Genomic DNA, 55,075 nt, shown 5'->3' with positions numbered 1-55,075 from the left:
GAGAGCTGGTTAGGCGGCTTTGACGAGGGGGAGTTCGTCCCAGTGGGTGGTGTATCTGGGGGAGAGCATGTCCCGTTTCATGGTCCAGTCCGGCCCGCCCCGGATCCCACCGTGCCCCAGGCCGATGGAGCCGCGGCCGTACCGGCGGGTGACGTCTTCGAGCAGGGTTCCGATGCGGCGTTCCTCGTGCGGGTTTTCGAACAGTGACAGGGGTGCCTGGTTGCCGGTGGGGTGCAGGTCGGTGACCATGATGCCTGCCCGGGCGTAGCGGACGCCTTCGACGATCCGGGGCAGGAGGGCGTGCCCGGCTTTGGTCAGGATTACCGGGTCGGCGGTGGGCATCGGCAAGGGCACGCACACCGAGGGGTAGGAGGTGTCGTTGGGGTTGAAGTGGGAGGTTCCGGCGAACGCGGTGAGGACCTTGGCCTGCAGCCCGTGTTTGGCCAGTCTGGCCGAGGCCTGCTGCCCGTACACGGACATGACCTGCCTGATCCCCGCGGCCGTGGTGATGGGTTTCGCGAACGAGCGGGAGAAGATCAGCTGGTCCCGCCCGATCCGTTCTTCCTCCATGGGGATGCAGGGGGTTCCCTGCAGTTCCAGGACGGTGCGCATCATGACCACGTTGAACTTGTCCCGGATCACGACCGGGTCGGCCCGGACCAGGTCCGCGATGGTGAAGATGCCCATCACGTTCAGCCGCCTGGTCAGCCGTCCGGCGATGCCCCACACTTCCTCGACGGACAGCCGGCCCAGCAGGGCCTCACGCTCCGCGGTGGGGACGGAGTCCCAGTGGCAAACCCCGGCGAAGGCCTTGTTGTTCTTCGCCCACTTGTTGGCCAGCTTCGCCAGCGTCTTCGTCGGCGCGATCCCGACACAGACGGGAACGCCAACATTCCGCCGGACGGCCGCCTTCATGGACCGACCCATCGCGGCCAGTTCGACGGGGGTGCCTTTGACGCCGAGGAAGGCCTCGTCGATGCTGTAGACCTCCAGCCAGGCCGAGTACCGGCCCAGCAGTTCCATCACCCGGGCACTGATGTCGCCATAGAGTTCGTAGTTGCTGGACAGTGCGACGAGGCCCCATTCCTTTGCCCGTGGGGCGAGCTTGAACCACGGGTCGCCCATGCCGATGCCCAGGGCTTTTGCCTCGGGGGAGCGGGTGACCGCGCAGCCGTCATTGTTGGACAGCACGATCACGGGCTTGCCTTCCAGGGAAGGGTCGAACGCCCGCTCCGCGGAGGCGTAGAAGCAGTTCACGTCCACGTGCGCGATCTGCGGCATGTGCCGCATCAGCGCCGGCTTAGACATGATGCAAACACCTGGTCGCTACGCCCCAGATGGTCAGGTCCGACAGGGCAGGGACCTCGATGTCCGGGTACGCCGGGTTCTCCGCCTGCAGCACCACCCCTTCCGGGGTGATCCGCAGCCGCTTGATCGTAAGCTCCCCGTCCAGGACCGCGACGACCACAGCCCCGTCGTGCGGCTCCAGCGCCCGGTTCACGATCAGCTCATCCCCGTCGCTGATCCCGGCACCTTCCATGGATTCCCCAGACACCCGCACGACATAGGTGCTGGTGATGTCCTTGATCAGGTGCGCGTTCAGGTCAATCCGGCCATCGAAGTAGTCCTGCGCCGGCGACGGAAACCCCGCCGCAACCGGTACGGGGGACACCAGCACCGACAACAACGAAACTCCCGCCTCTATCACGCGGGGACCGACAATCACGCCCACAACACACCTTTATTCGAATATATGTTCGAGTTAATCAGTGTACTCTCCAGGGCCGACAGCCGGGCGAAGTTGCGCAATTGCATCCGATGCAGGATGTGCGGGCTGCTTCGATTGAGGAATAGCTGTCGGTGCGTATCCCATCATCCAGTTGATGCTGAACGCTTCTGTTTGTTCCTGCGTTTGATCAGGAAAATCGTGACAGAAGGTGGGTTCGGTTGAGTTTTCGGTGCGGCGGGGAGGGATCCAAGCGTGGATTAGCGAGCTGCGTCTTCGAGCAGCTGGCGGAACTGTTCCTCGCTGTTTAGGGTCAGCTTTTTTCCGTCGAGGAAGAATGTCGGGGTCCCAGTAACGCCGAGGGATTTTCCGTCAGCAATGTCGCGGCGGATGCGTTCCTTGGTCTCTTCCGCTGCCACTGTTGTGTCGTAGGCGACCATGTCCAGGCCGAGTTCCTCCGCATAGGTTCGGAACAGAGCCGCTTGGGAGTCCTGCTTTTCGCCCCATTGCGGTTGAGTCTTGAAGAGCCTGGCGGCCATCTGCTCGTACTTGCCCTGCTGGGCGGCGGCTTCCACGGCAAGGGCGGCGGTGCCGGAGTTGGCGTGCCCGGGCAGGGGGAAGTAGCGGTGGACGAACGTGATCCGGTCCCCGTATTCCTGCTTGAGCTCCTGCACGAGGGGTTCGGCGGCGCGGCAGGATTCGCATTCGAAGTCCAGGAACTCCACCAGCTGCGCCTTCTCCGTCGAGGGGCTGGTAACGCGGTGGCTGTCGTCCCGAACGAGCTGCGCGTCGGAAGCTGCCGCCGGCGCTGTGGGTGCGGGCTTGTTCGCTGTAGACATCGCGTACCAGATCACGCCGGTGGCGAGTAGGACTGCGAGGATGGTCCAGATCGCGATCCGGACGTTCCGGGCGGTCGTGACGGCGCTCAACGATCCACCGGGTTCGTCCCGAGGGTCAGGGTGACCGGGGCCGGGTTGGCATCGGCCTGGCAGCCGGCGCAGCAGGCAGCTTCCTGGTCCGCTTCAACAGGTGCCCCCGATACTGCCAGGGAGGTGGCTGTGGTTGCGCCGCTGGGTGCGGTTGCGCAGCAGTCATCGTGTTCTGAGCCGTGTTCATGGCCATGGGCGTCGTGGTTGTGGGGGATGGCGCAGCAGGCTTCACCGCGCCAGGCGTTGATGCCTTCGCGGACGGCGATGCCGGCGATGACCAGGGCGGCGCCGGCATCGGCCCACCACCAGCCCAAGGTGCTGTTCAGAACCAGCCCGACCAGAAGGACCGCAGAAAGATACGTGCACAGCAGGGTCTGTTTTGAATCCGCCACGGCGGTGCGGGACCCGAGTTCACGCCCTGCCCGGCGCTGCGCCCAAGACAGGACAGGCATGATCGCCAGACTCAGCGCCGCGATCACGATGCCAGGGGTTGAGTGCTGGGCCTCTTCTCCGCCGGTCAGTGACCGGACGGCGTCCAGGGTCACGAAGGCGGCGAGGGCGAAGAAGGAGATCGCGATGATCCGCAGGGTCAGGTGCTCACGCCGTTCAGGGTCTTTCGCGGAGAACTGCCACGACAGCGCCACGGCGGAGGTCACCTCGATGACCGAGTCCAGCCCGAAACCGGTCAGCGCGGCAGAGTCGGCCTCGTTCCCTGCCCAGAGGGCCACCACGGCTTCGATGAGATTGTAGGTGATGGTCGCGGCCGCGAAGATCCGGATCCGGAGGTTCAGCACGGCCCGGCGCTCGGCACTTGGCGCCTGCAGCAGCGCCGTCATGCGAAGCACTCCCCGTCCGGGGCGCAGCAAGCCGGGTCAACGGCCAGAACAACACCGATCAGGTCCTTGATGGCATGGCCCAACCGGGCGTCGGCGAGCTCATACCGGGTACGCCGCCCGTCCGGGACCGCCACCACCAGCCCGCAGCCGCGCAGGCACGTCAGATGATTCGACATGCTCTGCCGCGACACCCCAAGGGAATCGGCAAGGTCGGAAGGGTATGCGGGGGCATCAGAGAGGGCGAGAAGGACCCGGGCGCGGGTAGGGTCCGAGACCGCGTAGCCGAACCGGGCCAGCACGGGTGCCTGCGTGAGCGTTTCCATAAAACCTAAAGTACATCCGGGGATGTATTCACGCAAACCTGTATACAAGTCCCCTGCCAGCAAAGCGCTATTCGTCCAAAGGCTATTGCGCAGGTTACCCATATAAAGGAACGGGTTATACCCAATGGGGACAGCTTTGAGCTGTGCGGAGGGCTCCACCTGCCCGCCAGTGGGCATAACCCGTTCCCTCAAGCCTTGGGCTCCGCTGCGCTCCACCCAGGAACCGGTCCTGCGCTTCGCTTCGGCAGTAAAAGCGTCTTTTTTGCCTTACATGTGGCTGGGTTGTTCTCCGTACAAGGCCACTGATCGTAGCCGTCCGGGGGCCCGACCCGTCAACCCACGCTCCCGTCCAGGTCCACGCGGTCGCTGCGCTCCCTTATTTCGCGGACCTGCCCGTGCGCTCTTCGGGGTTGACGGCCCACCCTCGACCGGCTGGAGCAGTGGGGGCCTCGCACGGCGGGGCAGGAAGGAGGTGGCTACATGAGCATCGACGAACTGATCAAGCTCGCGACTTCGGTCGTGAGCCTGGCGACAGCGGTCATCGCTCTGCTTTCCACGCGGAACGCGCTCTTAACGAGCAAACGCTCCCGAGCGGTCACTCGGAAGCGTAAGCGTAAAGCAAGGAAGGTGTAGCTACTCAAACCGGTGGTCGTGACCGTGAATGGTTGCGGCCACCGGCTCCTTCTTAGCCTAGGTTCAACTCGACGATAAGGAAACCCTCATGGAACCACTGACGATCGTGAACTTCGTGCTCTCGCTGGCAGCGCTGGGAGCTTCCATCACCGCCTACCGCGCCATCTCCAAGGTCCGGAAGGACCAGGAAACCTAGGCCTGGCGCAGGCTGGGCCGCCCGACCAGGGCTGGCCCGGCCCTACCCGGCCGATTCGGTGCCGGGCGTTGTGTCCTCATCCCTTACGTGGCGCAGCAACGCCGCCATATTGCGCACGGCCGCGGGGTCTTTTTGCCAGGGCTTGCCGGTACGGGTACAGGCGTGAAGGCTGTTCGCGCCGGAACCTTTAGCCGCTTCGGCAAGTTCTGCCCAGGCCTCCTGAAGCTCCGCCAACTCTTCTGGCGTCAACGGTTCCTCCGCCTGCGGCTCAACCACGGTTATTGAACCAGCCGTGTTGCCCGCCGCTGTCTGCCGTCTCCTGAAAAAGCTTCGTAGTCCCATAGCACTGCCCCCTGAATAGATGTCCCGCCAGGAGGAAACTCCCCCGAGTTCCGCTGCAACTGGCGAGACCGTCCCACGCTACCAACACTGAGGGACATGCCCGGAAACAGCAACGGGCCCGCATTCTTGGTACGCGGACCCGCTGCTTGTAAACATCCTGCTGCTTACGCTTTCGAGCATGCCACATCGACTGCGACAGGCAGGCAGCGGGCACCGCGTTCCCTTCGTCCGCCAGCTTCGCCGAGACCGCATGCTCGCTGGGCTCGCACTGGTTTTCGCTGCGCTTCAACCAGTTGATGGGCGTCCGCTTCGCGGCCGGCTGTTGGGTCCAGGGCGCGCCGTCGCAGAGCTCCGGACCCCCTGGCCCTGTCTTGTCTACGACGTTTTCTGGTTGCTGTCCTTCGGATTCTAGGCGTCCGCTCCACCCCGTCTAGCCCCGGTTCCGCAAGCTCCACCGGGGCCTGCGCGCCGAAAATTCTTTAGCCAGGGATCCTCGCTCCGCTCCGATCCCGCAAGATTTTTCTGCCCTTGCCCTTCGGGTAGACAGGCCTCCGTCGGCCGCCGAGCAAGCAAGCTTGCCAGCAACCAAAAAACAACGGGGGGAGAGGGGAGCTGGCCGGTCACCTTTGGTCGCCCCACCCACCCAACTTCTCGGCAAGAAGGAGCACCACCATGAACGCAGTATCCAAGAAGACGGTGACCCTTGAGGACACCGGGGAAACCATCGACGGCGTGACCGTGCTGGGTGATTACCACCTGAACGGCGGCTACGAGTGGATGGAACTGATCGAAGAGCACGGTTGGGCCGTACTCTCCAGCTGGGGGCACGAGGGCTGGGACCTGGGCCAGTGGCCCTACGTCATGGTGGCGGCCACCCGCACCGCTGACAGCATCGGGAATCTGTTCGGCGTCGCCACCTACTGCGAGGGTGACGTGACCTGCACCTTCTACCGGACCAAGGCCCGGCAGTGGGACGCGATCAGCGAGCACGCCTTCTCGTACTGGAAGAACGGGCAGGCGCACGGCCCGGATGACCTGCCCGAAGCCGCCGCCGAACTTCCGAGCCGGTACCGGATGCCCTACGCGGTCCACGCCGCCTAACCACCCCAATCCCTTGCCGGGCGGGAAACCCGCCCGGCAAGGGTCCCGGCCCCACATCTGACAGAGGAGAAGAACCATGACCGAAACCAACCGCATCACCGAAAATACGGCGCAGACCGTTGTTTTCCTCGAAACCCTTGCCGCACTCGTGGAAAAATCCCCCGAGTCCTACAGCGCGGATGCATCTAAAGACCTCGCCGCCCACATCCGGGGCATGGCAGACGCCGTCACCACCGACGCCCGCGTTGACCCCGGGCTGCTGCACACCACCCGCCAGTACGCCGCGCTGGATTGGCACAACGAACTCGTGGCGGTCCTGTTCGCGCCGGAGCGCCGGCCAAAGATGAACTAGCCATCCGGCAACCCTAGGCACCCACTTACTCCGGCGAGTAGGTGGGTGCCTCCTTTTGTGCTCCCAGGGACTTGCAAAAGTGCTGGCGGTCCGCCGCAAGTGGCTGGCTGGTGGTGGTGGTTGCTGGCGGCGGACCGCCGTTTGACGCCCACGTCCCGCGCGGATCATGTGGTGCCGGCGGCAAGCCTGGCAGACGGGCGGCCTTGGCGGATCCGGGGGACCAGGGACAAGTGCATGCTCGCTGGGCTCGCACTGGTTTTCGCTGCGCTTCAACCAGTTGATGGGCGTCCGCTTCGCGGCCGGCTGTTGGGTCCAGGGCGCGCCGTCGCAGAGCTCCGGACCCCCTGGCCCTGTCTTGTCTACGACGTTTTCTGGTTGCTGTCCTTCGGATTCTAGGCGTCCGCTCCACCCCGTCTAGCCCCGGTTCCGCAAGCTCCACCGGGGCCTGCGCGCCGAAAATTCTTTAGCCAGGGATCCTCGCTCCGCTCCGATCCCGCAAGATTTTTCTGCCCTTGCCCTGCGGGTAGACAGGCCTCCGTCGGCCGCCGAGCAAGCAAGCTTGCCAGCAACCAAAAAACAACGGGGGGAGAGGGGAGCTGGCCGGTCACCTTTGGTCGCCCCACCCAACTTCTCGGCAAGAAGGAGCACCACCATGAACGACTTCATCAAATTCACCGGCCCGGCCGACGTCCTGGCTTTCATTCCCCACACGCTCGGACTGGCCCCGACGGAATCCTTCGTCGTGGTCACCATGCAGGGAAACAAGATTGGTGCCACGCTTCGCGTAGACGCCCCGTTCGGGCAGGAGCCGGTGGCCTTCGCCCAGACGCTGGTCAGCTACCTGACGGCTGACGAAGCAGCGACCGGGACCATTCTGGTGATCTACACCGACGAAAACCCCGGACGGGGCCAGCGCCCCTACTCCGGGCACGTGCAGGCGCTGCGCGCCGAACTGGACACTGCAGGGATGCCGCTGAAGGACGCATGGCTGGTGACCTCAGAACTGTGGAGGAACTACCTGTGCGAGGATGCGATCTGCTGCCCCGACCAGCCGCTGGATGCCATCACCACCAGCAACGGAAACGCCGCCTTGATCTACCGGGGAAGCAACGTCGCCGGGTTCACCGCTCCGGCGCCGTTCGCGGGGGAGGCCGGAGCCCGTGAAGCGATCGCAGCCCACAAGCCCGACGGTTGGCCAGAGGACTTGGAAGCCTGCCGTGCGAAGTGGGCCAGGGTGCTCGATGATCCCAAGAGCCTGACCACCCAGACCGCGCACGAGCTGGCGGGAGCGCTGCAGCACCCCACCATCCGGGACTACATGATGGGTGACATCATCACCCACGCCCCCGACCAGTTCACTTCCGTGATGCTGGGCGTCTTCCTCACCCGACCGGACTGGGCACGCGTGGACACCGCCCAGGAAGTCGCCTTCGAGCTGATGAAAGCCACCCCCGAAGGGCAGCGCGCCCCCATGCTATGCCTGATCGGCTGGCTGGAATGGCTCAAAGGAAAGTCCAGCTTCGCCGCCCGGTACTTCAAACTGGCACTGGACGACGTCGCCGAATACCGGCTCGCAGAACTGCTGGCTGAACTGGTCAACCGCGGCCTGCTGGCAGACTGCAGCCGGGACCCGAAAAAGGCCTACGACCGCCAGCTGAGCCGCTAACGGACAGGCCGGGCCCCACCCAAGGGGTCCGGCCTTCCCCGTCGGATCTTCCCCAGGTGCGCGGCGGCCTCCCCCGCTAGCGCTCCGCCGGCCGCGATGACGCTGCCGCGGGCGCAGCCACTTTTCAGCCAACCCGCAGAAACTGCCACTACTGTGAAAGGACAAGAAGCAGTCCTATAGCAGGCAAGGAATCAGCCGTGGCCGACGAGATCCGTATGACCGAGGACGACACCGTCGCCCCCGACGCGAGCCCCATCGAAGACTTCCTGGAGCTGCGCCTGCTCACCGCCGGCCCGCCTACCGGCCCCGTAGACTTTCCCCTAGAAGACCACCGGCTCGACGAGCCGTAACCATGCAGCGCTGACGCTGCACCACAGATTTCCTTTTGCCGAGGAAAAACCGCGAAGGGCCGGCACGTCAACGTGCCGGCCCTTCGTCATGTCCGACGCCTTTCAGAACTGAGTCGCCACAAGGCCACGGCCGCGAGACTGTTCAGGAAGGCGATAAAGAGGTCGCCGGCAGCAGGCCGACCAATGACCAGGTCCACAGCCACCAGCACCACCGATCCCACCGCGGCAACGGTGAACACCACAGCCAGTACCCGGAGGGCCCGTGGTGACTTCCAAGCGCTGCCGCGCCGAGCCGCACTGCCGCCGCCGAGGTGCGGAGCTGAATCGCTCATGCCCCCACCCTACTCAGGGACAAGGGCATGCTCGCTGGGCTCGTGGGAGTACGAAATTCCCATGACGGCCAGGCATGGGTATCGGCCAGTAGCTGGGCTCGTTCACCGAGCAGCTGGCGGCGGCGTGACGGTCGGTAGGGTTGAAGCCATGGGGAGAAGAAGTACGAACAGCTCGGCCAATGGGTGACGCGCAAAAAGATGGTGGAGACATCATGAAGGATGGCGTTAGCCCAGATGCAGAGGAGACAGCCATTCCGGAGGGGTTGACGGCGGAGGACCTCAGACTGGGCAAGGTAGCTTGCCGGCGGGTCGAAGTCATCAAATGGATTGCCTTGGCAGTCTGCATCGGCATTGCCATCTACACGTTCATGAGTGTTCCCTGGGACACCAGGATGCCGTACGACGGAAAGTACGACAGGAGCGGTAAGGGGCTCCCCATGCAGGTTGCGATGCTTCCCGCTCCGGCCGTGCTTGTCGGATTCCTGCGTTCGGGGAGGAAACCGGATGCACACCAGATGGGCAAGGGTTCACGCATTGCGACGTACATCCTCATACCTGCTGTGGCTGTTGGCTGTGCCTGGGGCCAGTGGATCATGGCGGAAGGAATCCTGATTGCAGGCGGAGCGCTCCCCGGATAGGAAGTTCCAGCAAGCTGCTGGACAAAGAGGAGGCTCACGGGCCTCGCGCTGGTTTCCGCTGCGCTTCAACCAGATGATGGGCGTCCGCTCGCGCGGCCGGCTGTTGGGTCCAGGGCGTGCCGTCGCAGAGCTCCGCACCCCCTGAACCTGGTCTGTCTACGACGTTTTTTGGCTGCTGTCCTTCGGATTGTACGTGCCCGCTCCGGCCCCTCTAGCCCCTCCTTCGTCGGGGCCTGCGGCACGGAAATTCTTCTTCAGCGCTCGTTCCTCGCTGATTTCCTTCGAAGATTTTCCGTGCCTTGCCCTGCGGGTAGACGGGACTCCACGGGCACAGCTCCGCAAGCTTCGCCAGCAGCCAAAAAACAACGGGGGGAGAAGGGGAGCTGGCCGGTCACCTTTGGCCGCCCCACCCACCCAACTTCTCGGCAAGAAGGAGCAACACCATGAACGCAGCACCCACGCTTGAAATGCTCGACCCGGCAACCCTGACCGTGGACATCAACGTCCGCAAGGACGCCGCCCTGACCGCTGACTTCATCGCCAGCATCAAAGAACACGGCGTGATGGAACCGGTGATCGCACACCGTAAGGACGACGGCACCGTGCACGTCCTGATGGGCCAGCGCCGCACCCGCGCGGCCGTCGAAGCCGAACGCCCCCTCATCCCGGTCCTGCTCATCGACTCACCCGAGGAAGCCGAGCGCATCGTGACGCAGGTGGTGGAGAACATCCAGCGCGCCGAACTGACTGAAGCGGACGAGGCCGACGCCTACCACCAGCTGTCCCTGATCGGCGTCTCGGCGGCCGCGATCGCCAAGAAGACCGGACGGACCAAGGACAAGGTCGAAAACGCGCTCAAAGCCAAGGCCTCCACCACCGGGACCAAGGCCCTCGAGAGCGGCTACACCCTCGACATGGCGCTGGTGATGGCCGAGTTTGAAGGGGACCAGGACGCCGTCGAGGAACTGGAATCAGTCATCCGTGACGAACCGCAGTACTTTGACCACGTCGCCCAGAAGCTTCGGGACGACCGTCAATCAAAGGCACAGCTTGCCACGCTGATCGAGGAACTCATCGCCCAGGGCAAAGCCATCGTCGAGGACGCCGGACACTACGCCGACGAGGAAAACCTGTACGTCTCAGCGGCCAAACGCGCCGACGGGGAACCGGCCACCGACGAGGACGCCAACGCCTACGTGATCAGCACCAACTACCGGGGTGAACACAGGGCCGAGCCCGTCATCAGCGACTGGAAGGAACTGGGCTTCACCCCGAAATACGAACGCTACAACGGGAGCGGGACGCAGGCGCGGAAGGGTCCGATGACCGAGGTACAGAAAGCCGAGCGGAAAACCCTAATCGCCAACAACAAGGCCATGGAATCAGCGACCAAGGTCCGCCGCGAGTTCGTCAAAACCCTGCTGGCACGGAAGCAGGCACCCAAGGGCTGGCAGTACTTCACCGTCCACGCCATCACCCACCACTGCGAAACCGCCAGCGGCTACGACGGGAAAGTCGCCGCCGAAATGGTCGGTGCCAAGGTCGAAGAATCCAACCGGTGGGGATGGAACCCGCTCCGTGACCATGTCGCCAAAACCGAAACGCGGCCGGAGTTCTCCCTGATCGCGCTGGTGTGCGCAGGGTATGAAAAGACCATCGCCAAGGACTCGTGGCGGTCCCCGAGCCAGACGCACCGGGATTACCTGAACCAGCTGGTCACGTGGGGATACACCCCCAGCGAGGTCGAGAACATCATCCTCGAGGGCCAGAAGCCAGCCGAGGACAACGCGGCCGCATAAACACTCTTGCCGGGCGGAAACCCCGCCCGGCAAGACCCCGGCCACGCACCACGTAAGGGCCAGGAACCTCGCAGAAGTCGGGCGGTCCGCCGCCCAGGGCGAACCACAATGCCTACTCACCAGCGGCGGACCGCCGAAAAACGCACCTTTCCCTCGCACCACCAAGTGCCGCGCTACCAGAGACAACGACGTCCACCGGCAGATGCAGGCACCACCGACAGCATTCAGCTAGGCTGAATCCGTAGATTTCCTTTGCCGAGGAGAACGCAGAAGGGCCGGCTCATTTTGTGAGCCGGCCCTTCTTGTGTCCCCAGGCGCCGGAGCGCCAAAGGCCTTAGCACTCAGCCCGGGACGTTCCGGGGATCGTTGCCGTAGCTGTTCTTGGAGCCGATCTGACCATCCTGGTTCTTAATGACGTGCTCGACCTTGTCCGCCTTCGCCGTATCCCGGCCGACAGCTGCCGCTTCATCCTTCGTGCCGTAGCCGGCACCGAAGGCACGGTCGGTGCCCTCGCGCTTGTTCTTCCACGAACCGTCTTCGTAGTACGTCTCGATATCGCCCTGAGCCACTGCACACTCCCTCTGCCGTTCCGGATACTGACACCCGCTGCAAAACGCGGGTAGCGAAAAGCCCCGCAACACGATGAAGTGGCGGGGCCTCCCTGGCAACCACTCCGCCCGATGGGGGCCAGGCGGAGAAGCTGACACCAAACTAATAGAAAGCATGCTTACTGTTCAAATTGCCGTCCATAATCACGGCCGAGTTTCCCATGGTCCAAGCCCCAGCGCCGCCGACGCACCTGTTTTCGGTGCCGGCGTTCTTTCGGCAGGGACGACACAAATTCGCCCAGGGGGGTGGACTCTCCAGGGCATCTCACCAACGGTCCCGGGACCGGCTTTTCAGGCACATGGGGGCTGTTGCCGTGGCGAACCGGCGGGGATGACCACAGTCGCCGGCGGCGAAACCCATCGACCGTTCCCGAAACAGCACCAAGCCGAGCGTGCGTAGTCAGGCCCCTGAGTAGTGGAGGAAAAAGCCCTAGAATAAGCGGCAGAACACCTATTCATTCAGTTGAATGATTGCTAGAATAGAAGTAGCAAGTCAGCCAGACGAACGAAACTCATTTGATACGAAACCAGGTGCTGAAAATGACTGCTTCACCCTCTTACACGGTCTACACCAAGCCTGACTGCCCCAACTGCGAGAAGACGAAGGACTACTTCGACTCCAAGGGCATCACCTACACGGCCGTGGACATCACCGAAGTGCCGGCAGCGCTGGAGTACATCACCGCCGAACTCGGCTACTCCCAGGCGCCTGTCGTCGTGAACAACACCGATGACCAGGACCACTGGTCCGGCCTGCGCCGCGACAAGCTCGTCCAGGCGGCCATGACTCACAAGGCAGCGTGAGGACCGTGACCACCCCGCGCCCGGTCGTCGGGTTCAAACTCAGTTCACGGATCCCTTTGGAGGTGGACCTCTTCCGGCAGGTCAACCCCAGCGGCAGGATTCCGCACAACGCTGTCGACCCCTACGTTGTGGAACCCGCCATTGTGGAACCCCTCGTTGAGGACCTGTACGACGGCTACCCCGTCCCAGACAAGGGAGGGGATGACCGGTACTTTGAGGCGATCAACCGCGTCCCGCTCGGGGACGGCGGGCTCTGGGACGCACACACTGCGAACCAGTACCAACCCAACGACCTCACCCACGACGAACCGTGTGGGACCGAACCTCAGAACGAACCCACAACGCACACCGAAAACATCACCAGCACGCGAGGAAAAGGAACCATCATGGCCGGCGAAACCACCATCACAGTCATCGGAAACCTCACCAACGACCCCGAACTCCGGTTCACCCCGAGCGGGTCAGCCGTTGCGAACTTCACCATCGCTTCAACGCCCAGGACCTTCGACCGTCAGTCCAACGAGTGGAAGGACGGGGAGACGCTTTTCCTCCGGGCCAGTGTGTGGCGGGAAGCGGCTGAGAACGTGGCCGAGTCCCTGACCAAGGGCATGCGCGTGATTGTCACCGGACGGCTGAAGTCCCGTTCCTACGAAACCAAGGAAGGCGAGAAGCGCACCGTGATCGAACTCGAAGTCGATGAAATCGGCCCGTCCCTGCGGTACGCGAACGCCAAGGTCAACCGCACCCAGCGCAGCGGCGGCCAGGCCGGGCAGGGGAATGGTGGTTTCGGCAACCAGGGCAACACCAGCCCGGCAGGACAACCCACCGCGCAGGACGATCAGTGGGCGACCCCGGCCACCAGCACCGCCGGCGGCTGGGGCAACGGCCCTAGCTCCGAACCGCCGTTCTAAGCAGTTGAAAAAGTAGTAGTAGGAGTAGTAGCATTACTACTCCTACTACTTTTACTGGAGACGCCGCCATGACTACGAGTGTGAAAGACCGCGTGTTTGCCGCCGCCCAGCAGATCAGCGCCGAGCGCCGCCCGACCGTCTCCACGGTCCGTGCCGCCGCGGGTGTCAGTAACGCCGACGCTACCCGGTACCTGAAGGAATGGAACGAGGAGAAGCTCACCGCCGGGGGACAGGTGGCCGCGACACCGCCCGCCCTGCTCGAACAGGCGACCCGACTCGCCGCCGCCGTCTGGGCCGAGGCCTCCACCCAGGCCGCCGAACGGCACACCGCGGTCGAGACGGCCTGGGCGCAGGAACGCAAGGACAAAGACCAGGAAATCGCCGAACTGGTCGCGGACCTGGACAAGGCCGCCGCAGAGAAGGAATCCGCGGCCGCCGAATTTCAAACCCGCATCGCCGCCTTGGAATCCGGGGTGAAGGCTTTGGAGCAGCGGCTGGCCGACCTGGGCTCGGAGCTCGAAGAAGCACGTGCGGCAGAACGCGATGCCGCCGGCGCGGCAGCGGAGGCGGAGAAGAAGCTCGCCAGCGCCGAGTCGCGCAGCACCACCCTGGAGAAGGTACACAACGCGTTGTTGCAACGCGTCGCCCCGGAGACCAGGGCTCCCGATGCCTAAGAAGAACAAATCCTTCTCGCCCTACTTCACTGAATCCGACGCCGACCAGGTGCGCGCGGCCGTCCAGGAAGCCGGCCACCTCGAGGGGTACGCGTCCATCACCGACCTGATCGAGGCTGCGACGCTGCGGGAAGTGAAGCGGCTGCAGCGCAAGTACAACGGCGGCAGGAAATGGCCGGGGGTCCCCGCGGGGGAACTCCGCCCCGGGCAGCGCACCCGCGAAGAAATCCGACACCGGAACGAGGACAAGTAAGCATGCCGAAGTGGAGCAAGGACATTGAGCAGATGTCAGCACTTGAACCGGAGAAGCCGAGGTTCCCGCGGCTGCTGACTCTCGCCCAGGTCAGGGAGATCCTGAACGTGGGCTTGCCAGCCGTGTACGCCTTGGTTTCATCGGGGGATCTGCGCGCCCTGCAACTTAGTGGAGGCCGCCGCATGTGGCGTGTCAGTGAGGATGACCTGGAAGCCTACCTGGAGTGCTGCTACCAGGAGACCCAGGAACGCATCGCCGCCGGAACCATCAAGGCTGAAGCCCTCGACGGCGAGGACTGACGCAATGGTCATCGCTTTGCTGTCAGTGCCAGGTGAAAGGATCTGACAATGGACTTCAAACACGCCGTTCAGGCCTGGACCGTAGGGCAGTTGCGTGAGGCCCTCGCTGGGCTGCCCGATGACCTGCCAATCATCGTCGACGTCGCCGAGGAACCGGGTGGCGATACCGTTCAGGAGCAGGTTGTCGTCCATGCTGGCTTTGGTCACGGAGTCGATGGCCGGGGGGAGCCGTTCGTTGGAAGGGATTTTCGGATCGGCTGTGAGTTCCCATCGGGAACCTATCTGCAACGCGACCGATAACGGCCACTAATCTGGCAACAGAGTCTTCCCGGGCCTAACAACAACGGATTGGAGCAGCGGACAAGCCATGAGCGACAACGAGACGAACTACGTAGCTGGCCTTGCAACGCGCTGGGCTAGAACCGACCCCATGGAGCAGTGGGTGAATGCGGCCCCCGAGGGTGGGCGAACACCTCTTGACGAGACCATCCGCGAGTACCTGGGTAGCCACAACCCGTTTCCTGACGAGAGCGCCGTTGAAGTTTTGCGGGGTGATGGGTCCAGCTGGGAGCAGGCTGTCATCGTTGAACGCGTTGGCGTGGACGAGTGGACCGTGGAGTACAAGGACGGCGAGCAAGCATGGCGCGACCATCACGAGCTGCGGCCGGCGGCCGGGTAGGATCGGGCCATTCCGGACGGTGATGTCCCTGCCGACGGTTAGAGGATCCAGGCCCAAAGCAGCATGAAGGCCGGCACTTACGGGGTGCCGGCCTTCGTCGTCTTAGTGGTTGTTTGTCATGCCCGGGATGTGCGGTTGGTGCCATTGCTTGGATCACGCGGGCCAGCGGTACCAGGTGGTGATGAGCGCCGCCCTGCAGCTTGTGGTTGTCACCGCCGGCGACCGGGCTGGAAGCCCCCCAGCGCCTTAGAAGCCCACTCACTGATCACGGTTCCGTCCCTGCCCAACTTCGCCCCGCCTGGACGGTGTGTGTCGTCCCTGCTGAAAGAAACCCGACCTCCGGGTTGGGTGGGCCGGCGGCGCCGGTCCTGGTCCATGGGAAAGGGCTCCGTTGGTGACTTCAGCGTTCCCAGGCTGTGCACATGCGGCCGGTCCCGGCGGCGTGGTTCGCACCTTGGTGTCCTGGCGTTTGTGTACAGCCGGTCAGGTGGGTCCCGTCGTCCACATGTGCGCGGGAAAAGCCCGAAGGTAGATAGCTTTTGCCGTGCTCATGTGGGCGAGGGGCTTAGTTCTCCTAAACGGTTTCCGACTCGGCTGTACCGGCACCTGCCGCGGCGTCAGCGGGGATACCGGTGGCCTTGGCCTGGGCTTTGCGGCGCCGGCCTGCTGCGGCTGGTTCGAGGCCGAGTTTTTTGAGTTCATCGGTGCTCCAGCCGTCGCGGGTGGCTTTGACGTAGGCGCGTTTGTCGTCGCGTTCAGCGGCGGCGAGCTGGTCTTTGAGGTCGGTGACGCGTTGGCGTGCCTGGACGAGTTCTTCGACGGATTTGATGCGTGAGTTGAGCAGGGCTCGGGCCTGGTTTTTGGTTTCTTCGATGTTGATTGAAGCCATGGTGTTCGGTTGCCTTTCGGGTTTCACGTTTAGCGTTCGAAGTTTGCCGAGATTCGGTGAGTTGTTGTCGTCCCGGTCGGCGTGGAGGGTGAAGCCATAGTGGCCGGGCTGAGGGCGGCCGAGGGGTGGGCGGGGAAGCTGAGCGCGGTCAGCCGGTGAATGTCGTTGGCGATGCTGAGGTCGGAGTCGTGGGGGCCGTCGTAGCTATCAAGTCCTCCTGCGGCGTCAGTTTCGATTTCATGCTTGTGAAGGACCTTTGCGGACTCCCGGATGACGGTGAGTGATTCCGGGGTGGTCCGTGCGGAGTTGATGAGTGTTGTCAGCTGGGCGTCGGGAACGATGTCCTTCGCGACCGCGTCTGCGATCTCGTCAGCAGTCCACTCGCTGGCGAAAGCAATGCCGCGTTCGTCGGCGCGGATGTATTTATGTTCATGGACGGAGGTTGCCGCCAGGCTCCGGTTGATGTGTTCAGCGATGGCAGCGTCGGCGGCAAACGGGGAAACGTCCGAATTGCTGTTCTGGATTGCCCGACGGAGGTCTGTCCAGGCCTGTGCTACTTCAGGCCCGTGGTCAAATCTTCGGGTCGCTCTGGGCGCCCATTCGTCGGCGTCAGCCTGGATGTACTCGCGGCGCAGGTGCGAGTCTTTCATTTCCTGTATGTAGTCCTGGCGCATTACTTCCCCCCGTCGTAGATGGTGCATCGGGAGTCAGTCTATGAGTGGAGGCGGCACCACAGGCGGGTGACACGCCGTCCGGCGGGAGCGGCGGAGCAAGCTATACATTTACGGGGGCGTAAATGGCGTGTCGCTCACGTCCCTGTGGTTGTTCGCTTGGCACACTGGCTTGTGTGGTCCCCGGTTTCGGGGTCGCTGCGCTGGGCTGTTGAAGGATTGGGGGAGTGCGTGTCTGAAGAGAATGAGAAGCCGCGCTCCAGTCTCTCGAAGCGGCGGCGGGCGAATGCTCCGGCGGGGACGAAGAAGCGCCGCGGTGTGTGGGTGACGGCGGAGGAGGAAGCGGCCTTGGTCGTGAAGGCTGCCCGGCAGAAGGTCACTGTCCCGAACCTGTTGCTGACCGCTGCGTTGTCGGAGTCGGCGGAGACGCCGACGGAGCGCAGGGCGGCAATGGCCGAACTGATGGCGATCCATACGTTGCTGGCGCGGGTGTCGAACAACGTGAACCAGATCGCTCGGCACGCGAATGCCGGCGACGAGTTCCCCCAGGACGCCAAGGCTGCGCTGGCGTATGTGCGCGAGGTTGCGATGCGGATTGACCGGACGATTGAGGGGCTGATGTAGGGCGATGATTCCGAACATCACCCGCGGCTCCCGGATGTCAGGGCTCATGCTTTACCTGGCCTCGACCGATGCTGATAAGACGAAGAACGCCCACACCGAACCGCACCTGGTGGCCGGGGACGCGGCGATCATGGCCTGGTACGACGACGGCGTCCTGGACAAGGACGACGCGGTCGCGATCGCGAAGCATTTGGACCAGCCGCGCAAGGCTTTCGGCGTCGAGGTGTTGCAGAAGGATTTCCGCTGGGACCCGGTCAAGAAAGAACGCGTACCGAACGGCCACAAGCAGGCCGATGTGTGGCACTGCTCCTTGAGCCTCCGCGCGGAAGAAGGTGCCCTGACGGATCAGCAGTGGGGCGACATCGCGAACGACTTCGTCGACGCCATGGGCTTCACTGAGGCCAGCGGAAAGGCCCAGTGCCGGTGGGTAGCGATCAACCACGGCACCAGTGAGAACGGCAACCACCACATCCACATCGCTGTGTCCCTTGTCCGGGAAGACGGCACCAAAGCCTCCACCCATGGTGACTACAAACGCGCGCAACAGACCTGCCGCGAACTGGAAACCAAGTACGGGCTCGAAGAGCTCTTCAGTGTGCACGCCACCCGCGGCTACGACCGGGCTGAGAAGGCCACCGCCGTCAGGGATGACCGCGAAATGCACCGTGCCTCCCTTGCCCGGAAGGTGCGCGCCAGCGCCAGCGCCTCAGCGACCGAAGCGGAGTTCGTCCGCCGCGCCCGGGACACCGGGCTGTTGCTCCGTCCGCGCTACGCGAAGAACACCACCGACGTCATCGTTGGCTACTCCGTTGCCGAGCGTCCCAGGCCGGGAGAGCGTCCTATCTGGTTCGGCGGCGGCACGCTCGCGTCGGACCTGAAACTCGGTTCCTTGCGTGAGGAATGGATGGACTCCCCCCACCTGGTGACCGAGGCCGCGGCGGAATGGAACGCCGCCGCGCGCAACAAACGCAAGGTCTCCAAGGCTGGTCCCGAGAACGCAACCCCTTCAGCTGATGTGTGGGTGGAATACACCCGCAACGCCACCGCACTGGCCGACCAGCTGCGCACCATTCCGCGTGACGATCACGCAACCTGGGCGAAGGCAGCGCGTGAGGTTTCCGGTGCCTTTGCAGCCTGGTCATACCGGCTGGAGGCTACGCCAGGGCCGCTGGCGGCCACAGCTGCCGAACTGTCCCGCACAGCCCAACTTCGGGCACCCCGGCAGCACGGCAAACCCGTCGCACTGCCCTCCATTGCCGGCACGGCCATGTTGTTCATGGCAGCGTCGAGCAAGGACAAAACGGCCGCCCAGACAGCGCTCATGGTGCAGCTGATCAACACCGCCTTCGCGGTATACGAAATGCACGCCCAGTCCGGTCGTACCCGCGAAGCGCAGCGCATCCGGTCAGTGGTCGAAAACCAGCTGGCCCCGTTCACTGCGACGATGCCCAAGGCCGTTCCCGTGGGAGCTGGACAGCAGCCGGCCGAAGCGGCTGCGGTGCCGCCGAGGGCAGTTGATATTGCCCGCCGCGGCATGGCCCCGATCCGTCCCGGTTCGGTGGTTTCCACGACACCTACACCGGCAACACCAGCGAAGACCTATCAGCCCAGCCGCGATACCGCGCCGGGACTGGACCGATAAGAATCACACCACCAGTGCAAGGGGAACACCATGAGTGAATCAGACGGCATCGACGACCTTCTCGACAACGGAATGCGGCAATCCCTGATGATCGCCTCACGCATCGCAGAGACGCAGGCCCGCCGTCGACAGGAAGCCCAGCGACAGCAGGAACACCTGGACTACCAGGCGGCACACGAAGCCCGGGCACGCCTTGCAGCTGAACGAAGTTCAGCCCTCGCCGTCCTCGCACCCGTACAGAAGGATGAGTGGTGGGACAAGGCGCTGCCGGCCGACATCGCCACCGCCCACGCCGTCGCTGAAGGCTGGAAAGACCACGACCCCGCCGCTCTGGAAGCCTCCCTGAAAATCCGGCTTGAAGTCCTTGCCCGGTACGGCATCGACACCAAGGACGTCGGGACGGACGTCCCCAACCTTGAGGCGGGGATCAGAGCGGCCGCGGGCGAGAAAGCCGCGCTGGACGAGGTGGCACGCCGTGAGGAGAAGACACGTCAGGCGACCGCCGAGCATGAAAAGGCCGTGCAGCTGCTGACAGCGGCCCGGGCAGAAGAACTCCGCAAGCAGGCCGCGACACTGGCGCCGGAAATGGAACGTCACCAAGTGCCCGTTGAGTACCTGGCAAACCCCGAACTGACCCAGGCCCTCCAGCGCGCCCACAACGCAAAAACACCCAAAGCCGTGGCGGCTGCAGACGCTGACGTCAAAGAGCGGCTGTTCCTGATAGGCAAGGACGGAATCAACGGCCCCGACATTGAGCAACTGCGCAAAGAAACCGCCGCCAATGTCAACGGCGCCGACGACTCCCACTTCAAGGATCCCGCGTTCGTGAAAGCAGCCAAGGAGATGCACGAAGCCAAACTCCTGGCAAAGGGCGGCTTCACAGGCTCACAGTGGGCATCGATGGAACAGCGGTACGAGAAGGCCGAAAAGGAACTCTTCGCCCGTATCGAAGGACTCGGCCGAGAGATTGAAAACCGCGTCACCGGCAAGGACATCAACCGCCTCACCGACCAAGGGCTGAAAGCGGAAAGCGAATCAGCCGCCGGCTACGGTACAGCCGAACACCACGCAAAATTCGCGGAGTCCCTGGAGGAAACCGGCGCGAACGAAGCCCAGATCCGCGGGCGGCTCACTGCGGGACGGAGCGAAGGAACCCACCCCAGCGCAGCAGTCACCATGGGCAAAGGCGCGGCCAAGGCCAGGAAGAGCCGTGCAGGTGCAGCCCTGGGAGCCGAAAGGTCCAAGGGCGGACCCAGCCGATAAACACGGGAAGGCAAACAAGCGGGGGCGGGGCCGCAGCGCCTCCGTTGCGCATGGTCTACCTGTTGCCAGGGCTTTGCGGTGTTCGTCGTGGTCGGCGGCCACGTGGCCGGCCCTCGCGCCATCCTGGCAGGACCTCATTCAGCAGAGACTCCTTCTCCGGGGCCAGCTTTCCTTGGTTGTAGTTGATCCGCTGGGCGTGCAGCCACACGCCAAGGACGCGTTCGTCCGCATCCGGGGTCTTCTGATGACGCGGCCACTCGCCGCCGGCATCCCGGATGTCCTTCACCTGCTGCAAGCGCTGCTGCCACCTGGCCTCGTCCTCGGCCTTCCGCTTCGACGCCAGGTCCCAACCGGGAATCACATCCAGCCCGTCCCGGACAGCGGGGGAGAGGGTGCCCGCCTGCGCTTCCCTGCGCCGGAGGTAAAGCCACCTGCCCAGCGTCGCCTCACGGGGTGACTTCGCATGGGCCGATGGCAGCCGGCCGCAGGTGCCGTAGAAGTCGACAACGTCTTGCATCATCCGCCGAGCCGCCGCGGATGGTCCCACACGCTTCGGCAGCGCAGCCGCATGCTCGGCTTCGAGCTCCGGTTCGAGCCTCTTCGCGACCTGCAGGTGATAGCGCACGGTGGTAACGGGAGCTGCGTCCAGCACCGCGATCCTCGAAGGAGGGATACCCCGCCGGTACATCTCCACCCACTCCGGGTCCGGCGCAGAGCGCCGTCCAGGAGAGGGCGCATCCTGAAACAGACCAGGTGACAGTTTTCTCCGTGATGCTGATGCGGCTGACTGTCTCACTGTCACCCCCAAAGGTCCTGCTACAAAATAACCCACGTACGAATATGCCAGCCTGCCGTAAGTCGCGAAGGCGGGAAACGGAGTGTAGCCGATGGCATCAGGTATCGAGATGAAGTTTGTGATAGCGCTGCAGCCTGGCGCACAAATGAAGCGGGAATAGTCCAAAGAACTTTGGACTATTTCCACTGGCGATTGAGGGGCGTCGAATGCTGGCACCGTCACGACTAAAAGATTGTCCAGACAGTGTCTGGACAATCTTGGGTGACTGAGGATCGGACGACGAGCATCTTGAGTGGCAAGACTTGGAGAGTCACCAGGTGGAAGGCTGGGGGAGCAGGCCTGCTGGCGCCCATCGATAGGATCGAACTCATGACTAACGCCCGCGACCTCGCCCTGCCTACCGGCTACACGGACCTCCTTGGTGAGCTAAAGAACCGAGTGCGGGCAGCCCGCTCGCAAGCAATACGAACCGTTAACACCCAGCTCATCGCCCTCTACTGGTCTATAGGCAAAACCATCCTGGAACGCCAAGCAGTCGATGGGTGGGGGAGTGGAGTCATCGGGAGGCTGGCCGAGGACTTGGGAGCCGAGTTCCCCGACATGAAGGGCCTGTCGCGGTCCAATCTGCAGTACATGCGCAGCTTCGCCGAGGCCTGGCCAGCGTTCAACTCAAATGTCCCACAGCCTGTGGGACATTTGCCCTGGGGCCACATCCGCACCATCCTCGACAAACGCCTCGGGCCGGAGGCAAGGGACTCGTACGCCGCTGCGGCCGTCCAGCACGGCTGGTCCCGCAACGTCCTCATGAACATGATCATGAACAAGACTCTGGAACGTACAGGTGCCGCGCCCTCAAACTTTGTGCAACAGCTTGTTGCACCAGATTCGGAACTCGCCCAACAGGTCGCTAAGGACCCCTACAACTTCGAATTCCTTGGCCTCTCAGGACAGGTTGCTGAACGAGACCTCGAAAATGCACTCACCACCAGAATTACCGAAACCCTCCGCGAACTTGGCCCAGGCTTCTCCTTCGTCGGCCGCCAAGTGCACTTCGATGTGGACGGTGACGACTTCTACGTAGATCTCTTGTTCTTCCACATAGAACAGCTCCGGTACGTCGTCGTTGAACTGAAAACCGGCAAGTTCCAGCCCGAATACGCCGGGAAACTCAACTTCTACGTCGCACTCGTGGACGACGTGCTCCGACGCGACCACCATAACGAAACCATCGGCATTCTCATCTGCGGTAGCAAGAACGACCGGATCGTAAGGTACAGCCTCGGACGCTCAACATCCCCCATGGCCGTCGCCGCCTACACCTACGACAAATTGCCCGCAGCGGAACAGAAAGCACTTCCCGACGAGGGACACCTCGTCGCCGCCTTGGAATGGGCCGAACCGGACTCCGAAGTAACCGAAAGTGGCGACTGAAGGACCTAGCTGATTGACAACCAGCCAGACGTCGGCCCGATGACTTCAGGCAGTGACCTCACAACCGCGAGAAGTTGCCGGCCTGATTCGTCCAGAGAACTTTGGACAATTCACTGGTGCGACATGCCTGGGTCAGGGGCTTTAGTGCGGTTAGTGGGTTACATGGTGGTTGAACTGAAGGTCGGCACTGCCAGCCGATTACACGAGCGGAAAAAGTCGTGGCAATTGCCGCGACCATGGTCCAAAGAACCGACGCGTCCATCCGATACCGCCATTTCTGGACCGACTTTTTCTGCCCAACCACAGAGTTTATTAGGTGTGGTAACCGATGTTTCAAGTGGTAAAAGCTCTGGATCGCCCGGGGCAGGGAGCTGTATGCAACCGCAAGCACCCCGCGCCCCGTATGGGAGGCTAACCAGCCCAGAAAGGACTGCTTGAGGTCGCGGAGTTCAGGCCTACGGTGTACGCGCCTCTCCTTTTACGGCCGTGAGGAAGTGAAGGGCCAGATCAAGCCAGGCTTCGACGGGCAGCTCGTCACAGTGGATCTCTAGGAACTCCCGCGGCGTCAGCCCGTATGGGCTGTCTATGATTCCTTCGGTCTCGAACTCCCTGAAGGGGGACGTCGAGCTGGTGACCCTATGGAAGATGTCCCGCGGCTGGCAGGTGCTGCCGTACGCGATGGGTGGCAGGACGGCCGTGTTGTGGCTGTGGTCCCACCGGCGCCAGGCCTGCATGAAAGGGAGTTCGAAGGCCATGTTCGAGGAGTCGAGACGTTGGACGCCCAGTTCGGCGAGGCCAGCGAGGAACCCGTTGGCAAGGAGCAGCAGCTTCTGAGGCTTGGTCATCCTGGTCATGATTCCGATCCTAGTTGGAGCAGGGCGACCCCATTTGCAGCGGGGCGCCCCGAGTACTCTAGGCTCTTATCAGTGCCTTCACGAGCTCGATGATGAGCGCTGCGGCCGGCGCTGCCCAGGGGTGAAGGATCCTTGGCAGGGTGGACCTGCAGTGATGACATCGGCAGGGGCGGTGAGGGTTCTTTTGCTTTCCCATGTGGCACGACTTTCCGCACGGCTTAGTGCGTTCGGTACCAGGGTTAGGTAGCATTAGGCACGGACGCACCAGCTCGCGCTGGTTGTTTCCCAATGGCAGGGCCCCACCTAGTCGCCAAACTTTCCGGGGCCCTGCCGCTTACGTTAACAGTCTAGAATCCCGGGCTGACGACTCTGACTGACATCGCGTCCAATCGCCACCACCGGCGTGCCCTCGCCACCAGTTTTCGTCAACACTAGGGAAACTCCGCGCTGGGCACGATTTGATCCATATGGGAACGCAATGCTCCAAACGGGACATTCGGTGCCGCCAAATGGACGCTCAGACGCCAAGGAGTATTCCCTAGCTTTCCCCCGAGGGTGGCCCGAAAATGGCGCGAAAAAGTTCTTAGGGTTCGGCGTGTCGAATGATCGAGTAGACGCCCGCTGAATCCCTTAGCTTGAATTCCCGATGCCGCGCCAGTTCTACTGAACGTAGGCATCTAGAAATTTGCTTGTATTTCGGCGACCGCTGGAGAAGGGACAAGCAAAAGTCCGCCCCGCTCGAGTTACGGGCAGGTGAACACAGGGGAAGAGATCCACATCGCGGGTTCTTCGGCGACTTGACCCCGGGGAGCATCGGCCTCCGCCTCTCAGCCCTGAAACAGTCGGCCATGAGCTCTGGTTCCGTCAGACTGATATCTAGGACTATTTCCCAAGGAAGTACAGAAAGCCTATTTTGGACTCTATTCTGACGGGGTCTCATGAGATGCCTGACGTCAGGTTGGGGTGTGCCTTAGCTGGACGTGCAATCCCGTCAAAAACTGGCAGCGGTGCTCTCCTTGTCTCTCCGTTACGATGACTACCCTGGAAGCAAGGAGCAGCGATGCCGATGAATAGTTGCGAGAGACGCGCAGCGCAAGGATGGCCTCTCCGTGCAGGGGAGCGCACCCACCTTCTTGAGACGCCTCGTATCGTCTCACCTCCGAGTGCTGCGCAATGATTCCCGACGTCGGTGCCGCATAAGGCCGGTAGGCTCCCTAGCCAGGCCGTCGGAATCATTCACGCTTGTGGGTGATTTATTCGAACAGCTGCTTCGTGGTCATCCGGTAGCTGAGTTCCCCGGACAGTTGCTGTGGTGTGACCCAAACCTGGTGGCCCTCAGACACTTCAAACATCTGCCGCGGGCCGTTACGGTCGCCGGCAATCCAGAGCGCGGAAGAGTCAGGCATTACGTCTTCAACGAAGCCTGTCCTGACCACACGTTAAGGCGGACTTACACAAGAGTGTCGAGCAGAAGGCCGCATTCGACATGTTTGCGGGGCGTCGCACGGTTTAAAGTCATCTCATTGCGATTTCGGAGTCTGATAGGGCAGTGACGGCTCCTTGCCGGGCGGCAGTTTCAGCATGTCGGCTCTTGCCGCGACCCCAGCTCCTGCTTACCGTCCGCGGGTGAGGGCGGCATAGGAGGTGCGGAGGTGACCTTCCATCAGGGCTCGGGCGCGGTGTTCGTCCCGTTGGGTGATGGCATCGACGATAAGGCGGTGGTCCTGGAGGCTGCGGTGGAGCTCGTCAGGGGAGTAGTACTGGAAGGACCCGGACATCAGTGGTGCGAGGGCGAGGTCTTTGGCGATGTTGAACAGTCGGGGTGAGGCTGCCGATTCGAGGATGAGCAGGTGGAGTTCGTGGTTGAGTTCTGCGATCTTTGCCCGGTATCCGTCGCTTTGGGTGGCGGCTATTTCGTCCATGCGGTCACACAGCCGGTTCAGCTCCTCGATTTGGGAGTCTGACCGGCTGTGTGCCGCGAGGCCTGCCGCGTGGGGTTCGAGCAGGGCCCGGATGGACGTGATTTCTGCCGCGTCGGCGTTGGTCCATTCGGCGACGAAGACGCCTCGGTTAGGGGAGACCACGACGAGTCCTTCATCGGCGAGTTCGCGCAGGACGGACCTGATCGGTGTGCGGCTGATGGCGTATTCCGCGCACAGGCCGCGTTCGGTCAGGTGACTTCCGGGAGGGAGTTTGCCGGTGGTGATTTTGCTGCGCAAATCCTCCAGGACGTCCCTACGCTGCGTGACCAATCGACCCTCCCAAGACCTGTCATGATCTCAACCGACCACGATGCTGGATTGCTACCTAACTAGCCTAGTGTCAGGGGCGGGTGAGCCCGAGCAGATCCAGGGTGGTGGCTCCTTCACGGATCCGTGTCCGCATTTCTTCCTCTTTCAGTTCCCGGCGCTCTGCGGATTCCAGAGCTGTATCGATATCGGCGGCGGCGACGCGGACCAGACCATCTGCGTCACCGACGAGGATGTCACCTGGGTGGATGAGCACGCCGCCGATGGTGACGGGGAAGTTTACCCGGCCCTTTTGCACCTTGGTGGTTTTGCGGATGCAGATGCCGCGGGTGAAGACGGGGAAGCCGGAGGCGATGATCTCCTGGCTGTCGCGCACTGCACCGTCGATGACCAGGCCGGCGAGGCCGCGTTCCTGCGCTGCGAGGGTCAGGACGTCGCCCCAGGGCCCGGCTTGGGTGTAGCCCTTGGCGTCGACGACGAGGATGTCGCCTTCGCCGGCTTCGAGCAGGGCGACGTGAATGAACCAGTTGTCCGCCGCTTCCAGATCAACGGTGACAACGCGGCCTGCAATCTGTGATGCCGGATCGAGGGGCTTGATGGAGGGGTCGATGGCGTCGCGCTGGCCGTTTGCCTCATAGACGGTGGCCGCCCCCAGCTCTGCCAGCCGGGGGAGGCGGGGGTCGATAGCTTGGGTGCTGATGCTGGTGGTCATTTCGTGGGTTCTCCTGCGGTGACGAGTTGTGCCTGTACGTCGGCTTCTTCTTCGGCAATCCGGGCGGTTGCCTCTGCCTGCTTGACGAACTTCAGGCCGACGACCATTGCGGCTGCGATGAGGCAGGTGACGCTGACCAGGGCCAGGCCCCAGTTGTTGTTGCCGGTCGAGTCTTTGAGGGCGCCGAACGCGAAGGGTCCGACGAAGCCGCCGAGGTTGGCGATGGAGTTGATGGCTGCCAGGCCGACGGCTGCTGACTGTCCGGTGAGGAAGAGCGAGGGCAGGGACCAGAACGGGCCGTAGGTGGCGTAGATGGCGACGGTGATGACGGTCAGCAGGACAACGGAGAGCAGCAGGTTGTTCACGGCGAAGGGCATCAGGGCCAGGCCGACGCCTGCGGCGATCAGCGGGATGCCGACGTGCCAGCGGCGTTCGCGGGTCTTGTCAGAGTGGCGGGCCCAGTAGACCATGAAGATCGCGGCGATGCCGTAGGGAACGGCGTTGATGTAGCCGACGGCGGTGTTGCTGAGCTGCGTGGCGGCGGCGGCGATGATCTGCGGGGTGAAGAACGCCAGAACGTAGGCAGCCACGGATTTGCTGTAGTAGATCAGAGAGAGAGCCAGGACGCGGCCGCCGGCGAGACTGCGCCAGAAGGAGACCTTGCCGTGGCGCTCCAGTTTCGCGGCCTGCTCGGCCTGCAGGGTCGTTTCCAGCCACGTCTTTTCCTCTGCGGTCAGCCACTTGGCCTTGGCCGGGGAATCCACGAGGACGAATAACACCACGACGGCCAGAATCAGGGCCGGTGCGCCTTCAAGGATGAAGACCCAGCGCCAGCTCTCCATGCCGAGCCAGAAAATGTTGTCCAAAATGAGTCCGGACAAAGGTGCCGCGATGACTGTGGCCAAGGGCAGGGCGACCATGAAGAGCGCGACAACGCGGGCGCGTTCGCGCTCCGGGAACCAGAACGACAGGTACAGGATGACGCAGGGGAAGAATCCTGCCTCGGCAACGCCGAGGAGTGTGCGGGCGATCGCTAGTTGCGTGAAGTCTTGGACGAAGCCGCAGGCGACAGCCATGATGCCCCATGACACCAGGATGCGGGCAATCCATCTCCGGGCGCCGACCTTGCGCATGAGGATGTTGCTGGGTACTTCAAACAGGAAGTACCCGATGGAGAACAGCCCTGCTGCGAGTCCGAACTGGGCCGTGGTCATACCCAGGTCCGCGTTCATTTCCTTGGCGACGAACCCGAGGTTGGCGCGGTCGATGAAGGCGATGATGTAAAGGATCACCAGCAGGGGCAGGATCCGGAACTTGATCTTGCGGACAGTGGCGTCGCCGATACGGGGGCGGAGGGCTGCGGCGCTCATGCTGATACCTCCTGGGGTGCAGAACCAGCCTGTACTGCTGTGGTGTCCAGCCAGTCGAGGGAAGCCTCAAATGTTGGCGCCTCAGGCCCACCGGTGATGGCAACGTTCTGCGCAGTGCCGGCGTACTTCTCGGCGACGTGTCCGATCAGCTCCGACGGGTACCCGGCACGGTCCAGCTGTGCTGCCGCTTCCAGTACTTCGGCGTGCCGGCGCACGGCGTGGGTCGGGTGGGTGGCGACCATGGTCTTAAGCAGGTCGGTAAAGGGAGTCTGGTCCACATCGCTGAGCACGGTGTACAGCTGGTCCAGGACTCCGTAGGACCGGGCTGCGGGCAGCGCCTCGATGGCGAGGGCTTCCAATCCTTTCATAAGCACTGAACGCAGCAACTTCACCGTCACAGCATCGCCGGGGGCGCTGTCCGGAAGGACACGCACGGGCGCCCCGGCAGAGGCAAGCACCTCTAGGGCGGCCGGAATGTGCTTTCCGGCGTACAGCAGCGGTGTGCGGACCCCGCTTAACGCAACCGCGCCGGTGATGGCGATGTCGACATAACCCAGACCGGCAGCTGCCGCCTTGGCGGCAGCTTCCCGCTTGGCCTGCGCCGCGGCGGTCGTCATGTCCACGATTGTCGCACCGGCGCCCAAGTGCTGCACCAGCGGGTCAATCACGAACGGCAGAACCGACCCCGGGACGCAGACCAGGACAAGATCCTGGTCTGCAATCCACCCCGAAACATCGGGGCGGATGGGAACCCCGGAGTTTTCGGACCAACTCACGGCCGCAGCAGGGGGCTGCGGGTCCGAGAGGGAAACAATCTGGGCAATGTTCGCCGTGAGCGCCTCAGCCCAGCACAGGCCAACCTGGCCAGAACCAATGATTGTGGTTTTCAAGACAGACTCCTTCGTCGCATGTCTCGGTGATGTGATGCCGCCGACAGTACCATCGGAGTGCCATCTCTGCAAACGGCCAGCTAAAGACGCGGCTCATTGGCGGTTTTGTATTAGTTTTTGTCTTGACAGTCCCTGTGGGCCATGTCACTATTTCTCAGCGGAATGGTTTTCATTACGTGAAATGAATCACCGCGGAACGTAAGAAGGAAAAGATGACAACGGAGTCAGTGACAGCGAAACCGGAGCGTGCCGCAGTTGCACCGTCCGTGCTGGCGGGTATTGGCGCCTTCGCCGCTGTCGGCGTCTACGTCTTAGTCGGCTCAGTCAGCCTCGGCCTCTGGACTTCGCTGGGGCCCGGGCCCGGCCTTTTCCCGTTTGCCATGGGGGCGGTGCTGGCCGCAATGTCAGGTCTCTGGCTGGTCCAGGAGCTGCGCCGGCCGAGCGAGAGGGCCGAGGGGATCGACCGTGACGTGGTGATCGCCGTCCTGGTCAGCCTTGTTGTCCTGGCATCCGTCATGGACTTGCTGGGCTTTCGGCTGAGCATCTTCCTCTTCCTCATGTACCACCTAAAGCTGCGCGGCCACCGGTCCTGGGTTTCTTCGCTGATCACGGCCCTCGCCGGAAGCGTCGGCGCGTTTTACGTCTTCACCTACGGACTGAACGTGACGTTGCCCGGCTCCGCGTTTCCCCTGCTGAACACGATCGGACTTTAGACGTGGAGACACTCAACGAACTTATGGGCGGCTTTGCCGCCGCCATGACCTGGCAGAACCTTCTGTTTGCTTTCCTGGGTTGCCTCCTCGGCACCATCATCGGGGTCCTGCCCGGAATCGGTCCCGTCGCCGGTGTCGCGCTCCTGATACCACTGACGCTCAATCTCGATGCGACCGGCGCGATCATCATGCTCTGTGCCATTTTCTACGGCACTGCGTACGGGGGAACCATTACCAGCGTCTTGTTGAACACACCCGGAGAAGCAGCCTCAGCCATAACCACCATCGACGGCTATGCGATGACAAAAATGGGCAAGGCCGGGGCAGCGCTCACGATCGCCGCCGTCGGATCCTTCATCGGGGGAACGATAGCGACCATCGGCCTCGTCGCAGCCGCCAAGCCGCTAGGGGAACTGGGTTTGCTGGTCGGACCGCCAGAATTCTTCGCCCTGATGGTCGTCGGCATTTCCCTCCTGGTCGCACTCGCCGGCAAGTCGATGGTCAAGGCGGTCATCTCCGGCGCTCTGGGCCTGCTGATCGCCATGATCGGTATCGATCCGGTGGCCGGAGCCCCAAGGTTTACCTTCGGCATGGACCGGCTCCTGGACGGCGTCAGCTTCGTCGCTGTGATCGTGGGCGTCTTCGGCCTCTCCGAACCTGGCGTACCGCAAAGGCACCGCGACCCCCACGGTGCACGCCCCCAACCTGCGTTCATTGCTCCCAACCCGCAAGGAATGGCGCCGGAGCGCCCCGGCCATGGCCCGCGGCACGGGTGTCGGCTTCGGCCTCGGCCTGATCCCCGGCATGACCGGCTCCGTATCCTCCCTGCTGGCCTACGGCGCCGAAAAGAAGTTCTCCCGCCACCGCAACGAACTCGGCAAGGGCGCCATCGAAGGTGTCGCCGGTCCCGAAACGGCCAACAACGCCCACGCGAACGCCGCCTTGATTCCGCTGTTCACCCTCGGTATCCCGGCTTCTCCGACAATCGCTGTGCTGATGGGAGCGTTCCTTCAACAGGGACTCACCCCCGGCCCGACCCTGTTCGCGGAAGACTCGGAGATTGCCTGGGCAATCATCGCGAGCCTGTTCATCGGAAACCTGATTCTGCTCGTCCTGAATGTTCCCCTGGTCGGACTCTGGACCTCCATCCTCCGTGTACCTGCATCAATCCTGACTCCTCTGATCCTGCTGTTCATGATCATTGGCGCGTACACGATCAACTTCAGCGTTTTCGACGTCTTCGTGATGATCGCGTTCGGCCTTCTGGGCCTCGCCCTGCGGCAACTGGACATCCCGCTGGCACCCATGGTGCTGACCCTGGTCCTTGGCCCGCTGATGGAACGCTCCCTTCGCGAGTCCCTCGAAGTCTCCCAGGGCGACTTCAGTATCTTCACCAGCCGCCCCATCTCAGCGGTCCTGATTGGTCTGGGAATGCTGATCATCTTCAGCCCCCTGCTCAAGCTGCGAAAGCCCCAAGCACTCAACGAAGACCCCGAAACCTAAAAACCCAACCCCTCAAACGCACCCCTATCAAGGTGCCCCTTCAAAGGAGAAGAACCATGATCACCCGTTCCCGAATCGCCGCCACCTTCGCGGCAGCAACCCTCATCGCGCTCACCGGCTGTGGCGCGAACGCCGGATCCACGACCACGGCCGCCGCGGACGACTTCCCCAAAAAGGGCAAGTCCATCGACCTGATCGTGGCCTTCGGGTCCGGCGGAGCGCTGGACACCGCCGCCCGCCTCGTCGCGCCTATCCTCGAGAAAGAACTCGGCACCAACGTCGAGGTCATCAACAAGCCCGGCGCCGGCGGGCAAATCGGCTACACGGCACTGACCAGCGCCAAGCCCGACGGATACACCATCGGCACCACCGGCTCCCCGTCAGTGGTCGTCTCACCGCTGGACCCGGCCCGCGGGGCCACATATACCCGCGACAGCTTCCAGCCCCTGGGCCGGCACGTCGTCGACCCTGCCGTGATCGCCGTGCAACCAGATAGCCCCTACCAGACCTTGAAGGAACTCATCGAAGCCGCCAAGGCCAACCCCAAGTCGATGACCGCAAGCACCACCGGGCTGCAGACCGGTGAACACTTCGCGCTGGCGCAAATCCAGGAGGCCACCGGCGCCGAATTCGCCCCGGTCCACTTCGCTGAAGGCGACGCTGCGGCCTCAGCCGCGTTCCTGGGCAAGCACGTGGACATCCTCGTCGGCGACGTCAGTGGCGCGACCGACCTGATCAAACAGGGCAAGGCCCGCGTCCTGGGCGTCATGAGCTCCGAACGCGCTCCGTCACTGCCGGAGGTCCCCACGTTCAAGGAATCTGGCTTTGAAGTCGAAGCCAGTACCGCCCGCGGCTTCTCAGCTCCTGCCGGGCTGCCTGATGCTGTGGCCGAGAAACTCGAAGCCGCCCTCAAGAAGGCCATGGAAGACCCGACCGTCGTCCAGAAGATGGAAGAGCTCGGCCTGCAAACCAGCTACCTCTCCGGAGCCGACTACAAGGAGTACTGGGCCGGACAGGAAGCGACCTTCAAGAAGGTCCTGCCGCTCGTCCAGAAAAAGGACTAGCCGCTCCCACGCAGGCAGCAAACAGCACGGCGCGACGTAAAGAGCGAGAGCCCCCTGGTGTCGGTTTGGGTGACCACACTCATCTCGACGCCAGGAGGCTCTTTGTCGTAACTGCTTACTAGCGAGCCCAGCGGACGCGGGAAACCGTCGGCGGATCTGCATCTGCGGGAGCCGACGGGAGGCGGGCTTCACATTGACGAGCCCACTGATGGGCATAGCGAGCTGCGCAAGGGCATCTGCCCGCTTCCGCATCGCACCAGCTGTAGCTCCCGGACCTGCTGTTCCCTGGCCGCGCGGGCGCGCAGCTCTTGCTCGCGTTGCCCTGGCTAGCCGCCCAATGGCAGGCCAACAGTCTCCATAGGCGGGGTAAATCTCGGCTCGACGGACGGAATCTGAGGCAGAACGCTGGACGCCCAGAACGAACACCGATATCGGGTATTCCGTCTAGCTTCGGCAACGTCCGGATATGGCAAAGTGAAGGCTCCCGGCGGGCAGCGTTCACTCCCGCTTTATGGAAGCCCACTTCCGGTCTCTCGGCGAGCCCGAAGGGATGGGCCGGACCGTCCGGGTGTGTGTTTATCGGCGAGGAAACCTTCTGCCCGGGCTTCCAGCTCAAAAACGGGGTTCTCCACGAACCCGTGCTGCGGCTCTTTGACCACGCCATGGCGCTGAAGGTCCCGCACAACGTGTTCGCCGCGTGGTGGTCAGCCCGCTGTCAGCCGGGGCGTGCTCCAGACCCGTGGTCATGCTGGACAGCATGACGCTGCTTCAGAGCTCCCTCGCTGCTTTCGCAGACAGATACCGTCCGGTCGAAACGACGCTGACGCTTTGATGGCCACTCTCTTTGGCCAGGCGTGCATGATTCGAGGTCTTCAGCTGGTTTTGGGTTCTGGTCTTCAGCAGTGCCACGTGAGGCTCGACTCTCTTGGAGCGAAAAAGGAATAGGGACGCCTTCCAGCGCCGTGTTGCTGATGGGGCAGCTGACCGTTGGCTGCCTCATTCGAGGGTGTACTACAACCGCCATGCTGCACAGCCTCGTAGGGGGCGTTTATGTGCCCCACCAAGCGCGCCTTGATCACCTTGGAGATCGCCAGCAAAGGCAACGACGATGGAGCCAACATCCCTAATCGAGCTGGGCATGTTGCTTTGCTAAAGCAGCTCCGGGAACGGGATGACTCCGCGACATCACAGGCGTCGGTGTTATCGGCCAACCTGGATGGTTTCCAGTAGGGGCCAATCTTTCAGTACGAGAAACCTGAACGATTCCGGCGATGGGATACATCCGCGGCAAACTACGTGCCCGTCAAGCAAACAGCCCTAAGCTTCCCTTCGGACAGCAATGCGTTCTTTTGCCCTGCATGTAGCTGAATTGTTCCCCGTACAAGGAGCGCTGATCATGATCGCACGGGGGCCGACCCGTAACTCCCGCGTGCGGCCAAGTTGAAAACAGAAGGGCGATGCGTAGATACTGCAGGAATGCGTCTTACTGAGCGAGACAACCACTCATCGATGATTGCCCGATTATCGGCCATCGTCGGCGCCTTTCGGCCAGAAGAGCCGGAGCTTTCTGCGTCCGAGATCGCCCGGCGCGTGGGCTTGCCCAAGGCTTCCACCGCACGCATCGTTCGGGATTTAGTGGCCTTTGACTTTCTGGAGCGGACCCCTGGCGGGTACCGGGTTGGCATCAAGTGCTTTGAACTGGGCCAGTTGGCGCAAAAGCCCAAGGACCTTCGGCGGATGGCGCTGGCGACCATGGCCGATTTGCGCCAAGCCACGGGGCTAACCGTGCAACTGGGGGTCCTCGACGGTTCGGACGTCGTGTACATCGAAATCCTTCGCGGCAAACATGCCGATCTCCTAATTCCCTCGAGGGTAGGCGGAAGAGTGCCTTCTTATGCGACGGCTGGCGGCAAAGCGCTGCTGGCGTTCTCCGGCGAGGCGGTGATTGAGCGGGCACTGGCTGGCGGTATGCGGAAAATTGGGCCCAACACCCTGGCTACGGAAGAGGCGCTGCGCGCCCAGCTGGCAACTGTCCGTGATCAAGGAATCGCCTACGAGCAGGAGGAGTCCAGCGCCGGGCTGGCCTGCGCCGCGAGCCCACTTCTCCGTGGAGACTTTTCGCCCATTGCCGCCATTTCCATTACTGCCCCTGTTGGAACGATCGACATGCGGTCGGTGGGCCCGGCGGTCCAGGCGGCCACTCTTGGACTGAACCGTCAGCTACGGGCCAGCACTTTCCTCGGCCAGCTCTGACCGCCCGTTCGGGTTTTTTAGGGCGTCTCTGTCAGTGAGACAGTGTTTGACGCTGCTTGGTCAACCAGCTCATAGTGTCGTGGAAACCCCGGAATGACACGATCACAATCGCGGCCTGGCGGGTTCAAACTATGAAGGAGTAACGGTGAAAGCTGCAGTAATGCATGCACCCAATGAGCCGCTGAGCGTGGTGGATCTTGCCCTAGACATCCCCGGCCCAGGTGAGGTGCGGGTGAGGATCGAGGCGGCCGGTGTGTGCCACAGCGATTTGCATTACACCAATGGTGATCTCGCGTGCCGCACACCGATCGTGCTCGGCCACGAAGGAGCAGGCATCGTGGAAGAAATTGGCCCGGGCGTCACTTCCGTTCGGCCGGGGGACAAGGTTGTACTGACCTGGCGTCCGCGTTGTGGGCAGTGCGAGTTTTGCTCGAGTGGCAAACCGGCGCTCTGCGTCCAAGGCAAAGTGCACGGGGAGTCCAACGGCCTGCTGCGCGGAGGCACCCGCCTCTCACTCGACGATGAGCCAGTGCACCATCTAATGGGTGTCTCCTGCTTCGCGGAGGCGAGCGTGGTCTCACAGGAATCACTCATCAAAATCCCAAATGACATTCCGTCAGAGATTGCAGCCATTGTCGGATGCGCGGTCATCACCGGCATGGGCGTTGTCCTGAACCGGATGACCGGCGCCGCCGGCCAAGGTGTGCTGATTATCGGTGCCGGGGGCGTGGGGCTATCCGCCGTGATCGGCGCCGAACTCGTGGGCGCGTCACCCATTATTGTGGCCGACATCGCAGACGACAAACTCGACAAAGCCCGGGAACTCGGCGCCACTCACGTGATCAATTCCAGCTCCGAAGATCTCGTGGCAGCGGTAAAGGCCATTACCGGCGACGGTGTTCATTGGGTCATCGAAGCCATCGGGAAGCAGGCCACCATCCAGCAAGCCATGGTCAGCCTGCGCACCGGAGGAACCACGTTCGCGGTCGGGCTGGGTAATCCCAGTGATGTGGTCAGTGTGCCGCTCAACAACCTGGTGCAGTCCGAAAAGTCCCTGCGGGGCAGTTTGTACGGCTCGTCCAATACCGGCGTGCAGGTTCCGCAGATTCTAGAGCTATACCGCTCCGGGAGAATTCCCTTGGACAAGCTCCTTGGCGGTATCTACCGGCTGGATCAGGTCCAGGAGGCACTCGATGACCTCACTTCTGGGTCCGTCGGCCGCTCGATCATTGTTCCGAACTAGCCTTCACTAGCGGCTCCCTTTTTGGATTCAACACTGGCGTTGAATAGGAAAATTATCTTGAAAACCCAAACACAACCAGCACCGGCCCTCACCGTCTCTAAGAAGGATAGGAGCAGGGCCCTTTGGGGCACGCCCTGGACGCTGGTGCCCGCGGAGTAATCGTCCCTCTGGTGAACAACGCCGAGGAGGCGAAGGCCGCCGTCGCGGCTGCCCGGTATCCCCGTATGGCCGGAACGGGTCAGCGCTCCTATGGCCCGATGCGCTCCAGGCTTCGGATTGGTCCGACGCCAGCGGAAGCTGACGAAGCCGTGCTCGTGCTGGTAATGGTCGAGGCGGCAGAGGCGCTGGCCAACCTCGGTGACATCTGCTCCGTAGAGGACCTGGACGGCATCTACGTGGGACCTTTCGAACTTTCGTTGGCTCTAGTCGGAAGGTATCCACTCCCCCCCGACGTCCAAGATTCGTTGGAGGATGCACTAAAGCGCTCCCTCGCTGCCGCCGGGGCAGCAGGGAAAATCGCCGGGATTCACACCCTGGACGCGGCCACTGCCCGGCAGCGCACAAAGCAGGGCTTCACCTTCATCACCGTCGCCACGGACCTGGTGGAACTGGAGAACGCGGCCGTCAACCAGCTGGCGGAGGCGAAGGCCTAGCTACTTGCACGAAGATCGGCAACAACGCACGAACCAGGCTCTGCGTTGCGACGCCACATGACCTGCTGAAACAAGACATTGAATTGGAGCTATAACCCATGGCCTTCCCGCACACTGCAGCTGAAGAACTCGAGAATATCTTGGCCTCATCGGCTGGGGCATCGGATGAATGGGCGGCAACGGCGCCGTCTGCCCGCGCAAAGGCTCTAACGGCAGTCGCCGATGCCCTCGACGAAGCAGCCCGGGATCTGATCCCAATCGCTCAGCGCGAGACTCACCTCCCAGAAGCACGTCTTCAAGGTGAGCTAAAGCGGACGACTTTCCAGTTGAGGCTATTTGCAGAAGTTCTCACCGAGGGCTCCTACCTCGAGGTGCGGATCGACCCAGCGGACGCGCTGTGGCCCATGGGCGCCCCGCGCCCCGACCTGCGGCGCGTCCTCATACCCCTGGGCCCCGTGGTTGTCTTCGCAGCCAGCAATTTCCCCTTCACATTCAGCACCGCGGGTGGAGACACCGCATCTGCCCTGGCAGCAGGCTGCTCAGTGGTCCTCAAGGTTCATTCCGGCCACCCTGAACTATCGGAAGCCACCGGCCGGATCATCACCGGTGCCCTGGCTGCTGCCGGCGCACCCTCCGGACTCTTTTCCCTGGTTTTCGGAACCGACGCCGGCAGGAGCGCCCTCACTGACGCACGCGTGAAGGCAGGGTCATTCACCGGGTCTATTCCGGCTGGCCGGATGCTGCTCGACCTGGCGAACTCACGGCCGGAGCCCATCCCGTTCTTCGCTGAGATGGGAAGCACCAACCCCGTCTTCGTCACCCGCTCCGCTGCGGCCAGCCGAGCGGAGGAGATAGCTCAGGGGTTCATTGGGTCGGTCACCTCCAGCGCCGGCCAGCTCTGCACCAAGCCCGGCGTGCTGCTGGTGCCCGAGGAGTCTGCCATGGTGGCTCACATCAGCTCGCAATCCCTGCCGGCTCCCGGCAGGCTCCTTAATGAACGGATCCTGACTGGCTACGCGGAATCCCTCAAGCAAATAGCGGTCCACCCCGGCGTGAAAGTCCTTGCTGAAGCGGCCGGAACACCAGGACTGCCCACTTCCGCGATCCTCGCTACAACTGCCGAGGAACTTCTCCGAGACCCTGACACGCTGCTATCCGAGTGCTTTGGCCCGGCATCCCTCGTGGTTACCTACCAGGATGAAGCTCAACTCGCCGCGGTGGCACGCGTCTTGGAAGGCCAGCTAACGGCAACTATTCACGGAGAAGCCGGCGACGATGTGCAGGACCTCGTGCGCCTGCTGGCCCAACGGGCCGGACGCCTGCTGTGGAACCAGTGGCCGACCGGAGTCTCCGTCACTTACGCCCAACAGCATGGCGGCCCGTATCCGGCAACGTCGGCTTCCAACAGCACGTCCGTGGGGACTGCCGCCATTACCCGGTTCCTCCGGCCCGTGGCATACCAAGGGTTCCCTCAGAATCTCCTGCCAGAAGCTGCCCGGGACGAAAACCCGCTGAATGTCCCTCATCTCGTGAATGGCAAATTCGGCGGCGCATAATCGATCCACCGCGTTTTTCCACCTCGACCTCGCCACTGCAGGGAGCCCTAGGTGTAATTCCCACGCAGGTTGTGGACAGCGTGGCGTGATGTAAAAGCGAGAGCCTCCGGTATCGATTTGGGTTACCACACTCATCTCGACACCAGGAGGCTCTCGTGTCCTACGTTACCCACGCCAACGCTGACCTGACATCCAGGGCCAGGGAAAAAACTCGCCAGGCTGGTCATTGATCAGGGCTGGACGCTGCGCCGGGCCGCAGAGCGATTCCAGCTCGCCCACCACCATGAAGAAATAGACGGACCGGTACCGGGCCTGTGGCGACGACGGCTCATATGTTCCCCGGCTGTGTGCAAGCTGATGGGTAGTTCCGCTTTTGCAGCGGCGGCCGTCCAATTAGCAGAGAGTGCCTGCCGCCCCTCGGAGGGGCGGCAGGCACGTTCGGATGCTGCTAGCTCGCGTAGGGGTCGGCGATGCCGATGTATTGGGTGGTGGTGTATTCGGCGATGCCTTCGGTGCCGCCTTCGCGGCCGAGGCCGGATTGTTTGACGCCGCCGAAGGGGGCCGCGGCGTTGGAGATAACGCCGGCGTTGAACCCCACCATGCCAAACTCGATTTGCTCCGCCACCCTCAGCAGCCGGTTGAAGTCGCGGCTGTAAAGGTAGGACGCCAGCCCGTACTCGCTGGCGTTCGCGAGGCGGATCGCGTCTTCCTCGGTGGTGAAGGTGGTGACGGGGGCGACGGGTCCGAAGATTTCCTGGCCCAGGATCGCCGCATCATTGGGCACGTCGGCGAGGACGGTGGGCTGGTAGAAGTAGCCGGGCCCGTCCACGGGCGCGCCGCCGGTGACCGCTGTTGCTCCGGCGTCCACGGCTGCAGCCACCAGGGCGTGGACGTCATCCCTGGCGCCGGCATCGATCAGCGGCCCGACCTGGGTGCTGGGGTCGGTGCCGCGGCCTGTGGCCAGGGCGCCCATGGCAGCGGCAAACTTCTTCGTGAACTCCTGTGCCACGGCTTCGTGGACGAGGAAGCGGTTGGCGGCGGTGCAGGCTTCGCCCATGTTCCGCATCTTCGCTGCCATCGCACCTTCAACGGCCTTGTCCAGGTCGGCGTCCTCGAACACGATGAAGGGGGCGTTCCCGCCCAGCTCCATGGAAGTCCGGAGTACATTCTGGGCGGCGTCGGCCATCAGGCGCTTGCCCACGGGCGTGGAGCCGGTGAAGGAAACCTTCCGCAGCCGGGAATCCTTCAGCAGCGGCCCGGAAATACCGGAAGCCGAGGACGAGGCGACGACGTTGAGGACTCCTGCGGGAAGGCCGGCGTCGAGCATGGTCTGCGCGAAGTACTGGGCGGTCAGCGGGGTGAGCTTGGCGGGTTTGAGGACCATGGTGCAGCCGGCAGCGACGGCGGGGGCGACCTTTCGCGTAGCCATTGCCAGGGGGAAGTTCCACGGTGTGATGAGCAGGCACGGGCCGACCGGTTTGTGCTGGACCAGGATCTTGTTCTTGCCCTCCGGGGTGGTGAGGTAGCGGCCGTAGTCACGGACGGCCTCTTCGGAGAACCAGCGCAGGAACTCGGCCCCGTAGGCGACCTCGCCGCGGGCCTCTGCCAGGGGCTTGCCCATTTCCAGGGTCATCAGCAGGGCGAAGTCCTCGGCGCGTTCAGTGACCAGATCAAAGGCCCGGCGCAGGATTTCCGCCCGCACCCGGGGCGCGGTCCGCGCCCAGGAGGCCTGGGCGGCGTCGGCCGCGTCCAGCGCGGCGACCGCATCCTCGCTCGTGGCGGAGGCGAGGGTGGCGAGGACCTCCCCGGTGGCCGGGTCCTGCACGTCAAACGTGCCGCCGTCGGACGCCTCCCGCCACTGCCCGCCAATCAACAGGCCGGTGGGAACCGAGTCCAGTAATTCCATTTCCTTCAATGCGGGGACAGTCATCTTCTACTACTTCCGTTCAAGACTTCGGGCTTTGGTCGGCGGTGCTCAGGTGTGCTTAGTAGGCCTTGACGCGTTGCTCGACCACGAGGTGAATGAGCGCGAAGACGTGGTCTTCATCGATGGCCTTGAGCGCCGCTTGGACGGCGGCGGGAACATCGGCGTCCTGTTCAACTTTGATGCCGAAGCCACCGAAGGCCTGGGCCATCAGCGCGAACTCGGGGTTTTTCAGCTGGGTTCCGCAGACCCGGTGGGGGTAGTGGCGTTCCTGATGGGTACGGATGGTGCCGTATTCCTGGTTGTCCATCACGATCACCAGGGGAGTGGCACCGTACTGGGCCGCGGTGGCCAGCTCCTGGCCGTTCATAAGGAACTCCCCGTCACCGGCGATGGTAACGATGCGCCGGCCCGGGTACTCCAGCGACGCCGCAATGGCCGACGGGACCGAGTACCCCATGGAGCCGTTGCGTGCACTGATCATCGAAGCGTAGCGCTGGGTGGGGAAGTAGCGGTGCGCCCAGTTGGTGTGCTCCCCGGCGCCCAGGGTGATCATGGCATCCGCCGGCAGGGTGGGCACGAGGGTCGCCATCAGGGTGTCCATCCTTGCGGGACCGGGCGTGGGCGCCGCCGGGGGGAGGGCGGCGAAGGTTTCCTGCTCGCCGCGCATCCGAGCCGTCCAGGCTTTCCACTCGTCCTTGACCGGGAGCTCGATCTTGGCAAGGTCGCGGATGAACACGTCGGGTTTGGCGACAATCTGGTAGGACACCGGCCCAGAGCGGCCGCGGAGGGACGGGTCGATGGTGACGAGGAAGTTCTTCTTGGACCAGTCCTGGCGGCACAGGAACCCGTCGGTGATGACATCGCCCGGCACGGTACCGACAAAGATCAGCAGGTCCGTCTCTTCGAGCAGGTCATAGGTCGGGCGCGGGCGACCGTAACCGATCGGGCCGACGTAGGAGGGGGAGTCGAACGGGACTGTGCCCTGGGTCCGCCATTCGGCCGCGGCCGGGATGTGGTGCTTTTCCAGCCACGCGGTGAACCGGTCAGCGCCTTCCTGTGTCCAGTCGTTGCCGCCGGTAACGAAGAGCGGCTTGCTGGAGGCGGCCAGGGCCGTTGCCAGGGCATCGGAATCCACCGTGGTCATGCCTCCGGTGGCCACGGGGATGGGCGGGTGAAGTTCGGCCGGGATCTGCTGCCGGATGACATCTTCGGGCAACCCGATGACAACGGGGCCAGGCCTGCCGTTCATGGCAGCGAACAGGGCTTCGGCGACGATTTCTGAGGCCCGCTCGGCGTGGTCCAGGACCATGACGCGCTTGGCGCCGGTGTCGAACCAGGCTTTGATGTCGAATTCCTGGAAGGCTTCGCGGTCCCGGTGCGCGAAAGGAATGAGTCCCACGAACAGCACCATGGGGGTCGAATCCTGCCAGGCCGTGTGCAGGCCGACATGGGCGTTCGCCGCACCCGGGCCGCGGGTGACCATGGCTATGCCCGGCAGCTGGTTCATCTTGCCGTCGGCTTCGGCCATGTAGGTCGCGCCGCCCTCGTGGCGGCAGACAATTGTCTCGATGGGGGAGTCGTGAAGCCCGTCAAGGACATCCAGGAAGCTTTCACCCGGGACGACGTGAGCCCGTTTGATGCCATGGGCCACCAGGGTGTCCACGATGACGTGCCCGGCGGATTTGTTCGGCAAATCGTCCCGCTTGACCTTTACGTCATTTCCCAGAGCAAGCGTCATTTTGCCGCCACCTCAGCGGTTTGAGCGGCAGGGCGTTCCCCCGTGCTGGCGGCTCTTGCTTGGTTCACTGGCTTTGCCATTCTTGACTCCATCGTCACTGCAAACTGCGTATTCCACAGAATGAAAGGAACTTACGTGTGGTGGAAATCGTGGCATAGCGGCGGAGTTTAAGTCAACCATTTCCAACAGTTACGCCAGCCAGCGCGGCATCAGCCGTCAGCCGTCACGGGTGCCTTAGTAGACAGATCCCTCAAGCAGTTCGGATAACCTGCCGGCCGCGCGCCGCAGTTCCGGGACCCCTGCTTTGAGGGTTGCCTCGGTGGCAGCTTCAACGGGGCTGGTGAGTGAGATGGATTCGCTGGGCAGTGCCGCCCTGTTCGACAGGGCTACTGCAACGGAATGCACCCGCGTCGCGCGCTCATCAGATGAGAAAGCGTAATCAGCACCGGGTTCGGGCAGCCGGGCCCGCAAGGCCTCGACCGCGAAGGATGCGTCTTCGTGTCCGGCGGCGATCGCCGCAGCCACGACCTGCTGGAGCTCCTCAACGGGGGCGGAAGCAAGGAGGATTTTCCCCGCCGCGCCCAGCGTGAGGGGCAGCCGCTTACCAAGCGGGAGGTCATAGCGAAGGGGTGCCTCGCCGTCGACGCGGGCGACCAGGATCCGCTCAAAGCCAAGCCGGGTGTACAGGGAGGCCGTGAGCCCGGTCTGGGTGGCCAGCTGCTGCAGGATGGGGCGTGAGGAGACCACGAGCGGGTCGTTCTCCAGGTAACTCCTTGCTGCCGGCAGAACGGCAGGGCCGATCCGGTAGGACTTGTCGGTCTGGCTGACCATGCCGAAGTCCTGAAGGACCCGAAGGATCCTCAGAGTTGTGGGCAGGCTCATGCCGCAGGCCCGGGCCAGGTCACTGAGCCGCTGCGGCCTTTCTGCGCGCTGCAGTTCCGCGTACACCTCCATCGCCCTGGACAGGGACCGCATGTTCGAGGCCTTAGGCGCGTCTTCCGCCGGTGCTACCGCATCCGCCTTCACTGCTGTCGTCATTCTTCCATTGTATGTAATTCCTTTGCGCTTGACAGCTCATGTGCCGCCTGTCACTATTTCTATACACGTAATGCTCTTCCACACAATGAAAGAGCCAATCAAGCTAAGAAGGAACTGATGACAACGGAGTCAGTGATGACAAACCAACGCGCCGCCCGTGTTGCGCCCACTGTCCTGGTGGGTATCGGCGCTTTCACGGCCGTCGGAATTTACGTCCTGATCAGCTCTGTCGGACTGGGCCTCTGGACGTCCCTTGGGCCGGGTCCGGGATTGTTTCCTTTTGCCATGGGCGCTGTGCTTGCCGCCATGGCGCTCATCTGGCTGGTTCAGGAACTGCGCCGGCCCACTGAGACTGCAGAAGGCGTGGACAGGGGACTGGTGATCGCCGTCGTCGTGAGCCTGGCACTCCTCGCGGCCGTGATGGACCTGCTCGGGTTCCAGCTGAGCATGTTCCTGTTTCTGATGTACCACCTGAAACTGCGCAGCCGCAGGTCGTGGGTCTCCTCGTTGATCATCGCCCTAGCCGGAAGCGTCGGCGCGTTCTATGCCTTCAACTACGGGCTGAACGTTTCGCTGCCGGTATCTGCCTTCCCCCTGCTGAACACGATCGGATTCTAGACGTGGAAATCTTCAACGAACTTATGGGCGGCTTTGCGGCCGCCATGACCTGGCAGAACCTGCTCTTCGCCTTCCTCGGCTGCCTCCTGGGCACGATCATCGGGGTCCTTCCCGGCATCGGCCCGGTCGCCGGCGTTGCCCTGCTGATCCCCCTCACGCTGAACCTGGATGCGACCGGGGCGATCATCATGCTGTGTGCCATCTTCTACGGCACCGCCTACGGCGGAACGATCACCAGCGTGCTGCTGAACACTCCCGGTGAGGCTGCCTCAGCGATCACCACCATCGATGGCTACGCGATGACGAAGATGGGCAAAGCAGGTGCTGCATTGACCATCGCCGCCGTCGGGTCCTTCGTCGGGGGAACGATAGCGACGGTCGGTTTGGTCGCCGCGGCCAAACCGCTTGGCGAACTGGGATTGCTCGTCGGACCACCGGAATTCTTCGCCCTGATGGTGGTCGGCATTTCCCTGCTCGTTGCCCTGGCCGGCAAATCGATGGTCAAAGCCGTTATCTCCGGGGCCCTGGGCCTGCTGATTTCCATGGTCGGCATTGACCCTGTTGCCGGGGCCCCGCGTTTCACCTTCGGGATGGACCGGCTCCTGGACGGCGTCAGCTTCGTCGCCGTGATCGTTGGTGTCTTCGGGCTCTCGGAACTGCTGTCCTACCGCAAGGGCACCACCACCCCCAATGTGCACGCCCCGAACCTTCGTTCGCTGCTTCCCACGGGCAAGGAATGGCGCCGGAGCGCCCCGGCCATGGCCCGCGGTACCGGCATCGGCTTCGGCCTTGGCCTGATCCCCGGCATGACCGGGTCGGTGTCCTCCCTGCTGGCCTACGGCGCGGAAAAGAAGTTCTCCCGCCACCGTAATGAACTCGGCAAGGGCGCCATCGAGGGCGTCGCAGGTCCCGAAACGGCCAACAACTCCCACGCGAACGCTGCACTGATCCCGCTGTTCACGCTCGGCATCCCGGCGTCCCCGACAATCGCTGTCCTGATGGGAGCCTTCCTCCAGCAGGGCCTGACCCCGGGCCCGACGCTGTTCACGGAAAACTCGGAAATCGCGTGGGCGATCATCGCCAGCCTCTTCATCGGGAACCTGATCCTGCTGGTGCTGAACGTCCCACTGGTCGGGCTGTGGACCTCAATCCTGCGGGTACCCTACTCGATCCTGACCGCCCTGATCCTGCTCTTTATGGTCATCGGCGCCTACACGATCAACTTCAGCGTCTTTGACGTCTTCGTCATGATCGGCTTCGGACTCCTCGGACTGGCACTGCGGCACCTGGACATTCCGCTGGCCCCGATGGTGCTGACCCTGGTCCTCGGCCCCCTGATGGAGCGTTCACTGCGCGAATCGCTCGAAATCTCCCAGGGCGACTTCAGCATCTTCACCAGCCGCCCCATCTCCGCAGTCCTCATCGGACTCGGACTGCTGATCGTCTTCAGCCCGCTGCTCAAACTCCGTAAGCCCAAAGCGCTGAACGAAGACCCCGAAACCTAAACTCCCTACCCCAAGAATTCACACCTTCAAAGGAGAAGAACCATGATCACCCGCCCCCGTATCGCCGCCGCGTTCGCAGCAGCAACCCTCATCGCCGTCACCGGCTGCGGCGCCAACGCCGGCTCCACGAACACCGCCGCCGACGACTTCCCGAAAAAGGGCAAGTCCATCGACCTGGTCGTCGCGTTCTCCTCGGGAGGCGCCGTCGACACCGCGGCCAGGCTGATCCAGCCGGTCCTGGAAAAGGAACTCGGCACCAACGTCGAGGTCATCAACAAGCCCGGAGCCGGCGGCCAGATCGGCTACACCCAGCTGACCAGCGCCGCACCCGACGGCTACACCATCGGCGCCACCGGCTCCCCCTCCGTTGTCGTCTCACCCCTGGATCCTTCCCGCGGCGCCAAATACACCCGCGACAGCTTCCAGCCCCTGGGCCGGCAGGTCATTGACCCCACCGTCATCGCCGTCCAGCCGGACAGCCCCTACCAGACGCTCAAGGACCTCCTGGACGCCGCCAAGGCCAACCCGAAGTCCATGACCGCCAGCACCACCGGCCTGCAGACAGGCGAACACTTCGCGCTGGCCCAGATCCAGGAAGCCACCGGCGCCGAGTTCGCCCCCGTCCACTTCTCCGAAGGCGCCTCCCAGGCCACCACCGCGTTCCTCGGCAAGCACGTGGACATCCTCGTCGCGAACGTCAGCGACGTGACCGACCTGACCAAGCAGGGCAAAGCACGTGTCCTTGGCGTCATGTCCGCCGAAAAAGCACCCTCGCTGCCGGACGTTCCCACGTTCAAGGAAGCCGGCTACGACCTCATCGCAGGCACCGCACGCGGCTACTCAGCACCCGCCGGGCTGCCGGACGCGGTAGCCGACAAGCTTGAAGCCGCCATCCAAAAGGCCGTCGAGGACCCGACCGTAGTCCAGAAGATGAACGACCTGGGCCTGCAGACCGCCTACCTCAACGGTGAGGACTACAAGCAGTTCTGGGCAGGTCAGGAAGAGGACTTCAAGAAGGTCCTCCCCCTGGTTCAGAAGACTGACTAACCCCTCTAAGCCAACCGGAACGGAAGAACACTCATGACCACCCCAGCCCTTGACATCATCGACGCAGACTTTCCCCGCCCCGATAAGGACCTCGTGGAACGCCTGGCCAAACTTCCCGCCGCCAACATCGGGGATGCCGTTGACCGGCTGGGTGTCGCCCACTCCGCGATCCAGGCGATCTGGCCCGGCGCCCAGCTGGCAGGCCCCGCCTTCACGGTATGGACACGGCCGGGAGATAACCAGGGCATCCACAAGGCCCTGGAACACGCCCGCCCCGGCGATGTCATCGTCGTCGCCGGCGGCGGTGACGAGTCACGGGCCCTCCTGGGCGAACTCATCGGCGAACGGGCCATCAACCTCGGCATCGCAGGATTCGCCCTGGACGGGGCAGCCCGGGACGCGGAAGCCCTCGGCGAAATCGGCATGCCGGTCTTCGCCCGCGCCACCACACCGGCCGGCCCCTACAAGAACGGTCCCTTCCGGCTGGGGACACCGGTCGCTTTCGGCGGTGTCCCCGTCCTGCCCGGTGACGTCATCATCGGCGACTCGGACGGTCTGGTGGTCATTCCCCGTGAACAGGCAGCAGCCGTCGCCGAAGCCGCAGAAGCGGTATTCGCGGATGAAACGAACCGCCGGCAAGCCATCGTCGCAGCCCGCCGCTAAAGCAAGAAAGACACAAGACAATGACAGCATGCGCCATCATTGGCCTCGGCGAAGCCGGAGCCACCTATGCAACAGCACTCATCGCCAAGGGCCACACCGTCACCGGATTTGATCCGGTGGCTCCCTCAACACCGGCCGGTGTCACCCGGGCAGCAACGGCAGCCGAAGCATGTGCCGGAGCCGACGTGGTCCTGGTTCTTACCGGGGCGGCTGCTGCCCGCAGCGTAGCCCAGGAATGCCTGCCCGCACTGGGAGCAGGCAGCACCTACGCAGACTTCACCTCATCCTCCCCGGACGTCATGCGTGAACTCGGACAGTTGCCAAGCCAGGCAGACTTTGCCGACGTCGCCATCCTTGGACCCGTTGCCGCGCTGGGGGAGAAAACGCCGCTGATGGTCAGCGGCCCCGGCTCCCAAGTGGTCGCTGACCTCCTGGCCCCGCTCGGTGCCGAGGTCGAGGTCGCCGAGGGCGAGCCCGGCGCTGCGATGGCCCATAAACTGCTCCGCAGCGTCCTCATGAAAGGCCTCGCTTCGGTCGTCGTCGAAGCGGTCACCGCGGGCAGGGCCGCCGGCCTGGAGGACTGGATCCGGGGCCAGATCGCCCGGCAGCTCGCAGGGGACGGCCAGGCGGTCATCGACAGGTTCCTCACCGGTACCGCCAAGCACGCGCTGCGCCGTTCCAAGGAAATGCAGGACACCGCAAGCTACCTGTCGGACCTGGGAGTGCCCTCCGAGATGACCACAGCCTCGGCCAGCGCGCTCACCCGCATGGCACAGGAAACCGCACCCGCGGCCCCGGCCTTGCGCTGACACCAGCATCAGGAAAAATCAGAAACAGGAATCAACGGTGACCTCCCCTTCCGCTACAAAAAATCTGTCAGGAGCCTCAGTATGATCGGCATCTGGGCCCTCGGCACCTACCTTGCCGTCATCCTGTTGTGGACAACCGTCATCAAACGCAGCGTGGGGGAGGCCATGATCCTCGGCTTCCTGGTTGTGCTTCCCTTCACCGGGGCATCCGCGGCCCAAATTGGCTGGAGTGCGTTTTACTCAGCCATAACGGACGAAATCGTCTACGCCACCATGGCGTTTGTCTTCATGGGATACCTGCTGGATAAGGGCGGTGTGCTGGACCGGCTGATCGACCTGCTGAACTCACTGATCGGCGGAGTCAAAGGCGGACCGGCGTGGGTCTCAACGGTCGCGTCAGCAGGTTTGGGCGGGGTGGTCCACAACCAGGCTGCCATCGCGGCAACGGTCGGGTCCGTCACGATCCCCTGGATGGAAAAATCCAAACTCGACAAGCCAGCTGCGGCGACCCTCGTCGCGGGTAACGCAGGAATGGGCATCACCTTCCCCTTCAGCGCCTCGATGTTCGTTCTGGTCGGATCCGCCACCGTCGGCCCCCTGCTGGACGTCAACGCCCTTGTTCTGCCGCTGCTGTTCGGCGGGCTGTGGTGCTTCCTGCACAGGCTGATCGTGACCTGGCTCCTCGTCCGCAAGAGCGCGATGACGCCGCTGGATGCCGCCCATCGGCTATCCGTGCGGACGGCATTCGGCCGAGGCTGGGCCACCATGCTGCTGTTCGTCGTCGTGGCCATCCCGCTGGTCATCACCTCCGGCAGTATCGCTACAGCTCTCTCTGACTGGACCGGTGGAGACATCACCAAATTGGTCAGTGTCATCGTCTGGATCCCGGTGGTCCTGATTATCACCGGCGCGCTGCTGGGCAGGAAGAACCTCCCTAACAGCGGCCGGGCATGGTGGACCATGCTGCAGAACTCCGCCCCACGCTTCGGCATCGTGGGCGTCACCGTCGTCTTCGCATTCGCCGGAGCGAACGCCCTCGCCGCCACCGGACTGCCCAAGCAAATGACGGCACTGCTCACCGGGATGAACCTTCCGCTGTGGCTTCTCGCCATCCTGATCGGCCTGATCATCATTGCCGTCGCGGCGCCGCTGTCCGCGACAGCGACCATGGCCGCCGTCGGAACGGTCGGGGTTGCCGCCCTGGTGGCTGCCGGCGTACCGGCGACAACTGCCGCCGTCGCCGTTCTGGTCTTTTCCTCCTGCGAAGCCGCCGTCCCACCCGGCGGCGCCCCACTCTACGTCGCCTGCGGCATCGCGGACGTCAATCCGATCAAGACCTTCGCCCGCCTGCTCACCCACTACGCACTGCCCCTGCTCGGCATCGGTGTGCTCATCATCCTCGGCATCTTGCCGATCTAAGGAAACCAGATGCAAAAGACCAGAAGATTCATCGAGGCCGTTTTCGTCCTGACCCTCGCAACGCTCCTGCTGGGCGGGGTGCTCTTCGTGCTCGGGCAGGCAGCCGCGCTCACCCTTGGACAGGGAAACTGGCTGGAATTTCTTAACCAGACGGTCAAAGCACCGATGTGTATCGCAGCCTCAATCTGTGCGATCGCAGGTTTCCTGCTCAGCTACCAGCGGCACCAGAAACACAAAAAGACACCCCAAGAGGCAGCAACACGATGACCGAAGCCACCGAAACCGGAATCTATCCCACCTTCGCAGAGCTGCAGAACCGCGAGGGCGAGCTCGCCGGAACCTCCTGGCACCTGTTCGAAGACCCGCGCCGCGGAACACCATCCTTCATCACACCCGAGGACATTTTGCGGGCAAGGAACTCCATCAAAACCGGGATGGTGCACGGCCTGGACTACCCGGCAGATGCCTTCGATCCCGGCATGTCCCTCAAACGCGGGGCCCCGCGTCACACCATCTACTCATCCCACCCCGCGCACCGGGACGACTACCTCGACGGCTATTACCTTCAGGGATCCAGCCAGATAGATGGACTGCGGCACCGCAGGGCAGACGACGTCGGCTTCTACAACGGCACACCGGATGAACTGATCCGTGAAGGAACACCAGACCTCGGCATCCAGGAATGGGCCGAAAACCCCATTGCCGGCAGGGGAGTGCTGGTTGACCTTGACGGGTACCGTTCCCGCCAAGGAAACCCCATCGACCACGCCGCGGGAGAGCCCCTCAGTCTCGACCTGGTCAAAGAAGCCCTTGAGGAACAATCCGCCACCCTCCTCCCCGGTGACATCCTCATGATCCACACCGGCTGGTGTGAATGGTTCCAGGCCCTGACCCCGGAGGAAAAGCAACGGATGCGCGACAGCCGCCGGGCAACCGGAATCGCCCAGTCAACCGAATTTGTTGCCTGGGTCTGGGACAACCAGCTTTCCGTCATCGCCGCCGACAACTTTGCCCTCGAATGCCTGCCCGTCGTGCCCGGCAGCCCGTTCCTGCAATCGGCCCCCAACGACCACGGCATGATGCATCAACAGCTCCTGGCGAAACTCGGCATGCCCCTTGGGGAACTATGGAAACTTGGCCCCCTCGCCCGGCACATGCGGGCAACCGGCAGATGGGACGCCTTCCTCAGCATCAAGCCGCTGGCCATCACCGGTGCCACAGGTTCGCCGGCCAATGCCACCGCCATTACATAGGGCAGCACATGACACTGAACCGGGCCACACCCCGTAAACACGTCGAATGGAACAAGCTGATCAACACCCGAGTGGAAATCCGTCAGAACGGACGAGTGATCAGAACAGGAATCGTCGAAGAGGCCATGCCCGACTCTTCAGCCCTGTGGATCGCAGCCGACAGCCACGGCCCCCGCCAAATGTTCGAAATGGCCCAAGGCCACCAAGCCTGGGTCACACCACAGGACCTCAACGGATAATTCCCGCCAACGGGATGTCACCGTCAATCCACCAACGAAAGAGGACAGGATGACTGAGATAATCGTCGTAGGCGTCGACGGCAGTGAAACCGCCAAAAGGGCATCAGCATCGGCAGCTGCTCTGGCCACCACTCTGGGTGCAAAACTTCACGTAGTGTCGGCGTTTAACACCGACCGGGCGCAAGTCCTCGGACTCGCCAACGACGAAATAGCCTTCTCCGAAGAAAAACATGCAGAAAAAGTCGCGCGCGAAACTGCAGCCGCCCTGGCGTCAAAACAACTTCAAGTCGAGTACTTTGCCATCCGAGCCACGCCCGCCCAAGCGCTCATCCAGCAGGCGGAAAAACATAACGCCCTCATGATCGTCGTGGGAAGTAAGCGCATGAGTGGCATCGGACGCGTTCTTGGCAGTGTCGCTGACAGCGTAGCCCACAACGCGCCTTGCCACGTGTACATCGCAAAGACAGATTCAGCCTAGAGCTGGCACCGTACAAACAATCCCTTCTGTGCATGCCACAAAACAGCCGATAACGGATTTTCCGTCAACCTGCCTTGGCCGGGAACCGTGCTCGTTGATCACGCCGGCCGGAACTGGTGGCGACTCTGATCCGTCCATGGCTGGCGTCAATTTAGGTTATCCAAGGCTGGAAGTAGGATTCTCCCGGGATCGGGGCGGGCGGACCCGGACTTTTCTTTCAAAACATAGATCAACTCCGGTTGTTCCTAGGACCCGGCAAGAGCCGTGCGTCAGCTTTGGGTGTGCTGCCCCCTGGCGCAGCTGCTTTTGCAAACGTCATTCTGTGTTGGGCCTCCGCATGCTCAACAACGGCATCATCGCGACCACGCATTGGGCATTTTGTCGCGCATCCCACTGAAGGTCGTTAGAACGCCGCTACTAAGGTGGCAAATCGAGCCAAGAAAAGCTCTTCGCTGTTGCGCGGGCTAAAGAGGACCGGCCCGTGGCTGTCCTTGGCCTCTTCGGCAGCCATCCGCTGCCCGTCCGGTGTCTCGTACGGTTCACTATCCCAGTACACGAGACGATGGAGACCCATCATATTGAACTCTTCGATGCATGACGTGCAGATGGGCAAGTCGCGGATGTGTGCATGCCCTGGATTGGTCCAACAAACGTCGCAGTAGATCGTTTCCCTAAGCATTTGGTTCCTAACTCTTGTTTGAGGCGGAATTGCCCGTTGAACGAGTAACCGGGGGACAGGACTGTTAGCGACCCTCGGCTTGGGCCAGGGCCGCGACCCCGATGGGATTCACTGCCTGTCCTCGGATGTGAGAGGGCCGGCGAGCAGAAGCCGGCGGCGACAGGAAGGAACTGCTGAACCTAGCGTTTGGCCCTTGTGCTGGGCAAACCTGGTTGGTTGCGGCCGTTGACAACGACCATCCTCGGTTGAAGTCCTGTCCCCAATTTTGCCAGCCCCCTGCACAGAGCTGATATAGGAACTTGTGAGATTCCCCATTAGAGGCACCGTCACATCCCACAGCACCCCGGGGCGCTTTCACAATCTGGAATACACCAGTGCGAGTGCGATGATCCTGAAGCGCTCGAAAGGGAGCAATGGTGGACCAGGCGTCGGGGGTTTCCGATACCGATCGGAAGTTCTGTCCATTGCAATAACGTCCATGCTTGGACTGTGGCACATCAACTATGGAGGCGGCCAATTTGAACTCATGAACGCAGCGGTCGTATATTGAACAAATGTCGGCAAGGGCGCCGTGCAGGATCGAGGAAAAAATGTTCACTGTTGAGGGAATCGTGGAAACCGGTGATCGTCGTGGGCGAGCCCTCGGTTTTCCCACTGCCAATATCCCCATGACATCGGAGGACCTGGATGGAGTGTGGGCCGGGACCGTCGAAGTCTCACCAGGAAATTTCGCAGCGGCGGTTGTGTCTGTCGGGCGCCGCAGGACGTTTTATTCCGACCAGGGCAAGCGCCTGCTCGAAGCTCACCTGTTGGATCTGAACATGGATTTATACGGGCAGCACTTGCGTGTTCATCTCATGCAGCTCCTGCGCAGGCAAAGTGAATTCGAATCCGTCCAAGCCCTGGTTGAGCAGCTGCATGAAGATGTAAGGCTCGCCCGACATTGGGCCCTCCGCAACTGCCCCTCCCTAACGTCTTCTGCCCTTCAGGAGCCACTAACGGAAGCCCGTGCATGAGCGGCAATTCTGCGCTTCCGGTCTGGGCGCTGCAGCGCACGGCTACCTATCTTGAGGCGCTAGAGAGGACTGAGACCCGCGGGGCTGACCCTGTCGAGCTGGCCCGTCGAACCGGGCTGAGTAAAGGCCTGGCGCGCCGCTGCCTGAGACATCTGCAGCAGCAAACTCCGCGCCCCAGATCCTGACGTCAACAACCCCTTGCCCCAGAAGGCGCCGACGGCGGATGTTTGCTCGGGCCGCGAGACCAACCGCCGCCAGGTGGAACGAATGCAGTGGAAAAACCCGGGGATTAGGCGGCGGAACGATGGCCAGGGCTGCCAAGTTGCTAGGCGAGAACTTTGGAGATTTCCTCTGCCCCTTGGCGGAGCTCGTTGATGATGGAGTCGAGCTGTTCTGACTTCAGCCGCTGGGTAGGTCCATTGATGGTCAGTACGCCCATGAGAGTCCCTGCGGAATCCCGAACAGGATAACCGGCAGCGAAAAGCCCTTCTTCCAACTCATCGCTCAGGACCGCATATCCGTCCTTCCGGACTTGCTGAATCTCCTTCAGGAGCTCATCCCGGCTCGCGATGGTGTGAGGGGTGAAGGACTCAAGTTTCTCGGGCAGCTTCGCCGTGATCTTGTCATCACTTTGCTCGGCGAGAAGAAGCTTGCCGGTGGAGCTGGCATGCAGGGGGTAGGTTCCACCGATGTAGAGGTGCGATGCGCTGAGGTAGCGGGACCCAGACGCTTCTGCAATAACCTCATGGTCCCATTCGCCACGGACCACAACGAAGCTCAACGTCTCGTTGAGCCTGGCGGCATACGCATCCAACACGGGCTGAATCCTCGCCACGGCACCGGAGTAGGGATCAGCAAGCCTGCCCAGGTGCGCAAGCTGCCAGCCCAGCTTGTAACGGTTGTCTTCCCGCTCCACAAAGCCTGTCTGTTCAAGGCTCAGCAGAAGCCGGAAGGCGGTCGGACGGGACATTTTCACCGCCTGCGCCAGTTCAGTGACGTTGATTCCACCGGGGTGCCGTCCAAGCTCCCTGAGCAGGACGGTCGCCTTCACGACGGATTTGTTAATGAGGTCAAACGGCTCAGGGGTGCCGGCAGTCGCCTCGCTTTCCGGGGAATCCTCCGGTGACGCGTTTTGCCCTGCTGCCATGTCCGCTCCTACTTCAAGTCTCATCGTTATGTACATCCTAGTCGCGACCGCTAAACGAACTCCATGTTCAAAAGCGCGGCGCCGATCTTGACAGTGAGCCACCTAACACCCTAAATTGAACACAGCGTTCAATTTTGATCTTGCTAGTAGTTTATGTCGCCGCCGGAAGGCACCGTCCAAGGAAGTACCGCTGCCATGAAAAATGAACCCCTTAGCCTGTTTGCCTTCGACGTTTTCGCTCCGGCGCACCTGACCTCAGGTTCGTGGCGCAACGACGGCGACGAGGGCCATCGCTACACGGACCTGCAGTACTGGACGGAAGTGGCGAAGAAGCTGGAGGCCGCCAGTTTTGACGGCATCTTCTTCGCCGACAACGTCGGCTACCACGACGTCTTCAACGGCTCCGCGGACGCTGCCCTGAGGGATGCGGCGCAGTTCCCCATCAATGACCCCACCGTACTGATCAGTGGCATGGCGGCAGTGACCAAGCACTTGAGCTTCGGTGTCACCTGCTCGGCGACCTACGAGCCGCCATACCTGCTGGCACGTAAGTTCAGCAGCCTGGACCACCTCACCTCCGGACGCGTCGGCTGGAACATCGTGACCTCATATTCCGAGGCGGCTGCACGGAACCTCGGCAAGGTCCAGCAGATGAGCCCTGCTGAGCGCTATGACATGGCCGATGAATATATGGATGTCGTTTACAAGCTGTGGGAGAGCTCCTTCGAAGAGGACGCTGCGGTACGGGATGCCGAATCGGCTACCTACATCGATCCGGCGAAGGTCCACCCGATCAACCATTCCGGTCAATATTTCACTGTGCCCGGTTTCCACCTGTGCGAGCCCTCGCCCCAACGCACCCCTGTGCTCTTCCAGGCCGGCTCCTCCGCCAGGGGGATGGAATTCGGCGGCAAGCATGCCGAAGCTGTCTTCATCCAGAGCACGTCGGTGGAGGGCGCCCAGCGCACTGTTGCCAAGGTCCGGCAGGCTGTGGCCGACGCTGGCCGTGATCCGCGCGACGTCAAGGTCGTGATCCTTCTTACTGTTGTCGTAGCCCCCACTGATGAAGAGGCCCAGGCCAAGTACCAGAAGGCTCTCGAGAACGCACCGGTCGAAGGAGCCCTTGCACGCTTCAGCGGCTGGACCGGCATCGACATGTCCGCCTACGACCTGGACGCCCCGTTGAAGTCCGTCGGAACGAAGGCCGCGCAGTCAATGGTTGACATGTTCTCCAAAGCTGACCCGGACCGAGAGTGGACACCGCGTCAGATCGCCGAGTTCCTCTCGGTGGGCGGCAGCGGGTGCACCATCATCGGTTCGCCGGAGACAGTTACTGCCGAGTTGCGCCGCTGGCGTGATGAGGCAGACGTTGACGGTATCAACCTCAGCTACACCTCCAAGCCCGGCAGCTGGGAAGACTTTATCGAGCTCGCGCTGCCCCAGCTGCGCGCCGAAGGCATCGTCTCCCCGGCCAGGGACGAAGGCCAGGAGCCGGTGACGCTGCGCGAAAAGCTCTTCGGCCAGAAGTACACGCTGGATGGCCACCCCGCGACAGCGCAGCGCGCCACACACCTCAGCGATGCTGCCCGCTGACGCCGGCGGAGCCCCAAGTACTTCGGAGATACCAATGTCTGAACAGACAGACGTCGTGGTCATCGGCGCGGGACTCGCC

At 62.9% G+C, this 55,075-nt stretch carries 59 protein-coding genes and 2 pseudogenes (1 of these 61 running past the window's edge); 40 read left to right on the top strand and 21 right to left on the bottom strand.

Annotated features, from left to right (window positions below; all coding sequences use genetic code 11):
• Positions 1–9: 9 nt before the first annotated feature.
• From M1E07_RS00530 to M1E07_RS00510, 5 genes are all read right to left on the bottom strand, one after another.
• Positions 10–1,308, bottom strand: coding sequence for a Y-family DNA polymerase (locus M1E07_RS00530; RefSeq protein ID WP_461186755.1), 1,299 nt, complete (start codon positions 1,306–1,308; stop codon positions 10–12).
• On the bottom strand, positions 1,301–1,732 hold the full coding sequence (locus M1E07_RS00525; RefSeq protein WP_461186754.1) for a LexA family protein: 432 nt from the start codon (positions 1,730–1,732) through the stop codon (positions 1,301–1,303). Before M1E07_RS00525 ends, M1E07_RS00530 begins: the two co-directional genes overlap by 8 nt.
• A gap of 254 nt (positions 1,733–1,986) precedes the next feature.
• Positions 1,987–2,655, bottom strand: coding sequence for a DsbA family protein (locus M1E07_RS00520; protein WP_461186753.1), 669 nt, complete (start codon positions 2,653–2,655; stop codon positions 1,987–1,989).
• Positions 2,652–3,491, bottom strand: a complete 840-nt coding sequence (locus M1E07_RS00515) for a cation diffusion facilitator family transporter (RefSeq protein ID WP_461186752.1) — start codon at positions 3,489–3,491, stop codon at positions 2,652–2,654. Before M1E07_RS00515 ends, M1E07_RS00520 begins: the two co-directional genes overlap by 4 nt.
• Positions 3,488–3,814: an ArsR/SmtB family transcription factor gene (locus tag M1E07_RS00510; protein WP_461186751.1), complete on the bottom strand. Its 327-nt coding sequence runs from the start codon at positions 3,812–3,814 to the stop codon at positions 3,488–3,490. Before M1E07_RS00510 ends, M1E07_RS00515 begins: the two co-directional genes overlap by 4 nt.
• 480 nt (positions 3,815–4,294) lie before the next feature.
• Here M1E07_RS00510 and M1E07_RS00505 point away from each other — a divergent pair, with 480 nt between their 5' ends.
• Positions 4,295–4,447, top strand: coding sequence for a hypothetical protein (locus M1E07_RS00505; RefSeq protein ID WP_461186750.1), 153 nt, complete (start codon positions 4,295–4,297; stop codon positions 4,445–4,447).
• 238 nt (positions 4,448–4,685) lie between these two features.
• Here M1E07_RS00505 and M1E07_RS00500 read toward each other — a convergent pair whose 3' ends face one another.
• Positions 4,686–4,919 carry a hypothetical protein gene (locus M1E07_RS00500; protein WP_461186749.1) on the bottom strand — a complete coding sequence of 78 codons (234 nt, stop codon included), beginning with the start codon at positions 4,917–4,919 and terminating at the stop codon, positions 4,686–4,688.
• A 738-nt stretch (positions 4,920–5,657) separates the two neighbouring features.
• Here M1E07_RS00500 and M1E07_RS00495 point away from each other — a divergent pair.
• From M1E07_RS00495 to M1E07_RS00480, 4 genes are all read left to right on the top strand, one after another.
• Positions 5,658–6,086, top strand: a complete 429-nt coding sequence (locus tag M1E07_RS00495; RefSeq protein WP_461186748.1) for a hypothetical protein — start codon at positions 5,658–5,660, stop codon at positions 6,084–6,086.
• A 76-nt stretch (positions 6,087–6,162) separates the two neighbouring features.
• Positions 6,163–6,438, top strand: coding sequence for a hypothetical protein (locus tag M1E07_RS00490; protein ID WP_461186747.1), 276 nt, complete (start codon positions 6,163–6,165; stop codon positions 6,436–6,438).
• A 652-nt stretch (positions 6,439–7,090) separates the two neighbouring features.
• On the top strand, positions 7,091–8,104 hold the full coding sequence (locus M1E07_RS00485; RefSeq protein WP_461186746.1) for a DUF4192 domain-containing protein: 1,014 nt from the start codon (positions 7,091–7,093) through the stop codon (positions 8,102–8,104).
• Positions 8,105–8,301: 197 nt separating this feature from the next.
• The gene (locus M1E07_RS00480) at positions 8,302–8,454 is read left to right on the top strand and encodes a hypothetical protein (RefSeq protein WP_455837077.1); all 153 of its coding nucleotides are present in this window, start codon (positions 8,302–8,304) and stop codon (positions 8,452–8,454) included.
• An 86-nt stretch (positions 8,455–8,540) separates the two neighbouring features.
• Here M1E07_RS00480 and M1E07_RS00475 read toward each other — a convergent pair whose 3' ends face one another.
• Positions 8,541–8,786, bottom strand: coding sequence for a hypothetical protein (locus tag M1E07_RS00475; RefSeq protein WP_461186745.1), 246 nt, complete (start codon positions 8,784–8,786; stop codon positions 8,541–8,543).
• Positions 8,787–8,998: 212 nt separating this feature from the next.
• Here M1E07_RS00475 and M1E07_RS00470 point away from each other — a divergent pair, with 212 nt between their 5' ends.
• Together M1E07_RS00470 and M1E07_RS00465 are read left to right on the top strand one after the other, a co-directional pair.
• A complete protein-coding gene (locus M1E07_RS00470; protein WP_461186744.1) occupies positions 8,999–9,424 on the top strand; it encodes a hypothetical protein in 426 nt (141 codons plus the stop codon).
• 443 nt (positions 9,425–9,867) lie between these two features.
• On the top strand, positions 9,868–11,223 hold the full coding sequence (locus M1E07_RS00465; RefSeq protein ID WP_461186743.1) for a ParB/RepB/Spo0J family partition protein: 1,356 nt from the start codon (positions 9,868–9,870) through the stop codon (positions 11,221–11,223).
• A gap of 341 nt (positions 11,224–11,564) precedes the next feature.
• Here M1E07_RS00465 and M1E07_RS00460 read toward each other — a convergent pair whose 3' ends face one another.
• On the bottom strand, positions 11,565–11,792 hold the full coding sequence (locus M1E07_RS00460) for a DUF2188 domain-containing protein (RefSeq protein WP_461186742.1): 228 nt from the start codon (positions 11,790–11,792) through the stop codon (positions 11,565–11,567).
• 579 nt (positions 11,793–12,371) lie between these two features.
• On the opposite strand from M1E07_RS00460, the gene M1E07_RS00455 reads away from it, so the two are divergent.
• The 7 genes from M1E07_RS00455 (at position 12,372) to M1E07_RS00425 (ending at position 15,451) form a co-directional block, all read left to right on the top strand.
• On the top strand, positions 12,372–12,635 hold the full coding sequence (locus M1E07_RS00455; RefSeq protein WP_461186741.1) for a glutaredoxin family protein: 264 nt from the start codon (positions 12,372–12,374) through the stop codon (positions 12,633–12,635).
• 5 nt (positions 12,636–12,640) lie between these two features.
• A complete protein-coding gene (locus M1E07_RS00450; protein ID WP_461186740.1) occupies positions 12,641–13,546 on the top strand; it encodes a single-stranded DNA-binding protein in 906 nt (301 codons plus the stop codon).
• Positions 13,547–13,614: 68 nt separating this feature from the next.
• Complete coding sequence (locus tag M1E07_RS00445) at positions 13,615–14,220, top strand: DNA-binding protein (RefSeq protein ID WP_461186739.1); 606 nt, start codon at positions 13,615–13,617, stop codon at positions 14,218–14,220.
• On the top strand, positions 14,213–14,473 hold the full coding sequence (locus tag M1E07_RS00440; RefSeq protein WP_104190036.1) for a ParB family protein: 261 nt from the start codon (positions 14,213–14,215) through the stop codon (positions 14,471–14,473). Before M1E07_RS00445 ends, M1E07_RS00440 begins: the two co-directional genes overlap by 8 nt.
• A 32-nt stretch (positions 14,474–14,505) precedes the next feature.
• The gene (locus tag M1E07_RS00435) at positions 14,506–14,772 is read left to right on the top strand and encodes a helix-turn-helix domain-containing protein (protein ID WP_461186738.1); all 267 of its coding nucleotides are present in this window, start codon (positions 14,506–14,508) and stop codon (positions 14,770–14,772) included.
• Positions 14,773–14,820: 48 nt separating this feature from the next.
• Positions 14,821–15,072, top strand: coding sequence for a DUF6225 family protein (locus M1E07_RS00430; RefSeq protein ID WP_461186737.1), 252 nt, complete (start codon positions 14,821–14,823; stop codon positions 15,070–15,072).
• A gap of 67 nt (positions 15,073–15,139) precedes the next feature.
• Complete coding sequence (locus tag M1E07_RS00425; RefSeq protein ID WP_174181052.1) at positions 15,140–15,451, top strand: tudor domain-containing protein; 312 nt, start codon at positions 15,140–15,142, stop codon at positions 15,449–15,451.
• A 574-nt stretch (positions 15,452–16,025) separates the two neighbouring features.
• Here M1E07_RS00425 and M1E07_RS00420 read toward each other — a convergent pair.
• Together M1E07_RS00420 and M1E07_RS00415 are read right to left on the bottom strand one after the other, a co-directional pair.
• Positions 16,026–16,340 (bottom strand): hypothetical protein, encoded by a 315-nt coding sequence (locus M1E07_RS00420; protein ID WP_461186736.1) that lies wholly within the window; start codon positions 16,338–16,340, stop codon positions 16,026–16,028.
• A gap of 29 nt (positions 16,341–16,369) precedes the next feature.
• Entirely contained in the window at positions 16,370–16,990 is a 621-nt protein-coding gene (locus M1E07_RS00415; protein WP_461186735.1) for a hypothetical protein, read from the bottom strand.
• A 252-nt stretch (positions 16,991–17,242) separates the two neighbouring features.
• Between M1E07_RS00415 and M1E07_RS00410 the strand changes: the two genes are divergently transcribed.
• Genes M1E07_RS00410 through M1E07_RS00400 form a run of 3 tightly spaced genes read left to right on the top strand, consistent with a single transcriptional unit; the run spans position 17,243 to position 20,540 of the window.
• Positions 17,243–17,635, top strand: coding sequence for a MobC family plasmid mobilization relaxosome protein (locus M1E07_RS00410; RefSeq protein WP_461186734.1), 393 nt, complete (start codon positions 17,243–17,245; stop codon positions 17,633–17,635).
• A 4-nt stretch (positions 17,636–17,639) separates the two neighbouring features.
• Positions 17,640–19,277: a relaxase/mobilization nuclease domain-containing protein gene (locus M1E07_RS00405; protein WP_461186733.1), complete on the top strand. Its 1,638-nt coding sequence runs from the start codon at positions 17,640–17,642 to the stop codon at positions 19,275–19,277.
• Positions 19,278–19,307: 30 nt separating this feature from the next.
• On the top strand, positions 19,308–20,540 hold the full coding sequence (locus M1E07_RS00400; RefSeq protein WP_461186732.1) for a hypothetical protein: 1,233 nt from the start codon (positions 19,308–19,310) through the stop codon (positions 20,538–20,540).
• A 55-nt stretch (positions 20,541–20,595) separates the two neighbouring features.
• Here M1E07_RS00400 and M1E07_RS00395 read toward each other — a convergent pair whose 3' ends face one another.
• The gene (locus tag M1E07_RS00395; RefSeq protein ID WP_461186731.1) at positions 20,596–21,192 is read right to left on the bottom strand and encodes a helicase associated domain-containing protein; all 597 of its coding nucleotides are present in this window, start codon (positions 21,190–21,192) and stop codon (positions 20,596–20,598) included.
• Positions 21,193–21,705: 513 nt separating this feature from the next.
• Between M1E07_RS00395 and M1E07_RS00390 the strand changes: the two genes are divergently transcribed.
• The gene (locus M1E07_RS00390; RefSeq protein ID WP_461186730.1) at positions 21,706–22,767 is read left to right on the top strand and encodes a PDDEXK nuclease domain-containing protein; all 1,062 of its coding nucleotides are present in this window, start codon (positions 21,706–21,708) and stop codon (positions 22,765–22,767) included.
• 455 nt (positions 22,768–23,222) lie between these two features.
• Here the strand turns inward: M1E07_RS00390 and M1E07_RS00385 are convergent, their stop codons facing one another.
• The 6 genes from M1E07_RS00385 to M1E07_RS00360 all read right to left on the bottom strand — a co-directional run bounded on the left by M1E07_RS00385 (position 23,223) and on the right by M1E07_RS00360 (position 28,842).
• Positions 23,223–23,621 (bottom strand): hypothetical protein, encoded by a 399-nt coding sequence (locus tag M1E07_RS00385; RefSeq protein WP_461186729.1) that lies wholly within the window; start codon positions 23,619–23,621, stop codon positions 23,223–23,225.
• Between the two features lie 1,253 nt (positions 23,622–24,874).
• Entirely contained in the window at positions 24,875–25,027 is a 153-nt protein-coding gene (locus M1E07_RS00380) for a hypothetical protein (RefSeq protein ID WP_461186728.1), read from the bottom strand.
• A 207-nt stretch (positions 25,028–25,234) separates the two neighbouring features.
• Positions 25,235–25,873, bottom strand: a complete 639-nt coding sequence (locus M1E07_RS00375) for a GntR family transcriptional regulator (protein ID WP_461186727.1) — start codon at positions 25,871–25,873, stop codon at positions 25,235–25,237.
• Positions 25,874–25,943: 70 nt separating this feature from the next.
• Positions 25,944–26,582, bottom strand: a complete 639-nt coding sequence (locus M1E07_RS00370) for an RraA family protein (RefSeq protein WP_461186726.1) — start codon at positions 26,580–26,582, stop codon at positions 25,944–25,946.
• Positions 26,579–27,952 carry an MFS transporter gene (locus M1E07_RS00365; protein ID WP_461186725.1) on the bottom strand — a complete coding sequence of 458 codons (1,374 nt, stop codon included), beginning with the start codon at positions 27,950–27,952 and terminating at the stop codon, positions 26,579–26,581. The genes M1E07_RS00370 and M1E07_RS00365 overlap by 4 nt, the downstream gene beginning before the upstream one ends.
• Positions 27,949–28,842, bottom strand: a complete 894-nt coding sequence (locus tag M1E07_RS00360; protein ID WP_461186724.1) for an NAD(P)-dependent oxidoreductase — start codon at positions 28,840–28,842, stop codon at positions 27,949–27,951. The genes M1E07_RS00365 and M1E07_RS00360 overlap by 4 nt, the downstream gene beginning before the upstream one ends.
• A 212-nt stretch (positions 28,843–29,054) precedes the next feature.
• Between M1E07_RS00360 and M1E07_RS00355 the strand changes: the two genes are divergently transcribed.
• The 8 genes and pseudogenes from M1E07_RS00355 to M1E07_RS00320 form a co-directional block, all read left to right on the top strand.
• Positions 29,055–29,555, top strand: coding sequence for a tripartite tricarboxylate transporter TctB family protein (locus M1E07_RS00355; RefSeq protein ID WP_461186723.1), 501 nt, complete (start codon positions 29,055–29,057; stop codon positions 29,553–29,555).
• 2 nt (positions 29,556–29,557) lie between these two features.
• A pseudogene (locus M1E07_RS00350) lies at positions 29,558–31,058 on the top strand (tripartite tricarboxylate transporter permease).
• 56 nt (positions 31,059–31,114) lie between these two features.
• Positions 31,115–32,122: a tripartite tricarboxylate transporter substrate binding protein gene (locus M1E07_RS00345; RefSeq protein ID WP_461186722.1), complete on the top strand. Its 1,008-nt coding sequence runs from the start codon at positions 31,115–31,117 to the stop codon at positions 32,120–32,122.
• 1,476 nt (positions 32,123–33,598) lie between these two features.
• The gene (locus tag M1E07_RS00340) at positions 33,599–34,375 is read left to right on the top strand and encodes an IclR family transcriptional regulator (RefSeq protein WP_461186721.1); all 777 of its coding nucleotides are present in this window, start codon (positions 33,599–33,601) and stop codon (positions 34,373–34,375) included.
• A 145-nt stretch (positions 34,376–34,520) separates the two neighbouring features.
• Positions 34,521–35,618, top strand: a complete 1,098-nt coding sequence (locus M1E07_RS00335) for a zinc-binding dehydrogenase (protein WP_461186720.1) — start codon at positions 34,521–34,523, stop codon at positions 35,616–35,618.
• A 122-nt stretch (positions 35,619–35,740) separates the two neighbouring features.
• Positions 35,741–36,271, top strand: a complete 531-nt coding sequence (locus M1E07_RS00330) for an aldolase/citrate lyase family protein (RefSeq protein ID WP_461186719.1) — start codon at positions 35,741–35,743, stop codon at positions 36,269–36,271.
• 98 nt (positions 36,272–36,369) lie between these two features.
• The gene (locus M1E07_RS00325) at positions 36,370–37,827 is read left to right on the top strand and encodes an aldehyde dehydrogenase (NADP(+)) (protein WP_461186718.1); all 1,458 of its coding nucleotides are present in this window, start codon (positions 36,370–36,372) and stop codon (positions 37,825–37,827) included.
• 155 nt (positions 37,828–37,982) lie between these two features.
• Positions 37,983–38,119: pseudogene (locus M1E07_RS00320) on the top strand (IS481 family transposase); the annotation flags it as partial.
• A gap of 156 nt (positions 38,120–38,275) precedes the next feature.
• On the opposite strand, the gene M1E07_RS00315 reads toward M1E07_RS00320, so the two are convergent.
• The 3 genes from M1E07_RS00315 to M1E07_RS00305 all read right to left on the bottom strand — a co-directional run bounded on the left by M1E07_RS00315 (position 38,276) and on the right by M1E07_RS00305 (position 42,467).
• Positions 38,276–39,757 carry an NAD-dependent succinate-semialdehyde dehydrogenase gene (locus M1E07_RS00315; RefSeq protein ID WP_461186717.1) on the bottom strand — a complete coding sequence of 494 codons (1,482 nt, stop codon included), beginning with the start codon at positions 39,755–39,757 and terminating at the stop codon, positions 38,276–38,278.
• Positions 39,758–39,812: 55 nt separating this feature from the next.
• Positions 39,813–41,492 carry a thiamine pyrophosphate-dependent enzyme gene (locus M1E07_RS00310; RefSeq protein WP_461186716.1) on the bottom strand — a complete coding sequence of 560 codons (1,680 nt, stop codon included), beginning with the start codon at positions 41,490–41,492 and terminating at the stop codon, positions 39,813–39,815.
• Between the two features lie 234 nt (positions 41,493–41,726).
• Complete coding sequence (locus M1E07_RS00305) at positions 41,727–42,467, bottom strand: IclR family transcriptional regulator (RefSeq protein ID WP_461186832.1); 741 nt, start codon at positions 42,465–42,467, stop codon at positions 41,727–41,729.
• 180 nt (positions 42,468–42,647) lie between these two features.
• Between M1E07_RS00305 and M1E07_RS00300 the strand changes: the two genes are divergently transcribed.
• From M1E07_RS00300 to M1E07_RS00245, 12 genes are all read left to right on the top strand, one after another.
• The gene (locus M1E07_RS00300; protein ID WP_461186715.1) at positions 42,648–43,148 is read left to right on the top strand and encodes a tripartite tricarboxylate transporter TctB family protein; all 501 of its coding nucleotides are present in this window, start codon (positions 42,648–42,650) and stop codon (positions 43,146–43,148) included.
• A gap of 2 nt (positions 43,149–43,150) precedes the next feature.
• The gene (locus M1E07_RS00295) at positions 43,151–44,653 is read left to right on the top strand and encodes a tripartite tricarboxylate transporter permease (RefSeq protein ID WP_461186714.1); all 1,503 of its coding nucleotides are present in this window, start codon (positions 43,151–43,153) and stop codon (positions 44,651–44,653) included.
• A gap of 42 nt (positions 44,654–44,695) precedes the next feature.
• Entirely contained in the window at positions 44,696–45,700 is a 1,005-nt protein-coding gene (locus tag M1E07_RS00290) for a tripartite tricarboxylate transporter substrate binding protein (RefSeq protein WP_461186713.1), read from the top strand.
• A 33-nt stretch (positions 45,701–45,733) separates the two neighbouring features.
• Positions 45,734–46,363: an RraA family protein gene (locus M1E07_RS00285; RefSeq protein WP_461186712.1), complete on the top strand. Its 630-nt coding sequence runs from the start codon at positions 45,734–45,736 to the stop codon at positions 46,361–46,363.
• A 20-nt stretch (positions 46,364–46,383) separates the two neighbouring features.
• On the top strand, positions 46,384–47,172 hold the full coding sequence (locus M1E07_RS00280) for an NAD(P)-dependent oxidoreductase (RefSeq protein ID WP_461186711.1): 789 nt from the start codon (positions 46,384–46,386) through the stop codon (positions 47,170–47,172).
• An 81-nt stretch (positions 47,173–47,253) separates the two neighbouring features.
• On the top strand, positions 47,254–48,591 hold the full coding sequence (locus M1E07_RS00275) for a TRAP transporter large permease subunit (RefSeq protein WP_461186710.1): 1,338 nt from the start codon (positions 47,254–47,256) through the stop codon (positions 48,589–48,591).
• 9 nt (positions 48,592–48,600) lie between these two features.
• Positions 48,601–48,858 (top strand): hypothetical protein, encoded by a 258-nt coding sequence (locus M1E07_RS00270; protein WP_461186709.1) that lies wholly within the window; start codon positions 48,601–48,603, stop codon positions 48,856–48,858.
• Positions 48,855–49,844 (top strand): cyclase family protein, encoded by a 990-nt coding sequence (locus M1E07_RS00265; protein WP_461186708.1) that lies wholly within the window; start codon positions 48,855–48,857, stop codon positions 49,842–49,844. The genes M1E07_RS00270 and M1E07_RS00265 overlap by 4 nt, the downstream gene beginning before the upstream one ends.
• 8 nt (positions 49,845–49,852) lie before the next feature.
• Positions 49,853–50,083 (top strand): hypothetical protein, encoded by a 231-nt coding sequence (locus M1E07_RS00260; protein ID WP_461175156.1) that lies wholly within the window; start codon positions 49,853–49,855, stop codon positions 50,081–50,083.
• Positions 50,084–50,132: 49 nt separating this feature from the next.
• Complete coding sequence (locus M1E07_RS00255; RefSeq protein ID WP_461175155.1) at positions 50,133–50,561, top strand: universal stress protein; 429 nt, start codon at positions 50,133–50,135, stop codon at positions 50,559–50,561.
• Positions 50,562–51,830: 1,269 nt separating this feature from the next.
• Positions 51,831–52,256: a riboflavin kinase gene (locus M1E07_RS00250; protein WP_461186707.1), complete on the top strand. Its 426-nt coding sequence runs from the start codon at positions 51,831–51,833 to the stop codon at positions 52,254–52,256.
• Entirely contained in the window at positions 52,253–52,441 is a 189-nt protein-coding gene (locus M1E07_RS00245) for a helix-turn-helix domain-containing protein (RefSeq protein ID WP_461186706.1), read from the top strand. Before M1E07_RS00250 ends, M1E07_RS00245 begins: the two co-directional genes overlap by 4 nt.
• A 140-nt stretch (positions 52,442–52,581) precedes the next feature.
• On the opposite strand, the gene M1E07_RS00240 is transcribed toward M1E07_RS00245, so the two are convergent.
• Entirely contained in the window at positions 52,582–53,427 is an 846-nt protein-coding gene (locus M1E07_RS00240; protein WP_461186705.1) for an IclR family transcriptional regulator, read from the bottom strand.
• A 171-nt stretch (positions 53,428–53,598) separates the two neighbouring features.
• Here M1E07_RS00240 and M1E07_RS00235 point away from each other — a divergent pair, with 171 nt between their 5' ends.
• Positions 53,599–54,996, top strand: a complete 1,398-nt coding sequence (locus tag M1E07_RS00235) for an LLM class flavin-dependent oxidoreductase (protein WP_461186704.1) — start codon at positions 53,599–53,601, stop codon at positions 54,994–54,996.
• A gap of 34 nt (positions 54,997–55,030) precedes the next feature.
• On the top strand, positions 55,031–55,075 hold the beginning of the coding sequence (locus tag M1E07_RS00230; RefSeq protein ID WP_461186703.1) for a flavin monoamine oxidase family protein. The gene runs 1,257 nt beyond the window's last position; only the first 45 of its 1,302 coding nucleotides appear in the window; it begins with the start codon at positions 55,031–55,033; the stop codon falls past the right edge of the window.

This window comes from Arthrobacter sp. Z4-13 (assembly GCF_054792705.1).
Note: the sequence above shows the minus strand (reverse complement) of the source record. Positions and strands in the feature narration are given on the sequence as shown.

What these genes read in the sequence shown, in the direction of transcription:
- M1E07_RS00530 (WP_461186755.1), bottom strand. Translation starts at nt 1,308, where the DNA reads ATGTCTAAGCCGGCGCTGATGCGGCACATGCCGCAGATCGCGCACGTG.
- M1E07_RS00515 (WP_461186752.1), bottom strand. Translation starts at nt 3,491, where the DNA reads ATGACGGCGCTGCTGCAGGCGCCAAGTGCCGAGCGCCGGGCCGTGCTG.
- M1E07_RS00510 (WP_461186751.1), bottom strand. Translation starts at nt 3,814, where the DNA reads ATGGAAACGCTCACGCAGGCACCCGTGCTGGCCCGGTTCGGCTACGCG.
- M1E07_RS00505 (WP_461186750.1), top strand. Translation starts at nt 4,295, where the DNA reads ATGAGCATCGACGAACTGATCAAGCTCGCGACTTCGGTCGTGAGCCTG.
- M1E07_RS00495 (WP_461186748.1), top strand. Translation starts at nt 5,658, where the DNA reads ATGAACGCAGTATCCAAGAAGACGGTGACCCTTGAGGACACCGGGGAA.
- M1E07_RS00490 (WP_461186747.1), top strand. Translation starts at nt 6,163, where the DNA reads ATGACCGAAACCAACCGCATCACCGAAAATACGGCGCAGACCGTTGTT.
- M1E07_RS00485 (WP_461186746.1), top strand. Translation starts at nt 7,091, where the DNA reads ATGAACGACTTCATCAAATTCACCGGCCCGGCCGACGTCCTGGCTTTC.
- M1E07_RS00475 (WP_461186745.1), bottom strand. Translation starts at nt 8,786, where the DNA reads ATGAGCGATTCAGCTCCGCACCTCGGCGGCGGCAGTGCGGCTCGGCGC.
- M1E07_RS00470 (WP_461186744.1), top strand. Translation starts at nt 8,999, where the DNA reads ATGAAGGATGGCGTTAGCCCAGATGCAGAGGAGACAGCCATTCCGGAG.
- M1E07_RS00465 (WP_461186743.1), top strand. Translation starts at nt 9,868, where the DNA reads ATGAACGCAGCACCCACGCTTGAAATGCTCGACCCGGCAACCCTGACC.
- M1E07_RS00455 (WP_461186741.1), top strand. Translation starts at nt 12,372, where the DNA reads ATGACTGCTTCACCCTCTTACACGGTCTACACCAAGCCTGACTGCCCC.
- M1E07_RS00445 (WP_461186739.1), top strand. Translation starts at nt 13,615, where the DNA reads ATGACTACGAGTGTGAAAGACCGCGTGTTTGCCGCCGCCCAGCAGATC.
- M1E07_RS00440 (WP_104190036.1), top strand. Translation starts at nt 14,213, where the DNA reads ATGCCTAAGAAGAACAAATCCTTCTCGCCCTACTTCACTGAATCCGAC.
- M1E07_RS00435 (WP_461186738.1), top strand. Translation starts at nt 14,506, where the DNA reads ATGTCAGCACTTGAACCGGAGAAGCCGAGGTTCCCGCGGCTGCTGACT.
- M1E07_RS00430 (WP_461186737.1), top strand. Translation starts at nt 14,821, where the DNA reads ATGGACTTCAAACACGCCGTTCAGGCCTGGACCGTAGGGCAGTTGCGT.
- M1E07_RS00425 (WP_174181052.1), top strand. Translation starts at nt 15,140, where the DNA reads ATGAGCGACAACGAGACGAACTACGTAGCTGGCCTTGCAACGCGCTGG.
- M1E07_RS00420 (WP_461186736.1), bottom strand. Translation starts at nt 16,340, where the DNA reads ATGGCTTCAATCAACATCGAAGAAACCAAAAACCAGGCCCGAGCCCTG.
- M1E07_RS00415 (WP_461186735.1), bottom strand. Translation starts at nt 16,990, where the DNA reads ATGAAAGACTCGCACCTGCGCCGCGAGTACATCCAGGCTGACGCCGAC.
- M1E07_RS00405 (WP_461186733.1), top strand. Translation starts at nt 17,640, where the DNA reads ATGATTCCGAACATCACCCGCGGCTCCCGGATGTCAGGGCTCATGCTT.
- M1E07_RS00400 (WP_461186732.1), top strand. Translation starts at nt 19,308, where the DNA reads ATGAGTGAATCAGACGGCATCGACGACCTTCTCGACAACGGAATGCGG.
- M1E07_RS00390 (WP_461186730.1), top strand. Translation starts at nt 21,706, where the DNA reads ATGACTAACGCCCGCGACCTCGCCCTGCCTACCGGCTACACGGACCTC.
- M1E07_RS00385 (WP_461186729.1), bottom strand. Translation starts at nt 23,621, where the DNA reads ATGACCAGGATGACCAAGCCTCAGAAGCTGCTGCTCCTTGCCAACGGG.
- M1E07_RS00380 (WP_461186728.1), bottom strand. Translation starts at nt 25,027, where the DNA reads ATGCCTGACTCTTCCGCGCTCTGGATTGCCGGCGACCGTAACGGCCCG.
- M1E07_RS00370 (WP_461186726.1), bottom strand. Translation starts at nt 26,582, where the DNA reads ATGACCACCAGCATCAGCACCCAAGCTATCGACCCCCGCCTCCCCCGG.
- M1E07_RS00365 (WP_461186725.1), bottom strand. Translation starts at nt 27,952, where the DNA reads ATGAGCGCCGCAGCCCTCCGCCCCCGTATCGGCGACGCCACTGTCCGC.
- M1E07_RS00355 (WP_461186723.1), top strand. Translation starts at nt 29,055, where the DNA reads ATGACAACGGAGTCAGTGACAGCGAAACCGGAGCGTGCCGCAGTTGCA.
- M1E07_RS00345 (WP_461186722.1), top strand. Translation starts at nt 31,115, where the DNA reads ATGATCACCCGTTCCCGAATCGCCGCCACCTTCGCGGCAGCAACCCTC.
- M1E07_RS00340 (WP_461186721.1), top strand. Translation starts at nt 33,599, where the DNA reads ATGCGTCTTACTGAGCGAGACAACCACTCATCGATGATTGCCCGATTA.
- M1E07_RS00325 (WP_461186718.1), top strand. Translation starts at nt 36,370, where the DNA reads ATGGCCTTCCCGCACACTGCAGCTGAAGAACTCGAGAATATCTTGGCC.
- M1E07_RS00315 (WP_461186717.1), bottom strand. Translation starts at nt 39,757, where the DNA reads ATGACTGTCCCCGCATTGAAGGAAATGGAATTACTGGACTCGGTTCCC.
- M1E07_RS00310 (WP_461186716.1), bottom strand. Translation starts at nt 41,492, where the DNA reads ATGACGCTTGCTCTGGGAAATGACGTAAAGGTCAAGCGGGACGATTTG.
- M1E07_RS00305 (WP_461186832.1), bottom strand. Translation starts at nt 42,467, where the DNA reads ATGCGGTCCCTGTCCAGGGCGATGGAGGTGTACGCGGAACTGCAGCGC.
- M1E07_RS00300 (WP_461186715.1), top strand. Translation starts at nt 42,648, where the DNA reads ATGACAACGGAGTCAGTGATGACAAACCAACGCGCCGCCCGTGTTGCG.
- M1E07_RS00290 (WP_461186713.1), top strand. Translation starts at nt 44,696, where the DNA reads ATGATCACCCGCCCCCGTATCGCCGCCGCGTTCGCAGCAGCAACCCTC.
- M1E07_RS00285 (WP_461186712.1), top strand. Translation starts at nt 45,734, where the DNA reads ATGACCACCCCAGCCCTTGACATCATCGACGCAGACTTTCCCCGCCCC.
- M1E07_RS00280 (WP_461186711.1), top strand. Translation starts at nt 46,384, where the DNA reads ATGACAGCATGCGCCATCATTGGCCTCGGCGAAGCCGGAGCCACCTAT.
- M1E07_RS00275 (WP_461186710.1), top strand. Translation starts at nt 47,254, where the DNA reads ATGATCGGCATCTGGGCCCTCGGCACCTACCTTGCCGTCATCCTGTTG.
- M1E07_RS00270 (WP_461186709.1), top strand. Translation starts at nt 48,601, where the DNA reads ATGCAAAAGACCAGAAGATTCATCGAGGCCGTTTTCGTCCTGACCCTC.
- M1E07_RS00265 (WP_461186708.1), top strand. Translation starts at nt 48,855, where the DNA reads ATGACCGAAGCCACCGAAACCGGAATCTATCCCACCTTCGCAGAGCTG.
- M1E07_RS00260 (WP_461175156.1), top strand. Translation starts at nt 49,853, where the DNA reads ATGACACTGAACCGGGCCACACCCCGTAAACACGTCGAATGGAACAAG.
- M1E07_RS00255 (WP_461175155.1), top strand. Translation starts at nt 50,133, where the DNA reads ATGACTGAGATAATCGTCGTAGGCGTCGACGGCAGTGAAACCGCCAAA.
- M1E07_RS00250 (WP_461186707.1), top strand. Translation starts at nt 51,831, where the DNA reads ATGTTCACTGTTGAGGGAATCGTGGAAACCGGTGATCGTCGTGGGCGA.
- M1E07_RS00245 (WP_461186706.1), top strand. Translation starts at nt 52,253, where the DNA reads ATGAGCGGCAATTCTGCGCTTCCGGTCTGGGCGCTGCAGCGCACGGCT.
- M1E07_RS00240 (WP_461186705.1), bottom strand. Translation starts at nt 53,427, where the DNA reads ATGAGACTTGAAGTAGGAGCGGACATGGCAGCAGGGCAAAACGCGTCA.
- M1E07_RS00235 (WP_461186704.1), top strand. Translation starts at nt 53,599, where the DNA reads ATGAAAAATGAACCCCTTAGCCTGTTTGCCTTCGACGTTTTCGCTCCG.